This is a genomic window from Curvibacter sp. GW821-FHT09D12, assembly GCF_059416245.1.
On the sequence record NZ_JBWKOU010000002.1, the window covers coordinates 303,312 to 359,832 of the forward strand.

50 protein-coding genes (2 of these 50 only partly in view) are annotated in these 56,521 nt (G+C 67.6%); 33 read left to right on the plus strand and 17 right to left on the minus strand.

Translation table 11 applies throughout. From position 1 onward, the window contains the following. The 3 genes in view from egtB to AC07PT_RS03905 are tightly spaced (at most 13 nt apart) and all read left to right on the plus strand, a layout consistent with a single transcriptional unit that may run on beyond the window. Positions 1-374, plus strand: the end of a protein-coding gene (gene egtB / locus AC07PT_RS03895) for an ergothioneine biosynthesis protein EgtB (protein ID WP_494655833.1). 916 nt of this gene lie to the left of the window's left edge; the window shows 374 of its 1,290 coding nt (coding positions 917-1,290); its start codon lies off the left edge, out of view; the stop codon is at positions 372-374. After that, positions 371-1,342, plus strand: a complete 972-nt coding sequence (gene egtD, locus AC07PT_RS03900) for an L-histidine N(alpha)-methyltransferase (protein ID WP_494655834.1) — start codon at positions 371-373, stop codon at positions 1,340-1,342. The genes egtB and egtD overlap by 4 nt, the downstream gene beginning before the upstream one ends. Positions 1,343-1,355: 13 nt before the next feature. Next, positions 1,356-1,634 carry a DUF427 domain-containing protein gene (locus AC07PT_RS03905; RefSeq protein WP_494655836.1) on the plus strand — a complete coding sequence of 93 codons (279 nt, stop codon included), beginning with the start codon at positions 1,356-1,358 and terminating at the stop codon, positions 1,632-1,634. Between the two features lie 22 nt (positions 1,635-1,656). Here AC07PT_RS03905 and AC07PT_RS03910 read toward each other — a convergent pair whose 3' ends face one another. Next, complete coding sequence (locus tag AC07PT_RS03910; protein WP_494655837.1) at positions 1,657-4,320, minus strand: bifunctional diguanylate cyclase/phosphodiesterase; 2,664 nt, start codon at positions 4,318-4,320, stop codon at positions 1,657-1,659. Positions 4,321-4,591: 271 nt separating this feature from the next. Next, positions 4,592-5,977: an MFS transporter gene (locus AC07PT_RS03915; protein WP_494655838.1), complete on the minus strand. Its 1,386-nt coding sequence runs from the start codon at positions 5,975-5,977 to the stop codon at positions 4,592-4,594. Positions 5,978-6,238: 261 nt separating this feature from the next. Between AC07PT_RS03915 and AC07PT_RS03920 the strand changes: the two genes are divergently transcribed. Together AC07PT_RS03920 and tmpT are read left to right on the plus strand one after the other, a co-directional pair. Next, the gene (locus AC07PT_RS03920; RefSeq protein WP_494655839.1) at positions 6,239-7,861 is read left to right on the plus strand and encodes an inorganic phosphate transporter; all 1,623 of its coding nucleotides are present in this window, start codon (positions 6,239-6,241) and stop codon (positions 7,859-7,861) included. Positions 7,862-8,007: 146 nt separating this feature from the next. Continuing rightward, entirely contained in the window at positions 8,008-8,658 is a 651-nt protein-coding gene (tmpT, locus tag AC07PT_RS03925; RefSeq protein ID WP_494655840.1) for a thiopurine S-methyltransferase, read from the plus strand. 2 nt (positions 8,659-8,660) lie between these two features. On the opposite strand, the gene AC07PT_RS03930 is transcribed toward tmpT, so the two are convergent. Together AC07PT_RS03930 and yghU are read right to left on the minus strand one after the other, a co-directional pair. Beyond that, positions 8,661-9,296 (minus strand): glutathione S-transferase family protein, encoded by a 636-nt coding sequence (locus tag AC07PT_RS03930; RefSeq protein ID WP_492348597.1) that lies wholly within the window; start codon positions 9,294-9,296, stop codon positions 8,661-8,663. Between the two features lie 9 nt (positions 9,297-9,305). After that, a complete protein-coding gene (gene yghU / locus AC07PT_RS03935; protein WP_494655841.1) occupies positions 9,306-10,187 on the minus strand; it encodes a glutathione-dependent disulfide-bond oxidoreductase in 882 nt (293 codons plus the stop codon). Between the two features lie 164 nt (positions 10,188-10,351). Here yghU and AC07PT_RS03940 point away from each other — a divergent pair, with 164 nt between their 5' ends. From AC07PT_RS03940 to AC07PT_RS03975, 8 genes are all read left to right on the plus strand, one after another. Further along, a complete protein-coding gene (locus AC07PT_RS03940) occupies positions 10,352-10,486 on the plus strand; it encodes a hypothetical protein (protein WP_494655842.1) in 135 nt (44 codons plus the stop codon). Then, on the plus strand, positions 10,483-11,991 hold the full coding sequence (gene malQ / locus AC07PT_RS03945) for a 4-alpha-glucanotransferase (protein WP_492348599.1): 1,509 nt from the start codon (positions 10,483-10,485) through the stop codon (positions 11,989-11,991). Before AC07PT_RS03940 ends, malQ begins: the two co-directional genes overlap by 4 nt. Positions 11,992-12,040: 49 nt before the next feature. Next, on the plus strand, positions 12,041-14,242 hold the full coding sequence (gene glgB, locus AC07PT_RS03950) for a 1,4-alpha-glucan branching protein GlgB (RefSeq protein ID WP_494655843.1): 2,202 nt from the start codon (positions 12,041-12,043) through the stop codon (positions 14,240-14,242). After that, positions 14,239-16,353 carry a glycogen debranching protein GlgX gene (gene glgX, locus AC07PT_RS03955; protein ID WP_494655844.1) on the plus strand — a complete coding sequence of 705 codons (2,115 nt, stop codon included), beginning with the start codon at positions 14,239-14,241 and terminating at the stop codon, positions 16,351-16,353. Before glgB ends, glgX begins: the two co-directional genes overlap by 4 nt. A 29-nt stretch (positions 16,354-16,382) precedes the next feature. After that, the gene (locus AC07PT_RS03960) at positions 16,383-18,029 is read left to right on the plus strand and encodes an alpha-D-glucose phosphate-specific phosphoglucomutase (RefSeq protein ID WP_494655845.1); all 1,647 of its coding nucleotides are present in this window, start codon (positions 16,383-16,385) and stop codon (positions 18,027-18,029) included. A gap of 55 nt (positions 18,030-18,084) precedes the next feature. After that, positions 18,085-19,413, plus strand: coding sequence for a glucose-1-phosphate adenylyltransferase (glgC, locus tag AC07PT_RS03965; protein WP_492348603.1), 1,329 nt, complete (start codon positions 18,085-18,087; stop codon positions 19,411-19,413). Positions 19,414-19,452: 39 nt separating this feature from the next. Further along, the gene (glgA, locus tag AC07PT_RS03970; RefSeq protein WP_494655846.1) at positions 19,453-20,913 is read left to right on the plus strand and encodes a glycogen synthase GlgA; all 1,461 of its coding nucleotides are present in this window, start codon (positions 19,453-19,455) and stop codon (positions 20,911-20,913) included. A 73-nt stretch (positions 20,914-20,986) separates the two neighbouring features. Further along, positions 20,987-23,449 carry a glycogen/starch/alpha-glucan phosphorylase gene (locus AC07PT_RS03975; protein ID WP_494655847.1) on the plus strand — a complete coding sequence of 821 codons (2,463 nt, stop codon included), beginning with the start codon at positions 20,987-20,989 and terminating at the stop codon, positions 23,447-23,449. On the opposite strand, the gene AC07PT_RS03980 is transcribed toward AC07PT_RS03975, so the two are convergent. The 7 genes from AC07PT_RS03980 to AC07PT_RS04010 form a co-directional block, all read right to left on the minus strand. Beyond that, the gene (locus tag AC07PT_RS03980; protein ID WP_494655848.1) at positions 23,450-24,772 is read right to left on the minus strand and encodes a lytic murein transglycosylase; all 1,323 of its coding nucleotides are present in this window, start codon (positions 24,770-24,772) and stop codon (positions 23,450-23,452) included. Between the two features lie 72 nt (positions 24,773-24,844). Further along, positions 24,845-25,552 (minus strand): ABC transporter ATP-binding protein, encoded by a 708-nt coding sequence (locus AC07PT_RS03985; RefSeq protein ID WP_494655849.1) that lies wholly within the window; start codon positions 25,550-25,552, stop codon positions 24,845-24,847. Next, positions 25,549-26,307 (minus strand): ABC transporter ATP-binding protein, encoded by a 759-nt coding sequence (locus AC07PT_RS03990; protein ID WP_492348609.1) that lies wholly within the window; start codon positions 26,305-26,307, stop codon positions 25,549-25,551. The genes AC07PT_RS03985 and AC07PT_RS03990 overlap by 4 nt, the downstream gene beginning before the upstream one ends. Continuing rightward, the gene (locus tag AC07PT_RS03995) at positions 26,304-27,185 is read right to left on the minus strand and encodes a branched-chain amino acid ABC transporter permease (RefSeq protein ID WP_492348610.1); all 882 of its coding nucleotides are present in this window, start codon (positions 27,183-27,185) and stop codon (positions 26,304-26,306) included. Before AC07PT_RS03995 ends, AC07PT_RS03990 begins: the two co-directional genes overlap by 4 nt. Before the next feature lie 7 nt (positions 27,186-27,192). Beyond that, positions 27,193-28,068 carry a branched-chain amino acid ABC transporter permease gene (locus AC07PT_RS04000; protein ID WP_492348611.1) on the minus strand — a complete coding sequence of 292 codons (876 nt, stop codon included), beginning with the start codon at positions 28,066-28,068 and terminating at the stop codon, positions 27,193-27,195. A gap of 103 nt (positions 28,069-28,171) precedes the next feature. Next, positions 28,172-29,395, minus strand: coding sequence for an ABC transporter substrate-binding protein (locus AC07PT_RS04005; protein ID WP_492348612.1), 1,224 nt, complete (start codon positions 29,393-29,395; stop codon positions 28,172-28,174). A 65-nt stretch (positions 29,396-29,460) separates the two neighbouring features. Continuing rightward, a complete protein-coding gene (locus tag AC07PT_RS04010; RefSeq protein WP_492348613.1) occupies positions 29,461-30,693 on the minus strand; it encodes a metal-dependent hydrolase family protein in 1,233 nt (410 codons plus the stop codon). Between the two features lie 212 nt (positions 30,694-30,905). Here AC07PT_RS04010 and AC07PT_RS04015 point away from each other — a divergent pair, with 212 nt between their 5' ends. Both AC07PT_RS04015 and AC07PT_RS04020 read left to right on the plus strand, forming a co-directional pair. Next, the gene (locus tag AC07PT_RS04015; RefSeq protein ID WP_494655850.1) at positions 30,906-31,853 is read left to right on the plus strand and encodes a LysR substrate-binding domain-containing protein; all 948 of its coding nucleotides are present in this window, start codon (positions 30,906-30,908) and stop codon (positions 31,851-31,853) included. A gap of 87 nt (positions 31,854-31,940) precedes the next feature. Continuing rightward, entirely contained in the window at positions 31,941-32,579 is a 639-nt protein-coding gene (locus AC07PT_RS04020) for a DNA-3-methyladenine glycosylase I (RefSeq protein WP_492348615.1), read from the plus strand. A 70-nt stretch (positions 32,580-32,649) separates the two neighbouring features. On the opposite strand, the gene AC07PT_RS04025 is transcribed toward AC07PT_RS04020, so the two are convergent. Beyond that, entirely contained in the window at positions 32,650-33,030 is a 381-nt protein-coding gene (locus AC07PT_RS04025; protein WP_492348616.1) for a hypothetical protein, read from the minus strand. 278 nt (positions 33,031-33,308) lie between these two features. Between AC07PT_RS04025 and AC07PT_RS04030 the strand changes: the two genes are divergently transcribed. After that, positions 33,309-34,157: a hypothetical protein gene (locus AC07PT_RS04030; RefSeq protein ID WP_494655851.1), complete on the plus strand. Its 849-nt coding sequence runs from the start codon at positions 33,309-33,311 to the stop codon at positions 34,155-34,157. Beyond that, complete coding sequence (locus tag AC07PT_RS04035; protein ID WP_494655852.1) at positions 34,154-36,484, plus strand: ATP-dependent DNA helicase; 2,331 nt, start codon at positions 34,154-34,156, stop codon at positions 36,482-36,484. Before AC07PT_RS04030 ends, AC07PT_RS04035 begins: the two co-directional genes overlap by 4 nt. A gap of 17 nt (positions 36,485-36,501) precedes the next feature. On the opposite strand, the gene AC07PT_RS04040 is transcribed toward AC07PT_RS04035, so the two are convergent. Next, complete coding sequence (locus tag AC07PT_RS04040) at positions 36,502-36,951, minus strand: Lrp/AsnC family transcriptional regulator (protein ID WP_492348619.1); 450 nt, start codon at positions 36,949-36,951, stop codon at positions 36,502-36,504. Positions 36,952-37,080: 129 nt separating this feature from the next. Here AC07PT_RS04040 and AC07PT_RS04045 point away from each other — a divergent pair, with 129 nt between their 5' ends. The 3 genes from AC07PT_RS04045 to AC07PT_RS04055 all read left to right on the plus strand — a co-directional run bounded on the left by AC07PT_RS04045 (position 37,081) and on the right by AC07PT_RS04055 (position 39,748). Then, the gene (locus AC07PT_RS04045; RefSeq protein ID WP_492348620.1) at positions 37,081-37,689 is read left to right on the plus strand and encodes a glutathione S-transferase family protein; all 609 of its coding nucleotides are present in this window, start codon (positions 37,081-37,083) and stop codon (positions 37,687-37,689) included. A gap of 74 nt (positions 37,690-37,763) precedes the next feature. Beyond that, positions 37,764-39,338: a bifunctional aminoglycoside phosphotransferase/ATP-binding protein gene (locus tag AC07PT_RS04050; RefSeq protein WP_494655853.1), complete on the plus strand. Its 1,575-nt coding sequence runs from the start codon at positions 37,764-37,766 to the stop codon at positions 39,336-39,338. 17 nt (positions 39,339-39,355) lie between these two features. Beyond that, on the plus strand, positions 39,356-39,748 hold the full coding sequence (locus AC07PT_RS04055) for a hypothetical protein (RefSeq protein ID WP_492348622.1): 393 nt from the start codon (positions 39,356-39,358) through the stop codon (positions 39,746-39,748). Positions 39,749-39,779: 31 nt separating this feature from the next. Here the strand turns inward: AC07PT_RS04055 and AC07PT_RS04060 are convergent, their stop codons facing one another. Next, positions 39,780-41,078, minus strand: coding sequence for an MATE family efflux transporter (locus tag AC07PT_RS04060; protein ID WP_492348643.1), 1,299 nt, complete (start codon positions 41,076-41,078; stop codon positions 39,780-39,782). 343 nt (positions 41,079-41,421) lie between these two features. Here AC07PT_RS04060 and AC07PT_RS04065 point away from each other — a divergent pair, with 343 nt between their 5' ends. The 5 genes from AC07PT_RS04065 (at position 41,422) to AC07PT_RS04085 (ending at position 46,808) form a co-directional block, all read left to right on the plus strand. After that, on the plus strand, positions 41,422-42,960 hold the full coding sequence (locus AC07PT_RS04065) for an RNB domain-containing ribonuclease (RefSeq protein WP_494655854.1): 1,539 nt from the start codon (positions 41,422-41,424) through the stop codon (positions 42,958-42,960). 52 nt (positions 42,961-43,012) lie between these two features. Continuing rightward, positions 43,013-43,369 (plus strand): zinc ribbon domain-containing protein YjdM, encoded by a 357-nt coding sequence (locus tag AC07PT_RS04070; protein ID WP_492348624.1) that lies wholly within the window; start codon positions 43,013-43,015, stop codon positions 43,367-43,369. A gap of 39 nt (positions 43,370-43,408) precedes the next feature. After that, complete coding sequence (locus AC07PT_RS04075; RefSeq protein WP_492348625.1) at positions 43,409-44,545, plus strand: 3-deoxy-7-phosphoheptulonate synthase; 1,137 nt, start codon at positions 43,409-43,411, stop codon at positions 44,543-44,545. A 99-nt stretch (positions 44,546-44,644) separates the two neighbouring features. After that, positions 44,645-46,114, plus strand: a complete 1,470-nt coding sequence (locus AC07PT_RS04080; RefSeq protein WP_494655855.1) for a sensor domain-containing diguanylate cyclase — start codon at positions 44,645-44,647, stop codon at positions 46,112-46,114. A 73-nt stretch (positions 46,115-46,187) separates the two neighbouring features. Continuing rightward, positions 46,188-46,808 (plus strand): 3'-5' exonuclease, encoded by a 621-nt coding sequence (locus AC07PT_RS04085; protein ID WP_494655856.1) that lies wholly within the window; start codon positions 46,188-46,190, stop codon positions 46,806-46,808. A gap of 6 nt (positions 46,809-46,814) precedes the next feature. On the opposite strand, the gene AC07PT_RS04090 is transcribed toward AC07PT_RS04085, so the two are convergent. The 3 genes from AC07PT_RS04090 to AC07PT_RS04100 form a co-directional block, all read right to left on the minus strand. Further along, positions 46,815-47,795: a Bug family tripartite tricarboxylate transporter substrate binding protein gene (locus tag AC07PT_RS04090; RefSeq protein WP_494655857.1), complete on the minus strand. Its 981-nt coding sequence runs from the start codon at positions 47,793-47,795 to the stop codon at positions 46,815-46,817. Positions 47,796-47,878: 83 nt separating this feature from the next. Further along, positions 47,879-48,616, minus strand: coding sequence for an SDR family NAD(P)-dependent oxidoreductase (locus AC07PT_RS04095; protein ID WP_494655858.1), 738 nt, complete (start codon positions 48,614-48,616; stop codon positions 47,879-47,881). 14 nt (positions 48,617-48,630) lie between these two features. Beyond that, positions 48,631-49,476, minus strand: a complete 846-nt coding sequence (locus tag AC07PT_RS04100) for an ureidoglycolate lyase (protein WP_494655859.1) — start codon at positions 49,474-49,476, stop codon at positions 48,631-48,633. 92 nt (positions 49,477-49,568) lie between these two features. Between AC07PT_RS04100 and AC07PT_RS04105 the strand changes: the two genes are divergently transcribed. The 8 genes from AC07PT_RS04105 to leuA form a co-directional block, all read left to right on the plus strand. Then, on the plus strand, positions 49,569-50,528 hold the full coding sequence (locus AC07PT_RS04105) for a LysR family transcriptional regulator (RefSeq protein ID WP_492348631.1): 960 nt from the start codon (positions 49,569-49,571) through the stop codon (positions 50,526-50,528). A gap of 65 nt (positions 50,529-50,593) precedes the next feature. Further along, on the plus strand, positions 50,594-51,169 hold the full coding sequence (locus AC07PT_RS04110) for an NnrU family protein (protein ID WP_494655860.1): 576 nt from the start codon (positions 50,594-50,596) through the stop codon (positions 51,167-51,169). A gap of 13 nt (positions 51,170-51,182) precedes the next feature. Then, positions 51,183-52,379: an MFS transporter gene (locus AC07PT_RS04115; RefSeq protein WP_494655861.1), complete on the plus strand. Its 1,197-nt coding sequence runs from the start codon at positions 51,183-51,185 to the stop codon at positions 52,377-52,379. Positions 52,380-52,551: 172 nt separating this feature from the next. Next, entirely contained in the window at positions 52,552-53,124 is a 573-nt protein-coding gene (locus AC07PT_RS04120; protein WP_494655862.1) for a DUF2239 family protein, read from the plus strand. A gap of 90 nt (positions 53,125-53,214) precedes the next feature. Then, a complete protein-coding gene (locus tag AC07PT_RS04125; protein WP_494655863.1) occupies positions 53,215-54,618 on the plus strand; it encodes an MATE family efflux transporter in 1,404 nt (467 codons plus the stop codon). Beyond that, complete coding sequence (locus AC07PT_RS04130) at positions 54,554-54,910, plus strand: GIY-YIG nuclease family protein (RefSeq protein WP_494655864.1); 357 nt, start codon at positions 54,554-54,556, stop codon at positions 54,908-54,910. Before AC07PT_RS04125 ends, AC07PT_RS04130 begins: the two co-directional genes overlap by 65 nt. Further along, entirely contained in the window at positions 54,907-55,254 is a 348-nt protein-coding gene (locus AC07PT_RS04135; RefSeq protein ID WP_494655865.1) for a MarR family transcriptional regulator, read from the plus strand. Before AC07PT_RS04130 ends, AC07PT_RS04135 begins: the two co-directional genes overlap by 4 nt. A gap of 359 nt (positions 55,255-55,613) precedes the next feature. Continuing rightward, positions 55,614-56,521: the 5' portion of a 2-isopropylmalate synthase gene (gene leuA, locus AC07PT_RS04140; protein WP_494655866.1), read on the plus strand. 790 nt of this gene lie beyond the right edge of the window; only the first 908 of its 1,698 coding nucleotides appear in the window; the start codon lies at positions 55,614-55,616; its stop codon lies beyond the right edge, outside the window.

Below are 56,521 nucleotides of genomic sequence, written 5' to 3' on the forward strand. Positions count from 1 at the left end.
CGGTCAGCCATGTGAGCTTCTATGAGGCGGCGGCCTATGCCGAGTGGGCCGGGGCCCGGCTGCCTACCGAATTCGAATGGGAGGCCGCCAGCACATCGGCGGCCTGCCAAGACTTGCAGGGTCAGGTCTGGCAGTGGACCCGATCGGCCTACCACCCCTATCCCGGCTTCAAGCCCCTGAGCGGTGCGGTGGGCGAGTACAACGGCAAATTCATGGTGGGCCAACTGGTGCTGCGCGGCAGCAGTCAGGCCACGCCACCCGACCATGCCCGGCACACGTACCGCAATTTCTTTGCGCCGGCCGCACGCTGGCAATTCAGTGGCCTGAGGCTGGCGCGCGACCTGCAGAGTGCCTCAGAGGGGACTGCATCATGAGCTTGTTCTCACCGCCAGCGCCGGCCCCGACGCCCTCACCCGAGGCCATGGCCTTCGCCGCCGACCTGCACGCCGCGCTGCGTGGCACGCCGCGGCAGATTTCGCCCAAGTACTTTTACGATGCGGCCGGCTCGGCGCTGTTCGACGCCATTTGCGACCTGCCAGAGTACTACCCCACCCGCACGGAGCACCAGATCCTGCAGCGCTGCGGGCACGAAATGGCCGCGCACATCGGTCACTCCGTCGAACTGATTGAATTTGGTGCCGGCTCTTGCATCAAAGTACAGGCCTTGCTCGACCACATGCGCACAGGCCTGCGGGACCTGCGCTACTGCCCCGTCGATATCTCGGGGGAGCACCTGGCGGTGTCCACCGCCAGGCTGGCCCGTCGGTACCCAGGCATAGCCATCTGCCCGGTGGTGGCCGACTACACCACCGAACTGCGCCTGCCCGACCCCGGGCCGCGCCGCCGCGTGGGCTTTTTCCCGGGCTCGACACTGGGCAATTTCACCCCGGATGAAGCGCAACAGTTCTTCCGCCAGGCGGCCGATTTGCTGCGCGGTGGTGCCTTGCTGATCGGCGTCGACCTCATCAAACACCCTGATCGCCTGCATGCGGCCTACAACGATCGCCAGGGCGTCACGGCCGCCTTCAACAAAAACCTGTTGCTGCGGGCCAACCGGGAGCTGGGCTGCAACTTCGATCTGGAACAATTCGATCACAGCGCTTTCTACAACGCGCCGCTGCAACGCATCGAGATGCACCTGGTGAGCCGGTGCCAACAAACCGTTGAATTGCAGCAGCAACGCTACCGCTTCGAGCAAGGGCAGACCTTGCACACTGAAAATTCGTACAAATTCACCATTGACGGCCTGCGTCATCTGGCGGCCCAGGCGGGCTGGCAGCCTGGCACCGTCTGGACCGATCCCGAACAACTCTTCAGCCTGCATTGGCTGACCGCTCCCTGAAAGGAAACACATCATGCAAGCCACCTGGAACGGTGTCGTCATCGCAGACAGCGACGACACGGTGCTCGTCGAGGGCAACCACTACTTCCCAGAAAGCGCGCTCAATCGCAGCTACGTCACCTTCAGCAACCACCGCAGCACCTGCGCCTGGAAAGGCCAGGCGAATTACTACTCGCTGCTGGTGAATGGTGAACTCAACGCCAACGCCATCTGGTACTACCCGGATCCCAAGCCCGAAGCTGAAGCGGTCAGGGGCCGGGTCGCCTTCTGGAACGGCGTGCAGGTGCGCTGACAACGGCCACGGCCGCGGGGGCTCAAAGCGGAGCAGGCTGGCTGGTGTGGCTGGATGGCCACGCCTGCCGCAAGGCCATCCAGCCGGGATCCGCGTCCCAGCGCATCTGCCAAGCCTGCAGCTCGGCCGCCGGCATGGGGCGGGCGATGCCAAAGCCCTGGGCCATTCGGCAGCCCAGTTGGCGCAGGGCCTGCCCATGGGCCACCGACTCGACGCCCTCGGCAATCACCTCGCGGCCGAAGGCTTCGGCCAGGCTCACCACGCCTCGCACGATGCTCAGGTCGTCGGGGTCGTCCAGCATGTCGCTGACAAAACTGCGGTCGATCTTCAGGACCTCCACCGGCAGGTGCTTGAGGTAGGTGAGCGATGAGTAGCCGGTGCCGAAATCATCCAGCGCAAAGCGCACGCCCAGAGCCCGGCAGTCGCGGATGGCCTGCGAGGCCTGTTCGATGTCCTCCAGCGCGCTGGTCTCCAGGATCTCAAGCTCCACATAGGCCGGGTCGACCTTCAGGTGCAATTGCATCAAGCGCGCCAGCCGGCGCTTGAAATTGGCCTGCTGCAGCTGGCGTGCCCCGATGTTCACGCTCACGCTGATCAGCAGGCCGCTGGCATGCCACTCGCTCAGCTGGTGCAGGGCCTGGGCAATCACCCACTCGCCCAGGTCGATGGCGGTGACGTCGTTCTCGATCGCGGGCAGAAAGCTGCCGGGCAATTGCAGCCCGGCCTGCGGGGATTGCCAGCGGATCAGGGCCTCCACCCCCACCATCCGACCCAGCTGCAAATCCACCTTGGGTTGGTAATGCAGCACAAACTCGCCCTTGTGCAAGGCCGCACGGATCTGCGCCAGTTGCTCACGGTGCGTCTTGACGGCCGAATCCTGGATCACATCGAACAGGTGGTAGCGGTTCTTGCCGCCTTGCTTGGCGATGTACATGGCCTGGTCGGCATGGCGCATCAACTGGTCAGCGCTCACGTTGTCTTGCGGGTACAGCGTGAGGCCGATGCTGACCGACACCTGCAGGCTCAGGCCCTTGATCTTCACGGGAGTGGAGGCGGCCTCCAGCAGGCGTACCAGCACCGTCTCATGGGCCGACACCGATTCCAGATCCACCAGGATCGCCACGAACTCATCACCCCCGATGCGCGACAGGGTATCGCCCTCGCGCAAGGTGGCCAGCAGGCGTGCCGCCAGCGCCACCAGCAGCTCGTCGCCCACGGCGTGGCCGTGGGTGTCGTTCACGGTCTTGAAGCCGTCCAGATCCAGATAGGCTACCGCCAGCGACTGGCTGCGGCGCTGGGTCTGGGCCATGGCCTGCTGCAGCCGGTCGGCCAGCAGCGTGCGGTTGGGCAAATCGGTGAGGGCGTCGTAGTGGGCGATGTGTTCAAGCTGCTTTTGCTGCTCCTTCATCGGCGTGATGTCGGTGAACAGGGCCACATAGTTCTGGGTCACCCCCTCGGCGTTCTTGACGGCGCTGATGGTCAGCAGTTCGGCAAACACCTCGCCGTTCTTGCGCCGGTTCCAGATCTCCCCCGACCAGTAGCCGCTGGCCGTCAGGCTTTGCCACATGGCCGCATAGTAGGCCGGGCCCTGGCGCCCCGACTGCAGGATGCGGGGGTTCTGGCCCAGCACCTCGGCACGCTCGTAGCCCGTGATGCGCGAGAAGGCCGCGTTGACGTCAATGATGGTGCCCCGGGCATCGGTGATCGAGATCGCCTCACGCGCAAAGGTGAACACATTGGCAGCCAGGCGCAGGTGCTCTTCGGCCTTTCGCCGCTCTTCGATCTCGCCAGCCAGTTGCCCATTGGCCTGCTCCAGCTCCTGCGTGCGCAGAGCCACCTCGCGGCGCAGGCGCACGGGCTGCATCAGCAGGGTATGGGTGAGAAACGCCAGCAAACCAGCCATGAAAACACAGGCCAGCAGACCCCATGCGCTGTCCGCCGGGTTGATCCAGCCCTGAATCGGTTCCACCGACAGCGTCCAGTGGCCATTGGGGACTTCGAGGGGGGTATCGACCGGCGCCTCCAGCACGTGCCCCGGCAGGCCGGCAATGACCTGACGCTGAAGGGTGTCGGGGTGCGTGCGCCACAGCTGGTATCGGTACCCCTGCTCACCCAGCCGGTTCAGTTGGCTGCTCTGCAACAGGTCCGGAATCAGAAGCAACGCCGTGGTGAAACCCCAGAAGCTGGCCTCCCCACCCTTGCCCGGCAGGTACACCGGCAGACGCCCCACCACGGCCATGCCCCCCTGCACCAGGTCGAACGGGCCGGCCAAGGTCAGGCTGCGCGTAGCCAGGGCCATGCGTGCCTCCTTGTTGCGGGCACTGTCTGCCAGCAAATTGTGGCCCAGTGCTTTTTCATTGCCCGCCAAGGGCGAAATGGCGGCCACCACGCCGTCCGGGGCCAACTGCAGATTGCTGATGCCGCCAAGATTGAGCATCAGTTGCCGGCTCAGGGCATCAAAATCATTGACCCGCCCATTGCCCTGGGCCACCACCGCCGCCAGGGCATAGGTGGCCGAAAGCGAGCGACCCAGGCGCTCTTCGATGGCATGGGCCGAGGCGTGGGCCAGGCTTCGGGCCACCGATCGGGCCTCCAGCAGCTGGTTCTTCTCGACCTGCGCTCGCAGCAAGCCCCCCACCACCAGCGTGGCGCAGAACACCAGGGCCGTGAGCAGCCAGACATGCATGTTCCCGTTGCGTTTCACCTTGGGGTTCGCCTTGCACTTGTTCCGTTGCGGGTGTCGATCACCGGGAGTGGGTGGCCGGTTTGGAGTGTTCTCAGACCGGGCGGTGATGTCGCGGCCTCCAGCCGGGGCCACCCGGGCCACAAGCCGTGCGCCGCAGATTGTAGAAGGCCGAACCTCGCCCCAGGGCCCCCATGACGCTTTCCTTGACGCCCCTCAAAGTCGCGCCAGAGGGCCAGGGTCCAGCAGCGGCAGGATCATCCAGGCTTCATCGTCAAGGCTTCATGGCCGCGCGCGGATCACGCAGCCCGCTGGCGACGGCCGCCAGCAGGCTCAGCAAGGCGGCGCCGGCACAAATCAGGGGGGTCGGGTGCTGCTGCGACAGCAGGCCGAAGGCCAGCGCCACCCCCACGGCGCCGGCCGACTGGCCCAGCAGGCGCCCCATCGATTGCAGGCCGGCGGCCCCGCCGCTGCGCTCACGCGGAGCACTGCTCACGATCACCCGGTTGTTGGGCGACTGGAACAGCCCAAAGCCCAGCCCGCACAAGCCCATGCGCCAGGCGATGTCCCAGGCCGAGGCCGTGTCGCTCAACAGCGACAGCGAACCCAGGCCCGCCGCAAACAGCACCAGCCCCACACTGCTGATCTTCTCGGGGCGTAAACGGTCCGATAACCTGCCGGCCACCGGCGCCACCAGGGCCGTCATCAAGGGCCAGGGGGTCATCAAAAGCCCGGTCTGCACTGGGGAACGGCCCAAGGTCTGCTCAAAGTAGAAGGGCAGGGCCACCATCGCCATGGACTGGGCCGAGAAAGAGCAGATCGAGGTCACCAGCGACCAGGCAAACACCGGCATGCGCAGCAGATCCACCGGCAGCATGGGCACGGCCAGGCGGCGTTCGCGCGCCACAAACACCACGCCCACGCTCAGCCCGGCCACCAGCAGGGCCACGCCATGGGCCGCGCCGCCAAGCCGGCTGAACGCGTCCAGCCCCGAGATCACCAGCCCGAACGTCAGGGCATTCAGCACCGCGCTCAACACATCGAAGCGATGCCCCGATGCCGGCGTGAGCGGCAGGGTGCGCGCGGCCACCGCCAAGGCCAGCAGCCCGAGCGGCAGGTTCACCAGAAACAGCCACTGCCAATGGGCCAGCGCCAGGATCGCTGACGCAATACCCGGCCCCGCCACCGACGAGGCCGCCACCACCAGCGAGGTGTAGCCCACCCCCACGCCCAGTTGGTCGCGTGGAAAGATGAAGCGCACCAGCGCGATGTTCACACTCATGATGCCTGCCGCCCCCAGGCCCTGCAGCACGCGGGCCGCGGTCAGCACCTCCAGGCTCTGTGCCTGAGCACAGGCCAGCGAGGCCAGGGTGAACACCGCCAGCCCGGCCATGTACACACGCTTGTAGCCCAGGATGTCGCCCAGCGTGGCCAGGGGCAACAGCGATACCGTGATGGCCAGCTGGTAAGCGTTCACCACCCAGATCGACTGCGCCGCCGACACCTTCAGGTCAGCACCGATGGCAGGCAGCGCGACGTTGACGATGGCCCCGTCCAGCACCGAGATGCACATGGCCAGCGCAATGGCCGCAAAGGCCAGCATTCTTTGGGGGTGAGGTAAACCGTCGGTCATGGTGTGGGGGCGCAAAAAGGGCTTCATCCAGGCAGCCGCTGCTGGGGCACCGAATGCAAATCTTGGAGGTGGGCTGCGGGCCGTCAAAGCCGCGCCCCCAAGCTTACGCCCGCACCGCAAGGCTCACCCGTCTTGAATTGGCAACGCTGCGTTACCTCGCTGGCAGGCCAGCGACGCACCGATGAGGGCGCCAACCTCACCGGCTGCAGGGTGGCTCTGTAACAGCCAGTCACAGCCTGGTCACCGAGCCCCACCACACTGCCGAATTATTTGACGGAGTCGTCACCCATGAACACAGCCACCGCCACGGCCCATCCCGCCGAGCCGGCCCACACGGGCCCGACCAAGCCCCACCTGCATGCCAAGCCCGGGCCCGTCACCCTGATCGTGTTTGTCGGCCTGCTGGCTGCGGGCCTGTTCTTCACCGCCTACAGCCTGTTTGCCGACGTGAGCGAAGCCGGCGCCATGGCGCCCACCGTGCTGCCCTACCTGCTGCTGGGCGTGGCCTTGCTGATCGCGCTGGGCTTCGAGTTTGTGAACGGCTTTCATGACACGGCCAATGCCGTGGCCACGGTCATCTACACCCATTCGCTGCCACCCAATTTTGCGGTGGTCTGGTCGGGCCTGTTCAACTTCCTGGGCGTGCTGACCTCCAGCGGCGCGGTGGCCTTCGGCATCATCTCGCTGCTGCCGGTCGAGCTGATCCTGCAAGTCGGCTCCAGCGCCGGCTTTGCCATGGTCTTTGCGCTGCTGATCGCGGCCATCCTCTGGAACCTGGGCACCTGGTGGCTGGGCCTGCCGGCCTCGTCCTCGCACACCCTGATCGGCTCGATCATCGGCGTGGGCGTGGCCAATGCCCTGATGCATGGCCGCGACGGCACCAGCGGTGTGGACTGGGCCCAGGCCACCAAGGTGGGCTACTCGCTGCTGCTGTCACCCCTGGTGGGCTTTGGCTGCGCCGCCCTGCTGCTGCTGGCCCTGCGCGCCTTCGTCAAGAACCGCGCCCTGTACGACGAACCCAAGGGCCACAAGCCGCCCCCGTTCTGGATCCGCGCCCTGCTGGTGCTGACCTGCACCGGCGTGTCGTTTGCCCACGGCTCCAACGACGGCCAAAAAGGCATGGGCCTGATCATGCTGATCCTGGTGGGCACCGTGCCCATGGCCTACGCCCTGAACCGCGCCATGCCGGTCGACAACGTGACCCAGTTCGTGGCCGTGGCCCACGTCACGCAAGAGTCGCTGCTCAAGGGCCAACCGGCCATGCCTGTCGCCCAGGCCCGCGAAGCCCTGTCCACCTACGTGCGCACCAAGGCCCTCGGCACCGACACCCTGCCCGCCATCGGCGCGCTGACGGCCTCGGTGGGTGAGCAGGTCAAGTCGCACGGCTCGCTGGCCAAGGTGCCGATGGAGCAGGTCTCCAACGTGCGCAACGACATGTACCTGCTGTCCGAGGCGCTGCGCTTTGTCGAGAAAGACCCCGGCGCCCGCCTGGACGACGACACCCGCGCCAGCGTGGGCGTGTTCAAGAAGGAAATCGACCAGGCCACCAAGTTCATCCCGCTGTGGGTGAAGGTGGCCGTGGCCATCGCGCTGGGCCTGGGCACCATGGTGGGCTGGAAGCGCATCGTGGTCACCGTGGGCGAGAAGATCGGCAAAACCCACCTCACCTACGCCCAGGGCGCCTCGGCCGAAGTGGTGGCCATGCTCACCATCGGCGCGGCCGACCTGTACGGCCTGCCCGTCTCCACCACCCATGTGCTCTCCTCCGGCGTGGCCGGCACCATGGCCGCCAGCCGCTCGGGCCTGCAGATGGCCACCCTGCGCAACCTGGCCATGGCCTGGGTGCTCACCCTGCCTGCGGCCATGCTGCTGTCGGGTTCGCTGTACTGGGTGTTCACGCACGTGTTCTGAGCGGGGCGGCGGTACAGGACAGGGCCTGATCCCTAGGCAAGGATTCACGCCTTCGCTGATCCCACCAGGGCCAGCCTTGCCGCGGCTGTGCCCCTGGTCAGCCCGGCGGCACAATCAAGCCCTCACTCCTTCAGCTTCACACCGCCATGCACGCAACGTTCTGGCACCAGAAATGGGCCCAAAAAGAGATCGGCTTCCACCAAAGTGCGGTGCACCCGCTGCTGGCCACGCACTGGCCCTGGCTGCAACGCGAGTTGAAGCTCGCAGCATACAGCCGGGTGCTGGTGCCCTTGTGCGGCAAGACGCTGGACATCCACTGGCTGCTGGCCCGGGGCCACCGGGTGGTGGGGGTGGAGCTGAGCGAACAGGCGGTGGTCGAGCTGTTCGAGGAACTCGGACAGCGCCCCACCATCAGCCCTGAAGGGGCGCTGCAGCGCTACAGCGCGCCGGGGCTGGACGTTTTTGTGGGCGACTTCTTTGCGCTCACGCGCGAGCAACTCGGCCCGGTGGACGCGGTGTACGACCGCGCCGCCCTGGTGGCCCTGCCCGAGGCCATGCGGCGCGACTACGCGGCGCAGCTGCTGGCCTTGTCTGCGGCGGCACCGCAGTTGCTGATCTGTTTCGAGTATGAGCAAAGTCTGCTGCCCGGACCGCCTTTCGCCGTCAACGAGACCGAGCTGCACCAGCATTACGGCGCCGCCCTGAACCTGGCCTTGCTGCAGCGGGCCGAGGTGCCCGGCGGCCTCAAGGGCCGGGTGCCGGCCGCCGATGTGGCCTGGTGGCTGACCCGGCGCTGAACTCACAAACCCATCGAGGCCCGCTGCCCCATGGCCGCACGCCAGCGCAGCACATGCGGGTGCTGCTCGCCGGGCTTTTGCTTGATGACGCGCGCAAAATCGACCGCCACCACGGCAGTGACGTCGGCCAGGCTGAAGCGATCGGTGGCGATGAACTCGCGGCCTTCCAGGCGCTGGTTCAAGTCGGTCAGGAACTGCTGCAGTCGGGCGATGCCGCGCTCGGCCAGGGCCGGTATCTGGGGGTAGTTGACAGGGCCGGGCAGGGCGCGGTTGGCCATGGCCGGTGAGCTGTTGCGCAGCGCCTCGGCAATCGCCAGCAAGCCCTCGAATTCGGCCCGCCAATGCCAGTGCGCCACCTCAGCCTTTTCAAGCGGCGTGATGCCCAGCAACGGGGGCTCGGGGTAGCGCGCCTCCAGGTAGGCGGCAATGGCGGCGTTGTCGGTCAGCACAGGGCCTTCCTCGGTCACCAAGGCGGGCACGGTGCATTGCGGGTTGACGCGCCGGAACGCGTCACTGAAGTGCTCGCCCTGGCGCAGGTCAATCTGCACCGTCTCATGGGGCACCCCTTTCTCGGCCAGCAGGATGCGGGCCCTGCGCGGGCTGGGGGCGGTGGAACAGTCGTACAGGGTGACAGTCATGGAGCGGCCTCAGGCGGGGGGATTGAGCTTGTCTTCGGTGCGGGTGTCGAAGTCGCTGGCGTCATGGCGCTCGCGCAGCTGGGCCTCGGGCTGGCCCACCGTGCGGTTGACGATGCGGCCCCGCTTCACGGCCGGGCGCTGGGCGATCAGATCGGCCCAGCGGATCACATCGGTGTACTCGTGCACCTGCAAGAACTCGCCGGCGCCATAGGTCTGGCCTTTGACCAGGGCCCCGTACCAGGGCCAGATGGCCATGTCGGCGATGGTGTAGTCGTCGCCGATCAGGTAGGTGTGCGTGGCCAGGTGGCGGTTCAGCACATCGAGCTGCCGCTTCACCTCCATGGCGTAGCGGTCGATCGCGTACTCGATCTTGATCGGCGCATAGGCATAGAAATGGCCAAAACCGCCCCCCAGAAAAGGCGCACTGCCCATCTGCCAGAACAGCCACGACAGGCATTCGGCGCGGCGTGCCGGCTCGCTGACCGGGGGCAGGAAGGCGCCAAATTTCTCGGCCAGGTACATGAGGATGGCGCCCGACTCGAACACCCGGATCGGCTCTGGCCCGCTGCGGTCCATCAGCGCCGGGATCTTGCTGTTGGGGTTCACCTCGACAAAGCCACTGCCGAACTGCGCGCCCTCCTGGATCGGAATCAGCCAGGCGTCGTACTCGGCCCCGGCATGCCCCAGGGCCAGCAACTCCTCCAGCAGCACCGTCACCTTCTGGCCATTGGGCGTGCCCTGCGAGTAAAGCTGCAGCGGGTGGCGCCCCACCGGCAGGGCTTTTTCATGGGTGGGCCCGGCAATGGGGCGGTTGATGTTGGCAAAACGCCCGCCATTGGCGGTGTTCCAGGTCCAGATGGCCGGGGGGGTGTAAGCGGAAGAATCCGTCATGCCTGTCGCTCCATAGAAAGAGACGCGCACCGCCCAAGGGTGCGCCAGAATGGGTTGGCGGCAGTTTACGGCGATGCCGGATTTGTTGCAGATCACGGAATCGCCTGCGCGACCGCACCCACAAGCCAGCTTTGGCATGAAGATTGCCAAGGCCTAAGGAACGCATGGACACCCAACTCACCAATCAGACCTTCAAGTCACCAGCAGGCAACAATTGGCTGTCACAAAATCACCCAGGCATCGAACGCCCCCTGCCGCCGAACCTGGCCTTCACCCTCCACACGCTTTCGCCTCGATGACCCAGCCCACCCCACGCGCCAGCGGCGTCCTGCTGCACCTGAGCTCGCTGCCCGGCCCGCACGGCAGCGGCGACCTGGGCACCGATGCCCGCCATTTCATCGACTGGCTGCAGGCGGCCGGGCAGGGCTGGTGGCAGTTTTTGCCGCTCAATGGCGTAGGCCTGGGGCACTCGCCCTACATGAGCCCCTCGGCCTTTGCGGGCAATGTGCTGCTGATCGACCTGGCCGAGCTGCAGCAGCGCGGCTGGCTGCCACCCGAGGCCTTGGCCCACCCACCGGCAGGCGACGGTCGCTGGGTGGACTACGAGGCGGTGATCCCCTGGCGCTTGGCCGCCCTGGCCCAGGCCCATGCCGGCTTTCAGGCGCAGGCCGATGCGGCCGAGCAGGCCGCACTGGCCGGTTTCTGCGCCCAACACGCCCCCTGGCTGGCCAACTACACCCTGTTCATGGCACTGTCCGAGCGCCAGCCCGGCCGCGACTGGATGGACTGGCCCGCGCCGCTGGCCCGGCGCGAAGGCGCTGCCCTGGCGCAGGCACGGGCTGAGCTGGCGCCGCGCATCGCCTTCTGGGGCTTTTGCCAATGGACCTTCTTTCGCCAGTGGCAGGCCCTGCGCGAGTACGCCCACCAGCGCGGTGTGAAGCTGCTGGGCGATGTGCCCATCTTCATTGCGCAGCACAGCGCCGAGGTGTGGGCCCGGCCCGATCTGTTCGAGCTGCGCTCCGATGGCCGCCCCGAGGTGGTCGCCGGGGTGCCACCCGATGGCTTCAGTGCCGAAGGTCAGCGCTGGGGCAACCCGCTGTACCGCTGGAGTACCCACGCCGCCGAGGGCTACGCCTGGTGGACGGCACGCATGCGCCTGACCCTGAGCCTGGTCGATCAAGTGCGCATCGACCATTTCCGCGGCTTCGAGAGCTACTGGGAGATCCCCGCGAGCGAACCCACCGCCATTCACGGTCGCTGGGTGCCAGGCCCCGGTGCCGGCCTGTTCGAGGCCATGAGCGCGACGCTGGGCCCACTGCCGGTGATCGCCGAAGACCTGGGGGTGATCACCCCCGAAGTGACGGCCCTGCGCCGCCAACTGGGCCTTCCCGGCATGCGCGTGCTGCAGTTTGCCTGGGGCGAAGACCAGGAAGAGGCGCACCACCAGCCCCACCGCTTCGAGCCCGACACCGTGGCCTACCCCGGCACCCACGACAACGACACCTCGCTGGGCTGGTGGGCCAGCGCACCCGAGCCCATCCGCCGCCACGTGCGCGACTACCTGGCCTGCGACGGCAGCGATGTGGGCTGGAGCTTCATCCGCGCGGCCTGGGCCAGCGTGGCCGGCCTGGCCATCTGCCCGCTGCAGGATGTGCTGCGCCTGGACGGCAGCCACCGCATGAACCAGCCGGGCACCCCCCAGGGCAACTGGGCCTGGCGCTTGCGCTGGAGCGATGTGCAGCCCGAACACGCCACGCTGCTGCGCCGGCTGACGCAGCTCTACGAACGCCTGCCGCCCGCCTGAGCCCAGCCCCTTCCAGCCCTTTTTCTGCCCCCTGACGAGACAAGCCGACATGCTGAACCAAGAAGAACTGGCGCAACTGATGGAGGCCCGCCACCCCGACGCCTTCGGCGCGCTGGGCCTGCGCCAGCGCGGCGCCCACTGGTGGCTGCACACCCTGCAGCCGGGGGCCGAGGCCGTCACCCTGATGAACCACCCCGAAGGGCAGGCCATTCAGGCCCTGCAACGCCTGGGCGACAGCGCGGTCTGGGCCGCCGACCTGGGCCCCGCAGGCCCTGACAACCCGCCGCCCGACTACCGGCTGCAGGTACGCTGGCCCGGGCAGGGGGACGCCGCACCGGTCGAACAGCTGCTGGATGACCCCTACCGCTTTGGCCTGCTGCTGGGCGAACTCGATCTGTGGCTGCTGGCCGAGGGCCGCCACCTGCGCCCCTGGGAATGCCTGGGTGCCCACCCGGTCACGCTGGAGGGCGTGGCCGGCACACGCTTCACCGTGTGGGCGCCGAATGCGCGCTGTGTTTCGGTGGTGGGCGATTTCAACCACTGGGATGGCCGCCGCCACCCCATGCGCCTGCGCCGCGAAGCCGGCATCTGGGAGCTGTTCCTGCCCGCTGTCGGCCCCGGTGCGCTTTACAAGTTCGAGGTGTTGGGGGCCGACGGCAGTCGGCTGCAGAAGGCTGACCCGTTTGCCCTGCGGGCCGAGCTGCGCCCCGCCACCGCCAGCGTGGTGCAGGGCCTGCCCGCCCACCGGCCCATGGCCCCCGAGCGGGCCCGGGCCAACCAGTTCGACCAGCCCATCAGCATCTACGAGGTGCACCTGGGCTCGTGGCGCAAGAAAGACGGCTGGCGCTGGCTCAATTACCGCGAGCTGGCCGACACCCTGGTGCCCTACGCCCGCGACCTGGGCTTCACTCACCTGGAGCTGCTGCCGGTGAGCGAGCACCCTTTTGATGGCTCCTGGGGTTACCAGCCCATCGGGCTGTTCGCGCCCACCTCGCGCTTCGGCAGCCCCGAAGACTTTCAATACTTCGTCGATGCCGCCCACGCCGCCGGCCTGGGCGTGATCCTCGACTGGGTGCCGGCGCACTTCCCGTCGGATGCGCATGGCCTGGCCCGCTTCGACGGCACCCACCTGTACGAGTACGCCGATCCGCGCGAAGGCTTTCACCAGGACTGGAACACCCTGATCTACAACTTTGGTCGCCTGGAAGTGCGCAACTTTCTGGTGGGCAATGCGCTGTACTGGCTGGAGCGCTTCGGCATCGACGGGCTGCGCGTGGACGCGGTGGCCTCGATGCTGTACCGCGACTACAGCCGTCAGCCCGGCCAGTGGCTGCCCAACCGCCATGGCGGGCGGGAGAACCTCGAAGCCATCGAGTTCTTGCGCTGGATGAACCACACCGTGGGCGTGCAGCGCCCCGGCGCCATCACCCTGGCCGAAGAATCGACCGCCTTCCCCGGTGTCAGCCGCCCGCCCAGCGCCGATCTGCAAGGCGGCGGCCTGGGCTTTCACTACAAGTGGAACATGGGCTGGATGCACGACACCCTGCATTACCTGCAACACAACCCGGTACACCGCCGGCACCACCAGGGCCAGATCACCTTCAGCATGGTCTACGCCTTCGACGAAAACTTTGTGCTGCCCCTGTCACACGACGAGGTGGTGCACGGCAAGGGCTCGCTGCTGGCCAAGATGCCGGGCGACCGCTGGCAGCAACTGGCCAATCTGCGAGCCCTCTATGGCTACATGTGGACCCACCCGGGCAAGAAGCTGCTGTTCATGGGTTGCGAATTCGCCCAGGGCCACGAATGGCAGCACGAGCAAAGCCTGGACTGGAGCCTGCTGGAACAGCCCGGGCACGCCGGCATGCAGCGCCTGGTGCGCGACCTCAACCTGAGCTACCGCGCCCACCCCGAACTGCACGAACTCGACCATGATCCGGCGGGCTTCGAGTGGCTCTCGCACGACGACGCCAGCCAGTCGGTGATCGCCTACGTGCGCCGCTCGCGCAGTGGTGCCCCCGTGGTGGTGGTGTGCAACTTCACGCCGGTGCCACGCCCGGCTTACCGCATCGGTCTACCGCAGGCCGGGGCCTGGCGCGCGCTGATCAACACCGATCAAGGGGTGTACGGCGGCAGCGACCATCCGCTGCAGCCCGGCCCGGTCGAGGCCGTGCCCATGCACCAACGGGCCCAGTCGATCACCCTGAACCTGCCCCCGCTGGCCTGCATCGTGCTAGCGCCGAGCGCATGAACTTCGCGCCGCTGCCCCCCCACCTTGCCCCGGCAGAACTGGGCGCCAGCCTGGTGCCCGGTGGGGTGCACTTTGCCCTGACGGCCCCCGAGGCCAGCGCCGTCGAGTTGTGCCTGTACGACCCCGAGGGCCGGCACGAAACGGCCCGTCTGGCCCTGAGCCCCGACACCCGCGACGCCACCGGCGGCGTGTGGCACGCCCTGCTGCCCTGCAGCGCTCCAGAAGCCACCGGCCTGATCTATGGCTGGCGCGTGCACGGCCCCTGGGCACCCGAGCAAGGCCTGCGCTTCAACCCGGCCAAACTGCTGCTCGACCCCTGGGCGCGCGAGGTGCTGGGCCGCTACGACGGCAGTGCACTGCACCAGGGCGACGAGCGCGTGGAGGGCATGCCCACCGGCCGCCCTTGCCCGCTGGACAATGGCGCCACCGCGCTCAAGGCCCGCGTGGTGGCCGACCTGCCGCCGCTGCAGCAGCCGCGCCCCCAGATCGACCCGGCCCAACGTGTCCTCTACGAGTTGCATGTGAAGGGCTTCAGCGCCCTCAACCCGGCCTTGCCACCCGCCCTGCGTGGCACCTATGCGGGCCTGGCCCACCCGGCCAGCATCGCCCACCTGCAGGCCCTGGGCATCACCACCGTGAGCCTGATGCCGGTGGCCTTCAGGGCCGATGAGGCGCGCCTGCAGGCCCTGGGGCTGAGCAACCACTGGGGCTACAGCACGGTGGGCTGGAGCGCCCCCGAAACCCGCTACTGGAGCGGCCGCCCCGGCAGCAGCCCGCGCACCGAGTTCCGCGCCATGGTCGAAGCCCTGCACGCAGCGGGCCTGGAGGTGGTGCTGGACGTGGTCTACAACCACAGCGCCGAAACCGACGAACTCGGCCCCACGCTCTCGCTGCGCGGCATCGCCAACCGGCATTACTACCAACTCGACCCCGCCAATCCGGCCCGCTACGTCAACTGGACCGGCTGCGGCAACTGCCTGGACCTGAACCAGCCGCTGGCCCTGCGCCTGGTGATGGACAGCCTGCGCCGCTGGGTAGGCGAGTTCGGGGTTGACGGATTCCGATTCGACCTGGCCCCGGTGCTGGCGCGCGAACCCATCGGGCAGCAAGGCCGCTTCAACCCGCAGGCCCCGCTGTTGTCCGCCATCGCCCAAGACCCGCTGTTGCGCCAACGCCTGATGATTGCCGAGCCCTGGGACATCGGCCCCGGCGGGTACCAGCTGGGGGGCTTCCCCAGCGGCTGGCTGGAGTGGAACGACCGCTTCCGCGATGAGATGCGCGCCCAGTGGCTGCTGCACACCGGCACGCGCGGCGCGCTGGCGCACCGGCTGGCCGGCTCCAGCGCCGAGTTCGGCCAGCGGCCGGCGCACAGCAGCGTCCACTTCATCACCGCGCACGACGGCTTCACCCTGCGCGACCTGGTCAGCTACCAGCACAAGCACAACCAGGCCAATGGCGAAGACAACCGCGACGGCCACAGCCACAACCTCAGCACCAACAACGGGGTGGAAGGCGACACCGATCAGCCCGAGGTACTGCAACGGCGCGCCTTGCAGCGTCGCAGCCTGCTGGCCCTGCTGGGCCTGTCGCTGGGCACCCCCATGCTGCTGGCCGGCGACGAACTGGGTCACAGCCAGCAGGGCAACAACAACGCCTACTGCCAAGACAACCCCATGTCGTGGATTGACTGGCAGCAGGCCGACACCAGCCTGTGCCGCTTTGTGCAGCAACTGCTGGCCTTGCGCCGTCAGCTGGGGCCGCTGCAAGCGGTCGGCTGGTGGCGCCACGATGGGCAGGGCCCCGGCCCCCAGGCCCGGTGGTTCAGCCCCGCGGGCCAGCCCCTGGGCGATGCCGACTGGGCCCAGCCCGGCGGCGCGAGCCTGATGCTTCTGCTGCAGCCGCCACGCGACCGTGCACCGCGCGCCACAGCGGTCTTGATGCTGCTCAACCCCGGGCCGCAGGCGCTGGATTTCTGCCTGCCCGGCGCCGCGCCCTGGCGGCTCGCGCTCGATACTGAGACCGACCGCCTCAACGCCGCCGGCACCCCGGTGCCAAGCCCGTACTCGCTGGCCGCAGGCAGCCTCGCGCTGCTGCTGGCCGACCCATCTTGATGCCCACGTTTTCAGGAGACCCCGTCGCCATGCCCCCGTTGACCACCCAGCCCACCCAACCCTACCCAGGCCAGCGCCCCGGCACTTCGGGCCTGCGCAAGAAGGTCAGCGTGTTCCAGCAAGCCCGCTACCTGGACAACTTCGTGCAGGCCCTGTTTGACGTGCTGCCCGATGCCAGCGGCCAGACCCTGGTCGTGGGCGGTGACGGACGCTTCCACAACCGGGTGGCGATCCAGACCATTCTGCGCATGGCGGCAGCCAAGGGCTACGCTCGTGTGCTGGTGGGGCAGGGCGGCATCCTGTCCACCCCGGCGGTCAGCGCCGTGATCCGCCACCACGGGGCCAGCGGCGGCATCGTGCTGTCGGCCAGCCACAACCCGGGCGGGCCCGACGGCGACTTCGGCATCAAGTACAACATCGGCAACGGCGGCCCGGCCCCCGAGAGCGTGACCGAAGCCATCTACCGCCGCAGCCTGGAAGTGAGCACCCTGCACAGCCTGGACAGCCCCGACCTGCCGCTGGACACCTTGGGCAGCCACACCCTGCACCACACCGTGGTCGAGGTGATCGACCCGGTGGCCACCTACGCCGACCTGATGCGAGAGCTGTTCGACTTCGACGCCATCCGGGCCCTGTTCGCCTCGGGCTTCAGGCTGCGCTACGACGCCATGAACGCCGTCGGCGGCCCCTACGCCCGGGCGCTGCTCGAAGGCGAGCTGGGCGCGCCTGCAGGCACGGTGGTCAACGCCGTTCCCCTGGAGGACTTTGGCGGCCTTCACCCCGACCCCAACCCGGTCAACGCCACCGACCTGGTGCAGCACATGGCCCAGCCCGATGCGCCCGACATGGGCGCAGCCTCGGACGGCGACGCTGACCGCAACATGATCCTGGGGCGGGACTTCGCGGTCTCGCCCTCGGACAGCCTGGCCGTGCTGGCCGCCCATGCCACCCGCGTGCCGGGCTATGCCCGCGGGCTGCAGGGCGTGGCACGCTCCATGCCCACCTCGACCGCCGTCGACCGGGTGGCGCGCCGCCTCGGCATCCCGTGCTTCGAGACCCCCACCGGCTGGAAATTTTTCGGCAACCTGCTGGACGCCGGCCGGGCCACCCTGTGTGGCGAAGAAAGCTATGGCACCGGCTCGGACCACGTGCGCGAAAAAGACGGCCTGTGGGCCGTGCTGTTCTGGCTCAACCTGATCGCTGCCACCGGCCAGACCGTGCCCGAGCTGGTTCAGGCCCTGTGGCGCACCGACGGCCGCTGCTTCTACTCGCGCCACGACTACGAGGGCATTGCCAGCGAGCGCGCCGACGCCCTGATGCAGGGCCTGCGCGAGCAGCTGCCCACCCTGCCGGGCCGCAGCGTGGCCGGCTTTGCCACGCCACTGACCATCGCACTGGCCGACGACTTCGCCTACACCGACCCGGTCGACGGCAGCATCAGCCAGCGCCAGGGCGTGCGCATCGTGCTCAGCGATGGCTCGCGCCTGGTGTTCCGACTCTCGGGCACTGGCACCGAAGGGGCCACCCTGCGCCTGTACCTGGAGCGGCACGAGGCCGATCCGGCCCGCCACGGACTGGACGCCCAGCAGGCCCTGGCCCCTCTGATCGCCCTGGCCGAAGAACTGGCCCGGGTGCGCCACTTCACCGGCATGGAGCAGCCCACCGTGACCACCTGAAGGCCCTTGAAGCCGCCTGACCAAGACACACCGACAAAACAGCAAGGAGACCGAGATGAACGACACCCACAGCCAGCAGGCGGCCCTGATTGCCGACCGACTGCAACAACCCCACATGCTGGTGCGCCGCACGATTGCGCTGGTGCTGGCCGGCGGCCGTGGCTCACGCCTGAAGCAGCTGACCGACCGCCGTGCCAAGCCGGCGGTGTATTTCGGCGGCAAGTTCCGCATCATCGATTTCGCGCTGTCCAACTGCGTCAACTCGGGCATCCGCCGCATCGGGGTGATCACGCAGTACAAGTCGCACTCGCTGCTGCGCCACCTGCAGCGAGGCTGGAGCTTTCTGCGCGCCGAGCTCAACGAGATGGTCGATCTGCTGCCCGCCCAGCAGCGGGTGGATGAAGAGCACTGGTACCGCGGCACGGCCGACGCGATCTACCAGAACCTGGACATCATCCAGTCCAGCCGCCCCGAGTACGTGGTGGTGCTGGCTGGCGACCACGTCTACAAGATGGACTACTCGCTGATGCTCAAAGACCACGTGGACAGCGGCGCCGGCTGCACCGTGGGCTGCATCGAGGTGCCCCGCGCCGAGGCCAGTGCCTTTGGCGTGATGGCGGTGGATGCGCAACGGCGCATCACCGACTTCGTCGAGAAACCCGCCGACCCGCCCGCCATGCCCGGCAACGACCAGGTGTCGCTGGCCAGCATGGGCATCTACGTGTTCAACGCCCAATACCTGTACGACCTGCTCGAGGAAGACCTGGCCAACCCTGAGTCCAGCCACGACTTCGGCAAGGACGTGATCCCGCGTGTGGTGCGTGAGGGCCGCGCCCAGGCGCACCCGTTCTCACTGTCGTGCGTGTCGACCTCGCCCGAGGCCCAGCCCTACTGGCGCGACGTGGGCACCATCGATGCGTTCTGGGAGGCCAACCTTGACCTGGCCTCGGTCACCCCCGAGCTCGACATCTACGACACCGACTGGCCCATCTGGACCAGCCAGCGCCAGCTGCCACCGGCCAAGTTCGTGCAGGACGCCGAGGGGCGCCATGGCCAGACCATCAACACCATGGTGTCGGGTGGCTGCATCGTGTCGGGCTCGCACGTCAGCAACTCGGTGCTGTTCTCCAGCGTGCGGGTGCATTCGTTCTGCGAGATCGACCAGGCGGTGCTGCTGCCCAACATCACCGTGGGCCGAGGCTGCCGCATCCGCAAGGCCGTGATCGACCGGGGCTGTGTGCTGCCCGAGGGGCTGGTGATCGGCGAAGATCCGGTGCTGGACGCGCAGCGCTTCGAGCGCACGGACAATGGCGTGGTGCTGGTCACCCGCACCATGCTGGCGCGTCTGGCGGCCGAACCGGCGGCCACCGAGCCCAAGCCCTGAAACCCGACAATGCCCCCGAACGCCCGGAAGGACCCCACCATGCGCATCCTGCAAGTCAGTGCCGAACTGTTCCCCCTGCTCAAGACCGGGGGCCTGGCCGACATTGCCGGGGCCCTGCCCTCGGCCCTGGTGGCGGCCGGCGTCGAACCCCGGGCCTTGCTGCCGGGCTTTCCGGCCATCCGAGCCGGCCTCAGCGATGACACGTTGGTGGGCCACTTCGATGCCCCCTGGGGCGAGCGGCTCCACCTGCGCCGCGGCACCCTGGCCGCCGTGCCCACCCCGGCCGGGCCGCTGCAGGCCTATGTGCTGGACGCCCCCGGCCTGTTCGACCGCCCCGGCAACCCCTACGAAGACGCTGAGCGCCGGCCCTATGCCGACAACGCGCGCCGCTTCGGCGCCCTGGGCTGGGCTGCGGCCCACCTTGCACACGGCCTGGACCCGGCCTGGCGGCCCGAGCTGGTGCATGGCCACGATTGGCATGCCGGGCTCGCCGCCGCCTGCCTGCACACCTGGCCCGGCCGGCCGGTGCCCAGTGTGTACACCGTGCACAACCTGGCCTACCAGGGCGTGTTCGCGGCCCACCACCTGCAAGAGCTGGGCCTGCCGGCTCACTTCTTCAGGGTGGAAGGCCTGGAATTCCACGGCCAGATCTCGTTCATGAAAGCCGGTCTGCACTTTGCCGACCGCATCACCACCGTGAGCCCGAGCTACGCCCACGAGATCCAGCAGCCCGAGCAGGGCTGTGGGCTCGACGGCCTGCTGCGCCACCGGCGTGACGTGCTCAGCGGCATCCTCAATGCGGTCGACACCGCCGTCTGGAACCCCGCCACCGATTCGCTGATCGCCCAGCGATACACAGCCGACCAGGCCGACGGCAAGGCCGCGTGCAAAGCGGCGCTGCAGCACGAGATGAAGCTCGACCCCCACCCCGGGGCACCGCTGTTCGGCGTGGTCAGCCGGCTGACCGAGCAAAAAGGCCTGCACCTGGTGCTGGCCGGCGGCGACGACATCGTGGCCGCCGGTGGCCAGTTGCTGGTGCAGGGCACCGGCGACCCCGAGCTGCAACACGCCTTTGCCCTGCTGGCCCAGCGCCACCCCGGGCGCGTGGCGGTGCACCTGGGCTATGACGAGGCCCTGGCCCACCGGGTGTTTGCCGGCGCCGACGTGACCCTGGTACCTTCGCGCTTCGAACCCTGCGGCCTGACCCAGCTGTACGGCCTGCAGTACGGCAGCCTGCCCCTGGTGCGGGCCGTGGGCGGCCTGGCCGACACGGTGGTGGATGCCGACCTGGCCACCCTGGACGACGGCAGCGCCAACGGCTTTGTGTTCCACGATTTCTCCGAGGCCGCCTACCGCCACGCCCTGCGCCGCGCCTTTGCGCTGTACCGGCAACCCAAGGCCTGGGCCCAGGTGCGCCAGGCAGGCATGCGTCGTGCTTGCGGCTGGGACGAGTCGGCCCGGCACTATGTGGCGCTGTACCAGTCCCTGCTGAAGCCCTGAACCGGGGCGCACCCCCTTGCTGCACACGGCGGCCCGACCCACCCACGCCCCTTTCTGATAGCGAAAGACAGCCATGACCCACACCCCGTCCGTCTTCGACTACGACGCGCCGCAGCACGATGCGGCCTCGCTCAAACGTGCCATCGCCAACAAGCTGATGTTCACCGTCGGCAAGGACCCGGCCACGGCCCGCCCGGTGGACTGGCTCAACGCTGCGGCCTACACGGTGCGCGACCTGCTGGTCGAGCGCTGGATGACCACCACCCGCGCCAAGGCGGCCCAGGACGTGAAGAACGTCTATTACCTGTCGATGGAGTTCCTGATCGGCCGCACCTTCAGCAATGCACTGATCGCGCTGGAGATCGAGCAGCCGCTGCGCACCGCCCTGGCCGAGCTGGGCCTGGACATCGAAGCCATGGCCGAACTCGAACCCGATGCCGCCCTGGGCAACGGCGGCCTGGGCCGGCTGGCCGCCTGCTTCCTCGATTCGATGGCCACGCTGGGCGTGCCCGGCTATGGCTACGGCATCCGCTACGACTACGGCATGTTCCGCCAGACCATCGTCGACGGGCGCCAGGTCGAGGTACCCGACTACTGGCTGAACAACCTCAATCCCTGGGAGTTTCCGCGCCCCGAGGTGGTCTACCGGGTGCAGTTCGGCGGCCACGTACTGCGCCATGGTGACCGCTGCGAATGGGTCGACACCCAGGACGTGCGCGCCATGGCCTACGACACCATCATTCCGGGCTTTGGCACCCAGGCCACCAACACGCTGCGGCTGTGGTCGGCCAAGGCCACCGAAGAAATCGACCTGGGCGCCTTCAACCGGGGCAATTACTTCGAGGCAGTGGAGCGCAAGAACCACTCCGAGAACGTGTCGCGCGTGCTCTACCCCGACGACTCCACCCCTTCGGGCCGCGAGCTGCGCCTGCACCAGGAGTACTTCTTCTGCAGCGCCAGCGTGCAAGACCTGCTGCGCCGCTACCTGGCGCGTCACGACACCTTCGACCAGCTCAAGGACAAGGTCAGCATCCACCTCAACGACACCCACCCGGTGCTGGCGGTGCCCGAGCTGATGCGCCTGCTGCTGGACGTGCACCACGTGCCGTTTGCCGACGCCTGGCGCATCTGCCAGGGGGTGTTCTCGTACACCAACCACACCCTGATGCACGAGGCCCTGGAGACCTGGCCGGTGGAGATGCTGGGCCGCGTCCTGCCACGCCACCTGCAGATCATCTTTGACATCAATGCCTACTTCCTGGGCCAGTTGGCGCAGCGCCACGGCGGCGACACCGACCTGATGCGGCGCGTGTCACTGATCGACGAAGGCGGCGAACGCCGCGTGCGCATGGCCTACCTGGCGGTGATGGCCAGCCACTCGGTCAATGGCGTGTCGGCCCTGCACTCCGAGCTGATGACGCAGTCGATCTTTGCCGACTTCGCCCGCCTGTGGCCGGAGCGCTTCAACAACAAGACCAATGGCATCACCCAGCGCCGGTGGCTGGCCCAGGCCAACCCGGCCCTGGCCAGCGTGCTGGACGGCGCCGTGGGCCCGGGCTGGCGGCGCGACCTGAACCTGCTGGGCCAGCTCAAAGACCGGCTGGACGACCCCATCCTGCTGCAGTCCTTCCGCAACGCCAAGCAGCACAACAAGCAGCGCTTTGCCACCTGGGTGCAGCAGCACATGGGCCTGGCCCTGCCGGCCGATGCACTGTACGACGTGCAGATCAAGCGCATTCACGAATACAAGCGCCAACTGCTCAACGTGTTGCACGTGGTCACGCGCTACCTGCGCATCATCGAGCAGCCCGGCTCCGTCAAAGTGCCCCGGGTGGTGGTGTTCGCGGGCAAGGCCGCCTCGGCCTACCACATGGCCAAGCTGATCATCCAGCTGATCAACGACGTGGCGCGCACCGTCAACAACGACCCGGCCGTGGGCGATCTGCTCAAGGTGGTGTTCGTGCCCAACTACAGCGTGAGCCTGGCCGAGCTGATCATCCCGGCGGCCGACCTGTCGGAGCAGATCTCCACCGCCGGCACCGAGGCCTCGGGCACGGGCAACATGAAGCTGTCGCTCAACGGCGCACTCACCATCGGCACGCTCGACGGCGCCAACGTGGAGATCCGCGAGGCGGTGGGGCCGGAGAACATCTTCATCTTCGGCAACACCACACCCGAGGTGGCCGCCCTGCGCAGCCAGGGCTACCAGCCGCGCCAGGTGCTGGCCGGCAAGTCCGAGCTGCAGCGGGTGCTGGAGGCCATCCGCGACGGCCGCTTCAGCCCCGAAGAGCCGCACCGCTACCAGGCCATCTACGACGTGCTGGTGAACTGGGGCGACCACTACATGCTGCTGGCCGACTACGCCTCGTACGTGGCCACGCAGGAGAAGGTCGACGCCCTGTACCAGAAACCCGAAGCCTGGAACCGCATGGCGCTGCGCAACGTGGCCGGCATGGGACCGTTCTCGTCGGACCGCACGATTGCCGAGTACGCCGAGAAAATCTGGCGGACAACTTCCGTCAAGCTGGCGGACTGATCAGGGCTGCAAGCCCTGCAACAGCTCCAGCGTGGGGTAGCCGTCGGGCACCCGACCCGCGCTGCGCTGGTAGCGGCGCACGGCGTCGCGCGTGGCCGGCCCCATCAGGCCGTCGGGGGTGCCGCTGTCAAAGCCGCGCTCGTTGAGGGCGGTTTGCAGGGCGCGGGTCTGGCTGCGGCTGAGCGGCTGCAGATCGCGGGGCCAGGCGGCCTGCACCGCCGGGCCCCCATCGAGTTGCTGGGCCAGCAGGGCCACGCCCAAGGCGTAGCTGGTGGCGTTGTTGTAACGCAGGATCACCTTGAAGTTGGGCCCGATCAGAAAGGCCGGGCCACGCGCGCCTGCGGGCAGAAAGACCGCCGCCTGGGCCAACACGGGCAAGGGTGCGCCACCCGGGCCGCGCAGGCCCTCGGTGGCCCATTGATCGCTGCTCTGCTTGAACTCACCATCGGCTCGGGCCAGGTCGAAACCGGGCGGCAACACCACCTCGCCGCCCCAGGGCTGCCCGGGCTGCCAGCCCGAATGAGCCACAAAATTAGCGGTGGAGGCCATCACGTCGGCCATGCTGCCCCAGATGTCGCGGCGACCGTCACCGTCGGCATCAACGGCATAAGCCAGAAAAATCGAAGGCATGAACTGCGTCTGGCCCATGGCCCCGGCCCAGGAGCCGATCATGTGAGCACGGTCGATGTCGCCGTTTTGCAGGATCTTCAGCGCGGCCAGCAACTCACCCCGGGCCCAGGCCTCGCGCCGGCCCTCGTAGCCCAGCGTGGCCAGGGCATCGATCACCGAGGTGTTGCCGTAGTTGCGCCCGAAGTCGCTCTCCATGCCCCAGAAGCCCGCCAGGATGCTGGCCGGCACGCCGTAACGCGCTGCCGCCGCATCGGCCTCGGCCCGCACCTGCTGCAGCTTTTTCTGCCCATTGGTCACACGCTGCGGGGTGACGGCGCGGTCCAGGTAGTCCCACACCGGGCGGTTGAACTCGGGCTGGGCCCGGTCCAGTTCGATCAACTGGGGCAGAAACTGCACCTCGTCGAAGGCCGCATGCAGCGTGGCCTCGCTGATGCCGGCGCGCCGCGCCGAGGCCTTGAAGCCCTCCACCCAACGGGCAAAGCCCGCCTCGGGGTTGGCAGCGCCGGGACCCGGAGCAGGCGGAGCCGCCACCTGAGGCGCAGCCGAGTTGGCCGTGACCGGAGCGGCCGAGGTCGGCGCGGATTCGGGCGGGCGGCTGGCACAGGCGGCCAACAACAGGGTTGCGCCCAGGCTCAGCATCCACAAGGGGCGGGGCGGGGCGGGGCGCGACGAAAAGGGGGTGGCATGCAACATGGGGAGATTTTCACCCTCAATCAAGCCACCACAGAAAACGGTACAACCATGACCCTGGTCACTCCAGGCGACTCAATGGCTCCCCAGGTACAGCTGCGCCATGCGCTCATCGCCCAGCAGCTCATGGGCCGGGCCGGCCAGCACGCAGCGGCCCTGGTCCAGGATGTAGCCCTGCTGGCTGATCTTCAGCGCCTGGCGGGCGCGCTGCTCGACCATCAGCACGGCCACGCCGGCCGCAGGCAGCGCCTTCACCATGTCGAAGACCTTGCCCACCAGCGAGGGCGCGAGGGCGGCCGTGGGCTCATCCAGCACCATGATGCGCGGCGAGGGCATCAGGGCGCGTGCGAAAGCCAGTTGCTGGCGCTCGCCGCCGGACAGGTTGCTGGCAGGTTGGCCCAGGCGTTCGACCAGGGCCGGGAAATCGGCCAGCACCTCGTCCATGCGGCGCTTGAGGTCGGGCACACCACGCACCACCTGCAGGTTCTCGCGCACGGTGAGCGAGGCGAACACATTGGCCACCTGGGGCACGTAGGCCAGCCCCGCATCAAAGCGGTCTTCGGCGCCCAGCCGCGTGATGGAGCGTCCGTCCAGCACGATCTCGCCCTGCACACGTGGCAGCAGGCCCAGCAAGGCCTTCACCAGGGTCGACTTGCCAGCGCCATTGGTGCCGGCGATGGTGACGATCTGACCCGGCGCCACATTCAGATCGATGCCCTGAATGATGTCCACCTCGGAATAGCCGCCGCGCAACGCACGGATCTCAAGCAAAGAGCCACTCATACCACGCCTCCCATGTAGGCTTCCTGGACGCGGGGATCATCGAGCACGGTGTGCGGATCGCCCTCGGCCAGGATGCGGCCTCGGTCCATCACGATCATGCGCTGCGACAGCGCCTTGAGCGCCTGCAGGTGGTGTTCGATGACGATGAAGGCAATGCCTCGGGCATGGAGTTCGCGCACACGCTCGCAGATCTCCTCGATCAGCACCGGGTTGACGCCGGCAAAGGGTTCGTCAAGCAGGATGCAGCGTGGATCGAGCATCAGCACGCGGCCCAACTCGACCAGCTTTTTCTGCCCGCCGGACAAGCCCCCCGCCAGCTTGTCGCGCACCCGGCTGAGGTTGAGGAACTGCAGGACGCCGTCGGCCTTGGCCACCAGCTGCTCCTCGTGCTCGCGCAGGCTGCGGGTGCGCACAAAGGCATTGAGCAGGCGCTCGCCCTGGGGGTTGGCGGCCGCGGCCAGCAGGTTCTGGTGCACGCTCAGGCTCTTGAACTCGCGCGGCACCTGAAAGGTCCGCACCAGGCCCAGATGGGCACGCCGGTAGGGCGGCAGCCGGGTGATGTCGTGGCCATCGAAATGGATGTGCCCGGCGTCCGCCGGCTGCTGGCCCGCGATGGCCGCGAACAGGGTGCTCTTGCCCGCCCCATTGGTGCCGGCAATGCCCAGGATCTCGCGCTCGGCCAGTTGCAGGGACACGCCATCGACGGCCTTGAAACCCCCGAATTGCCGGGTCACGTTGTCGACGCTCAGCATCATTGGCTTTTTCCTCCGCCCCACAAGCCATGGGGTCGATACAAGGTGATCAGGATCAGCGCCAGGCCCACTGCGGCCAGGCGCAGGCTGGCCATGCCCACTTCGGACACGCCGGGCACCCAGTCCTTGGCAAAGCGCGAGCCTTCAAGAAACACCATCAGCAGCAGCGAACCGAAGAGGGCGCCGCGCACCGAACCTGCACCGCCCATGATCAGGCCCATCCACACATAGAAGGTGATCAGCGGAATGAACTGCTCGGGCGTGATGAAGGTGATGAAGTGCGCATAGAACGCCCCCGCCAAGCCCGCCAGCGACGCCCCCAGCATGAACACCTGCACCTTGAAGCGCGCCGGGTCCTTGCCCAGGGCCGACAAGGCGGCCTCGTCATCGCCGATGGCCTTGAGCAAGCGCCCGAAGGGGCTGCCGGTGAGGCGCACCGTGCCCCAGGCCACCACGGCCACCGCGGTCAGCAGGACAGCGAAGATCGCGGCGTCCGACGCAGGGCCCCAACTGGCGAACAACTTGGGCAGACCGGGCAGGCCTTGCACCCCCTGGGTCAGCCAGCTTTCCTGCTGAAGGGTGATGCGCACGGCCTCGGAAAAGCCCAGCGTCACGATGGCCAGGTAATCGTCGCGCAAACGCAGCGACAACAGGCCGATGGGCAGCGCCAGCAGGCCAGCCAGCAAGGCTGCGGCCGCAAAGCTCAGCGGCAGGGGCACGCCCTGCAGCGACAGCAGGCCCGAGGTGTAGGCGCCGACGGCAAAAAAGGCCACGACGCCAAAGTTGACCAGGCCGGTCAGGCCGAACTGCAGGTTCAACCCCAAGGCCAGCAAGCCATAAATGAGGGCCACGATGCCGATGGCCAGAAGATAAGCGGTCATGGCGTCCTCACCTCACCAGCTGCACCCGGCCCATCAAGCCGGCCGGCCGCAGCAACAACACACCGGCCAGCACGGCAAAGGCCAGCACCAGCTTGTACGACGGGCCCAGCAAGGGCACCGCCAGCTCCTGCACCACCCCCAGCAGCAAGGCCCCCAAAACGGCACCCACCGGACTGCCGATGCCCCCCAGCACCATGGCGGCAAAGGCGGGGATCAGGCTTTCCCAGCCCATGTCGGGGGTGACCACGGCTTTCATGCCCAGCAGCACGCCCCCCACCGCGGACAGCGCCCCCACCAGCAACCACAGGCTGATCATCAAGCCCCCGGCCCGGATGCCGCTGGCCCGGGCCAGATCAGCGCTGTCGGCCACGGCGCGCAACTGGCGACCGAAACTGGTGCGGTAGATCAGCACGAACACCAGCGCGAGACAGGCCACCGCCAGCGCAGCGATCACCAGGTCGGTGGGCAGCAGGCGCACGCCACCGAAGTTCCAGGCCCGCACCAGGGGCAGGTCGAAGGTGCGCTGGTCGTGACCGGCAAAGAACGAGATCAGGCTGCGCAGCAAAAAGCCCAGCCCGATGGCCGCCAACATCGAGGCCACCATGGGGCGCCCAGCCAGTTGGCGGAAGATCAGCCGGTAAGCGGTGGCCGACACCGCGGCGGTGATCACCGCCCCCAGCAGGGCAGCCGCCCACAGCGGCCAGCCCAGCAGCCACTGCACGGCCACGGCGGCATAGGCACCGGTGGTGAGCAGGTCGCCGCTGGCCGCATTCGGAAAGCGGTTGACCCCCATCACCAGGGTCATGGCCAGGGCGGGCAAGGCCACCACCAGGCCTTCGATCAAGCCATTGATCAAGAGGTTTGCGAATTCGATCCAGGTCATCAAGTCATCTCATGGGTCATGCCCGTTGGGCCCCTCACCGGGGTGGGGCCACATGCCCTGCGGGCCGGCACCGGGTCAGGCGCCCGGCCGGCCCGCCGGCCCGTCACGCAGCGCTGATGGACACCACGTCGCGACGCACCAATTGGCCTTTTTCGATCACATACACACCGAAATCGGGGGTGGCGTCGCCGAACTTGTCGAAGTCGAGTTTGCTGGAGGCGCCTTCGTAGTTCACCTTGCCCTTCTTGGCCAGCAAGGCCTTGCCTTCGGCAAAGGTGCCCACGGCCGTGCCGGGGGTGTTGCTCACATCCCGGATGCGGGCATTGATCTGCTCGATGCTGGCCCCGGGACCCGCGGCCTCCATGGCCAGGGCCAGGCTGATCACCATGTCGTAAGCCATGGCGGCGTAGATGTTGGTCGAGGCGGGCTTGCCGCTGGCCTTCTGGAACAGGGCGTCGAAATGGGCATAGGCCGGGCTCTTCTCGTTCGAGACCGTGTCCACGGAGATGATGCCTTCGCACACCTCGGCGCCCAGGGCCTTCACCAGATCGGGGTTGGCAGCCCAGCCGGGGATGACCCATTTGTTGTCGGCACCGGCCTGGAACCATTCGCGCAGCAGGATGGTGGTGTCGGGCAGGTAAGAGCCGGTCACGATCACATCGGGCTTGGCCGCCAGGATCTTCTGCAGTTCACTGCGGTAGCTGGGGCGGTTGGGCTCGTAGGTGACATGCGCCACCACCTGGCCGCCGCGCTGCTTCCAGACTTTGGTGAAGCCCTCGGTATTGCCCAGGCCCGAGGCGTTGTTGAAGGCCATCGTCGCCGGGCGCTTGAAACCGCGCTTGGCGCAGATCTCTGCAAAGGCAGCGCCGAAGCGGTCGTTGGTGGCCTGAAAGCGCCACACCAGATCCTTGGTGTCGAGGTTGGAGATGGCCGGCGCACCCGAGACATTCATCTCGATCAGGCCCGCCGCCTCGGTCAAGGGCATCACCGCCAGGGTCACACCCGAGGCCCAGGTTCCCAGCACCGCTTGCACCTTGTTCACCTCGATCAGCTTCTTGGCAGCGAGCACCGCGGCATCGGGCTTGGTCTGGGTGTCTTCGGTGAACAGTTCGAGCTTGCGCCCGCCAGCCCCCCCGGCGGCATTGACCTCGTCCACCGCCAGGCGAATGGCCTGCTGCATGCCCGGGCCATAGGGGCTGCCCGCCCCGGTGATGGGCGTGAGCGAGCCGATGCGGAACGCCTCGCCCTGCTGGGCAAAGCTGAGGCGGGGCAGGCACGAGAGCGCAGCGGCCAGACCGGTGAGCTGGACAAGTTGACGACGTTGCATGAGGGTTCTCCAAGAAGGGAAGAGGGGGGCTGGAAATGCGGAAGCCTTGGGAGACTAGGAATGGGTCAGAGCGTGTTCTTGTGCATCTGCCCATCCTTGACGATGACGCGGATGCGTTCACCCTGGTTCAGCAGGCACGTGATGTCGGTCAGCGGATTGCCGTCCACCAGCAAGAGGTCGGCGATGGCCCCGACCGTGACCTCGCCCAATTGGCCGGTCTGGCCCAGGATCTCGGCCCCGATCAGGGTGGCCTGCTGCAGCACCGGGCCATTGCCCAGGATGTCGGCGCGCAGGCGCAGCTCGTCGGATTGCAGCGGGTGGGTCTCGCCCAGCAGATCGCTGCCCAGGCCCATCTTCACGCCGGCCCGCGCCAGGATCTCGATGGCCTGTCGGCCCTGGCCACGCACCGATTCGATCTTGGCGATCGAGGCCGCCGGCAGCCCGTAGCGCTCGCCCTCATTGGCCAGGCCTTCGTAGGTGATCAGGGTGGGCACCATGTAGGCGCCCTGTTCAGCCATCAGCTCGGCGGTGGGTGCGTCCACCAGGTTGCCATGCTCGATGGTGCGCACGCCGCAGCGCACGGCGCGGGCGATCGCGCGCGGGGTGTAGGCGTGGGCCATCACGTAGGTGTTGGCGTTGCCGGCTTCTTCGACGATGGCGCGCAGCTCGGCTTCGGAGTAGCCCAGGTTGCCGATCGGGTCATTGGGCGAGGCCACGCCGCCCGAGGCCATCACCTTGATCTGACTGGCCCCCTTGAGAATCTCTTCACGCACGGCCAGCCGGCAGGCGTCGACGCCATCCACCACGCGCCCGATGTTGCCCAGCTTGTAGGCACACGAGCAGGCGTCCAGATCGTCGTTGCGCGGCCTGAAGTCGGCGTGGCCCCCGGTCTGCGACAGCGCCTTGCCCGAGGTGAACAGGCGCGGGCCCGGCACCAGTCCGGTGCGCACAGCTTCAGCCAGCGACCAGTCGGCCCCCCCGGCATCGCGCACCGAGGTGAAGCCACGCTCAAGCATGGCCTTCATGATGGGCAGGGCGCGCAGCATCACGAACACGTTGGGCTGGCGGGCCACCCCGCCCAGATTGAACGACGAGGCCACCGTGTGCACATGGCAGTCGATCAAGCCAGGCATCAGCGTCATGCCCTGGGCGTCAAGCGTGGTGCAGCCTGCTGGCACGCTCAGCTCGGTGCCCACGGCGGCGATGCGCCCGTCCGAGACCAGCACCGAGAGGCCGCTGCGCAGCGTGAGGGCATGCACATCCAGAACATGGCTGTTGACGATCAGCAAGTGGGTCATGGGCGTTCAAAAATCAGTTGGACACAGCAAATTACTCATGGCTTCGGGTTCAATGCCCGGGCCTGGCACTCCGGCAATCAAACGGTTAGACCAGGGATTTCCCTCTGAAAATGTCCGTTGATGGCTTGAATATGTTGCATTTATCGGGCCAATCGCGCCTGGCTGCAATGCCTAAAATCTCACCACACCATGACTTCTACTCATAGGCCGCCATGCGACGACTGTGCCCCACCATCTCGGAACTGAACGCCTTCCATGCCGCCGCCAAGCACCAGGCCTTCACCATGGCGGCCAAAGACCTGTGCGTGACCCAAAGCGCCATCAGCCGCCACATTGCCTCGCTGGAGGACTACCTGGGCCAGAAACTGTTCATGCGCAAAAGCGCCGGACTGGAACTGACCGAGGCTGGGGCCACCTACCTCAACGCCACCCGCCCAGCCATGGCCGCACTTGAATCGGCCACGGCGCAGCTGATGTCTTACGGCGGCAATGGCGGAGCCCTGAACCTGTCGGTGCCCCCCACGTTTGCGGCGCAATGGCTGTTCCCACGCCTGGGCCACTTCAAGCGCACCCTGCCGCAGGTCACGCTGAACTTTGTGCGCTACCAGCATGCCCATGATTTTGCGGTGCCTTACGAATTCGATGCTGCGATCCAGTTCGGCTATGGCAACTGGCCCAGCGCCAACGCACGCTACCTGATCGGCCAGGAAACCAGCCTGGTGTGCAGCCCGCAACTGCGTGACAGCCTGGCGCTGCGCTGCCCGCAAGACCTGCAGCGTGCCACCTTGCTGCAGCACATCGAGGTGCCGCTGGCCTGGCACGACTGGCTGCAGGCACACCAGTGCGACACCACGGGCAGCCGCTTCGGGCCGGGCTTCAACCTGTACTCGCTGATCATCCGCGCTGCGGTGTCGGGCTTTGGCGTGGCCATCGTGCCCACCTGCCTGGTCGAAGACGAGTTGCAGGCGGGCAGCCTGGTCGAGCCCCTGGGCGACCGCTACCAAAGCCCTCTGGGCTACTACCTGTGTGCCCCCAGCGCACGCGCCAACCTGTCGGCCTACAAATTGGTCAGCGCCTGGCTGGAGCACTGCTGCAACCACGCCGAGCCCGCCGCCGCCCCGCAACGTGACTGCATCTTCTGCAAGACGGCCCAGGACTGAGCCCGGCGCACAGGGGGGTGCCCAAGCCGGCTTCCTGCTTTTATACTGTGATTATTTACAGCCATCCCAACCATCACAGTCTTCGCCATGCCCGACCTCAGCCCCCCCCCTGCCGGCCTGTTCAAGGACGATCACCAGACCCTGCGCTGTGTGTGGTGCCGCGCCACCCCCGAATACCAGCGCTACCACGACGCCGAGTGGGGCTTTCCGGTGCACGACGACACCCGGCTGTTCGAAAAGATCTGCCTGGAGGGCTTTCAGGCTGGCCTGAGCTGGCTGACCATCCTGAACAAGCGCGAGGGCTTCCGCCAGGCGTTCGAAGGCTTTGACATCGACCGCGTGGCGGCCCTGGGCGAAGCCGACATCGCCCGACTGCTGCTCAACCCGGGCATCGTTCGGCATCGCGGCAAGATCGCCTCCACGCTCAACAACGCACGCCGTGCCCAGGCGCTGCGCGACGAGTTCGGCAGCCTGGCGGCCTACTTCTGGCGCTTCGAGCCTCCGGCCGGCAGCCGCCCCGATGCCATCACCTCGCTGAGCCTGCAGGGCCTGACCACCTCGGCCGAATCAGTGGCCCTGTCCAAAGACCTCAAAAAGCGGGGCTGGAGTTTTGTCGGTCCCACCACGATGTATGCCTTCATGCAGGCCATGGGCCTGGTCAATGACCACCTGGAAGGCTGCCACGCACGCCCCCTGGCCCTGGCCCGACGCGCCGCCCTGAACTGAGGCCGCACAGACGAAAAAAAGGCTGACCAACAGGCCAGCCTTTTTTGCGGGGTGACAAGCGGGACCGGGCTCAGCGCAGCACCGGGAACACCTTGGATTTGGAGTCGACCGACACGGCCGAATCCTTGGCGGCCTTGACGGCTTCCACGTCCACCTCGGCCCGGTCGCGGCTGTTGGGCAAGGCCGGGGCCACCTTGGACTTGGAATCCACCGACACGGCCGAATCGCGGGCCGCCTTGATGGCTTCGGCTTCGACCTCGGCACGGGTGCGGGTGCTGTTCATCACAGGCGCGACCTTGGACTTGGAGTCGACCGACACGGCCGAATCTTTGGCGGCCTTGACCGCTTCGGCTTCGACTTCGGCGCGGCTGCGCACATCGGCCTGGGCCGACACGCTGGCCACGGCGGCCAGGGCTGCAAACAAGAGGGCGGTGAGTTGAGTGGGCTTCATGGTGTCAGGTTCTCGCGGTCAGTGGCGTTGGAAGATCAAACCGGGCCGGCCTTGGGCCTGACCCCGAATGACGCGACTGTAGACAAGCAATCACCACAACAAAACCGCTAGATATTCAAATAAGAATTTCAATTTCGACAACAATCCTGCCATCAAGATGTCATGGAGACCCGAGGGAACCCCACCCGCCAACCGGGCCCCCACAAGCGACCATGGTCGGCGCGTCATACTGTATATAAAATCAGCCATCGCCCGCCGCACCGCTGACGCCGCACCCCATGACGGAACTGAACCTGACCCGCTTTCACCGCACCCGCCTGATGCAGATCTGGCGCTCGGCCGGCTGGCCGAGCAAGGACGGCCTGGAGATCGACCTGCTGGCCGCGGGCCTGGTGGCGATGCAGACCACCCCTGAGGGCCACGAATGCCTGCGCCTGACCGAGGCCGGCATCCAGACCTTGGCGCAGGCGCGCCAGCGCAGCCTGCGGGCCCTGAGTGCCCACGACCGGCTGGCGCAACGCTTTGCCGAGCACCTGATGGCCACGGGCCGCATCGTGTGGCGCGAACTCTCGTTGCGCGCCGCCATCGACCCGCCAGGACAGACCCCGGAGGCTGACCCGCCGATGCCGCCAGCCGGGCCCGACACGGACACCCACACCGCCCCCGCAGAACCCACGCTCTGGCCCGACGAAGCCCCGCCTGCACCGGCCTCCGTGCCCCACGTGTGGCGCATGGCCCGACCCGACCTGTTTTCGGTGCGCAACACCTCGGTCGAGGCCTACCTGCAACCCATGGTGCATGAGATCAAGTTCAGCCGCGCCGATCTGCTGTCCGACCTGCGCCACAGCGCCAAACGCCAGGCTTATCAGTGGCTGAGCGAGGCCTGCTACTACGTGTTTCCGGCCGGGGTGGCGCGGCCCAATGAGATCCCTGAACACCTGGGCATCTGGGTGCTGCATGGCAACCTGGCCGATGGCCAGTTCGAGATGCTGCGTGCGGCCCGCCACGCGCGCTGCACGCTGCCTTTTCCGGTCTGGCTGGCCCTGTCCAAGGCCACCCCGCTGCGCCGTGAAGGCGACGAACTGCAAACCCGCCTGGGCGAAGACCCGAACCAGGAGCTGGTGTGAGCGACGCAGCCCCGGCACCGCCCCAGGCGGAGGCTGCCGTGGTCTACACCGTGGCCGTTCGCGAACTGTGCGAGTTCACCGCCAAGCAAGGCGACCTTGACCTGCGCTTCACCCCCGCCCCCAGCGCGCAGGAGGGCATGGCCGGCCACACCCTGGTGGCGCGCCGGCGTGGCCCGGGTTACCAGGCCGAGCTCCCCCTCAGCGGCTTGTACCAGGGCCTGCTGCGAGTGCGTGGCCGCGCCGATGGTTTCCATGCCGAGCAGGGCCGGCTCGATGAAGTCAAGACCCACAAGGGTTCGCTGGAGCGGCAAAACCCCGCCCAGCGCCAGCTGCACTGGGCCCAGGCCCTGGTCTACGGCGGGCTGCTGTGCCAACAAAACGGCCTGGACCGGCTGACGCTGGCCCTGGTCTACCTGGACGTGGGCACCGAGCAGGAGACCGTGTTCACCCGGCACTGCAGCGCCGCTGAGTTGCAAGCCCATTTCGAGGCCCAGTGCGCGCGCTTTCTGGCCTGGGCCCAGGCCGAGCAGGCCCACCGCCAAACGCGCGACACGGCCCTGCAAGCACTGGGCTTCCCGCACCCCGACTTCCGAACCGGCCAGCGGCCTCTGGCCGAGGCGGTGTACAAGGCCGCACGCAGCGGGCGCTGCCTGCTGGCCCAGGCGCCCACGGGCATCGGCAAGACCGTGGGCACGCTGTTCCCGCTGCTCAAAGCCACACCCGAACAGCAGATCGACAAGGTGTTTTTCCTGTGCGCCAAGACCTCGGGCCGCCCACTGGCCCTGGCGGCGCTGCAACGCCTGGGCCGCGCCCCGGGCTGGCCGCTGCGGGTGCTGGAGCTGGTGGCCCGTGACAAGGCCTGCGAACACCCCGAGCGGGCCTGCCATGGCGAGTCCTGCCCGCTGGCCCGCGGCTTCTACGACCGCCTGCCCGCGGCCCGCAGCGCAGCGCTCGACAACACCGCAACGCTTGACCAGGCCACGCTGCGCAGCGTGGCCTTGCAGCACCAGGTCTGCCCCTACTACCTGGGCCAGGAGCTGGCTCGCTGGGCCGATGTGGTGGTGGGCGACTACCACCACTACTTCGACGCAGGCGGCCTGCTGCACGGCCTGATGCAGGCCAACCACTGGCGCGTGGCCCTGCTGGTGGACGAGGCCCACAACCTGCTGGAGCGGGCCCGCAGCATGTACAGCGTGACGCTGCGCCCCGAACACCTGAGCCGGGCACGCCAAAGCCCCACCGCCCAGCAGTCGGTGCCGGTGCGCCAGGCCCTGGCCCGGGTCGGCCGGGCCTGGGTGGCCCACGACAAGGCACACGACAACGCGCAAGGCCCGCATTACCAGGTACACGACCACTTCCCACCCAAGCTGCTGGCCGCCCTGCAACAAGCCCTCAACACCCTGGCCGAGCATCAGACCGAACACCCCAGCGACAACGACCCGGCCCTGCTCGACTTTCAATTCGAAGCCCTGCAACTGGGCCGCCTGCTGGAGCAGTTCGGCCCGCATTCGATGGTGGACACAAGCCCCGGCCCGGCGGCCAGCCCCGTGCCCGGGCAATCGGTGCTGTGCCTGCGCAACCTGGTGCCGGCGCACTTTCTGCGCGCGCGTTTCGCCAGTGCCCGCACCGCCACGCTGTTCTCGGCCACGCTGCAACCCATGCACTACCACGCCGACCTGCTGGGCCTGCCCGACAACACCGCCTGCATCGAGGTCGAGTCACCGTTCCAGGCCGCCCAGTTGCAGGTGCACACGGCCCTGAACCTGTCCACCCGCTTCCAGCACCGCGCGGCCTCGCTCGACCCCCTGGTGGATCGCATGGCCGCGCAGTACCAGGCCCGGCCCGGCAATTACCTGGCCTTTTTCAGCAGCCACGATTACCTGCAGCAGGCCGCAGCCCGCCTGGCCCAACGGCACCCCCAACTGCCTTGCTGGAGCCAATCAAGGGGCATGAGCGAAGCCGAGCAGCAGGGCTTTCTGGCTCGCTTCCAGGACGAGGGTCAGGGCATCGGCTTCGCCGTGCTGGGCGGGGCCTTTGCCGAAGGCATCGATCTGCCGGGCCGGCGGCTGATCGGTGCCTTTGTGGCCACCCTGGGCCTGCCGCAACTCAACCCTGTCAACGAAGAAATCCGCCGCCGGCTGCAGGCCCAGTTTCATGCCGGCTACGACTACACCTACCTCTACCCCGGTCTCCAGAAAGTGGTGCAGGCCGCCGGACGGGTGATCCGCGGGCCCGACGACCAAGGCGTGATCCACCTGCTGGACGACCGCTTTGCCCGGCCCGAGGTGCGCCGCCTGCTGCCCGGCTGGTGGGGCCTGAAGAACTGAGCCTGCCGGAGGGCGCCCTAACGAAGCGCTGCCTGCACCGTCACCACCTTGCGCACGGGGCTCGACAACACCAGAGAGGTCGTGACGCTGCCATGGGCAGCCAGGGTGTCCACCACCCGTTGCAGGTCGGCGGGTTCGGCAATCGCGCAGCGCACGATGAAACAGTCTTCGCCGGTCACGCGGTCGGCCTCCAGCACCTCGTCCATCGACTCGAACAAGGCCACGTACCGTGCGATGTAGGCATGCGTGGTCTCAATGCGGATGATGGCCTGCAAGCCCACGCCCAGGGCCCGCAGATTGACCCGGGCACCATAACCCTCGATCACCCCTGCGTCTTCAAGCTTGCGCACGCGCTCGCTCATGGCAGGCTGCGACAGCCCGATGCGCTTGCCCAGCGCAGCCAGGCTCTGGCGCGCGTCACGTTGCAGGGCTTGCAGAATCTGAAGGTCTTTGGGGTCAAGTTTCATACACGCTTTCAGGAGACCCCAACGCCACCGATGAGGCATCGGCGCCAGGGCTTGATTTCCGATGGTTGCCCATTCCGATCTCGGCACCACCGGCCTATCGTCAGCATCTTTCCTCTGAAGGACCTGAAGATGCAATTGATAGGCATGCTGGATTCGCCCTATGTTCGCCGCGTTGCGGTGTCGATGCACTGGCTGGGCCTGCCCTTTGAACATCGGCCGGTGTCGGTGTTCAGGCAGTACGCCGAATTTTCGGCCATCAACCCGGTGGTCAAGGCACCCACCCTGGTGTGCGACGACGGGACGGTGCTGATGGACTCCGGGCTGATTCTGGACCACCTCGAATCACTCGCCACCACCAGTCTGTGGCCTGCAGCCGGCCCAGCTCGACTGCAGGCCCTGCGGGCCACGGGGCTGGCCCTGGCAGCCTGCGAGAAAACAGTTCAGATCGTCTACGAGCTGCAGCTGCGCCCGCCCGAGAAACAACACGGCCCCTGGCTGGAGCGGGTGCGTGGCCAGGCACTGGCTGCCTTCGATGCACTCGAGACCGACCTGGCACGTGCGCCCTGGCCACGCCAGGCCCCGGCCCTGACCCAGGCCGGCGTGAGTGCCACCGTCGCCTGGTCGTTTGCGCAAAGAATGCTGCCAGGGCAGATCGGCGCGACACGTTGCCCGCACCTGGCCGACTTCAGCGCCTGGGCCGAGGGGCTGGCAGTGTTCACCCGGGCACCCATGGACTGAGCCAGCGCTGGCCCGCAAGGCCGGCTTGCCCCAGGTCAAGCCGGCCGCCGCGTGGTGCGGCACACTGGGGCCCCATGAACCCCAGCAAGCCCATCCTTCCCGGTGCGGACGCCGTGCTGATCCATGCCCTGCAGGCCGGGCTGCAGGCCAGCACCGGGCAGCCCGTGCGCCTGATCGAAACCCACATCTCATGGGTGCTGCTGGCAGGCCCCAGCGCCTACAAACTCAAGAAGCCGGTGCGGCTGCCCTTTGTGGACTTCAGCACGCTGGCGCTGCGCAGGCACTTCTGCGAAGAGGAGCAGCGCCTGAACCAGCGCCTGGCACCGCAGCTGTACCTCGGCGTGCAGGCCATCACCGGCACCCCCGAGGCCCCGGTGCTGGGCGGCGAGGGGCCCGCCATCGAGTACGCGGTGCACATGCGCCGCTTTGCCCCGGGTGCCCTGCTCAGCGAACGGCTGGCCGCCGGTTTGCTGCGCGCCGAAGAGCTGCAGGACCTGGCGCAGCGCCTGGGTTGCTTTCACCAGCAGGCGGCCGTGGCCCGCCCCGGGCAGGGCTGGGGCCAGGCACCCCAGATCGAACAGGTGGCGCTGCAGGTGCTGGCGCAGTTGCAGGCGCAGTTGCAGGCGGCCCTGGGCAAGGGTGAAGGCTCGGTGGCGGCACTTCGCCAGTGGCTCCAGGCCCAGGCCGGGGTGCTGGCCCCGGTCTGGCAGGCCCGGCTGGAACAGGGCTGGGTGCGCGAAGGCCATGGCGACCTGCACCTGAACAACTGTGTGCTGACCGATGAAGGCGCCACGGGTTTCGACTGCATCGAGTTCGACCCGGCCCTGCGCTGGATCGATGTGATGAACGACCTGGGCTTTCTGACCATGGACCTGCACGCCCACGGTCGCCCTGATCTGGCAGCCTGGGTGCTGGACCACTACCTGCAGCAGACTGGCGACCATGCAGGGCTGGCGGTGCTGCGTTTCTACGAGGTGGCGCGTGCTCTGGTGCGCGCCTTGGTGGCCACCCTGAGCCCACCGCAGTCGGGCGCGCCCGACTACCTGGCCTGCGCGCAACACCTGAGCCAGGGCCAGCCAGGCGGGCCACGCCTGCTGATCACGCTGGGCCTGTCGGGCTCGGGCAAATCCACGGTGGCGGCGCAATTGCTGCAAGCCACCGGGGCCGTGCGCCTGCGCTCGGACGTGGAGCGCAAGCGCTTGTTCGGCCTGCAGGCGCTGCAGCGTTCCGAGGCACTGGGGCTGTCGCTTTACACGCCTGAAGCCACACGCCGCACCTTTGACCGTCTGCTTGAGCAGGCCGACATGGCCTTGCGCGCGGGCTGGCCCGTGGTGGTGGATGCGGCCTTTTTGAGGCGCGGTGAACGCGACCGCTTCCAGGCCCTGGCCCGTTCGCTGGGCCGGCCTTTTGGAGTGCTGCACTGTCACTGCGACCCCGCGCTGATGCGCGCTCGCATCCAGGCGCGGCAGGCCCGCGGCGATGATGCCTCGGAGGCCACGCCCGAAGTGCTGCAAAGCCAGTTGAGGGGCCCCGGCGGGCCCGAGGCGGACGAGCTGCCCTGGGTGCTGTCGGTGGACACCACCGAGCCCCTGAGCCCGGCCGACATCGCCGCCCTGGCCCGGCGCTGGCTCGATCAGCGCTTTCATTGAACCAAGGACCTGCCACGATGGAATTTCTGTTCGAATTGGTGTTCGAGATCTTCGGCGAGGTGGTGCTGCAGGTGATGGGCGAACTGCTGGCGGAATGGGGCCTGCATCTGGTTCGCAAGCCCGAACGCCGGGCACCACCCCACCCGCTGGTGACCTTGCTGGGTTATGCCTTGCTGGGCCTGGCCGTGGGGGCCCTGAGCCTGCTGGTGCTGCCCCACTCGCTGCTGCCGGGCAAGGGCCTTCGCCTGGCGAATCTGGCACTGTCGCCCTTGTTGTCGGGTGGGATGCTGGCGTGGATCGGGCACTGGCGTGCCCAACGCGGCTCCCCGGTGCCCGTGCGCAACCGCTTCATGCAAGGGCTGGTGTTTGCCTTTGCCATGGCGGCAGTGCGCTACGTGGCCACGCTGTGAAGCACCAAGAGGGCCTGGGGCGCGGGGCCTTTCACACGAGCTTGCGGATCGGACGCCGCCGCCATACCAGCCGGTAGTACAGGCTCTGCAACAGCAGCATGGCGATGAAGGCCACGGGGTAGGCCACCCAAACGCCCTCCACGCCGATGTGGCGGCTCATGAGCACGGCCACAGGCACCTCGACCCCCAGGATGCAGAAGATCGAAATGGCGGTGGGCGCCAGCACCGAGCCACTGGCCCGCATCACGCCCGACAACACGCTGGCCATGCCAAAGATCACGCTGCTCCACAGCATGATGTGCAACAGGTTCTGGGCCAGCTCCAGCACCGGGGCGCTGGTGATGAAAAACCCGATCACGGCGCGCGAGAACAGATAGGCCACGGTGACCAGGGCCCCGGTGAGCACCAGGTTCATCAAGAGGCCCGTGCGCGCAATGTCGCCCAGGCGCTCGCTGCGCCCGGCCCCGATGGCCTGGGCGCCCAGGATGGAGGCCGTGATGGCGATCGAGATGGCCGGAAACTGCACATAGGCCACGATCTGGTTCACCGCACCATAGGCCGCCGTGGCGTCCGAGCCAAAGCCGTTGACCAGGGACAGCAGGGCCAGTTCGGCCAGCGAGATGACGATCATCTGCAGCCCCGTGGGCACACCGATGCGCAGCACCGTGGCCAGCAGTCGGGGCTCGATGCGCAGGTGGCGCAGCAAGGCGGCATCGGGTGCCAGGGGGTGCAGGCGGCGGCGCAGGTGCCAGCCCAGCCACAGCAGCGCGCAGGCCGTGGACAAGACCGAGGCCAGGGCACCACTGGCCACCCCCATGCGCGGCAGACCCGCCCAGCCCAGGATGAAGGCCGGCGTGAACACCAGGCCCAGCGCGGTGGACAGCAGCAGCGCCTTGAGTGGCGTGACGGTGTCGCTGACGCCCCGCAGCATCGCGGTGATCAGCAGGAAGAGGAACATCATCGGCATGTTGAGCAGCACGATGCGGGCATAGGCCGTGGCCTCGTCCAGGATGTTGGCTGGGGTGCCCAGGGCACGCATCAGCGCCGGGGTGAAACTGCCCCCCACCAGCGCCACGATCAGGCCCAGCAGCAGGGCCACGCACAAGGCCGTGCCGGCCACGGCCTTGACGCGCCCGGTGTCGCGGGCCCCCCAGGCCTGCCCAATCAGCACCGACGAGCCCGCCCCCAGGCCGATGATGAAGGACACGCAAAAGAAGGCCACCGGAAAAAAGCCCGACACCGCAGCCATGGCCTGCACGCCCAGGATCTGGCCGATGTAGATGTTGTTGATGGTGCCCGACAGGGCTTGCAGGATGTTGCTCAGCAACATGGGCCCGAGAAAGCTCAGGAACACCCGCCACAGGGGCTTGGCAGGGCCCGGTGCCGGTGCGCCAGGGTGGCGCGGCGCGGCGGGAGCGGAGGAGGGGGCGGAGGCGCTGCGGTGTGCGGTCATGTGCGGTCAGATCAGATGCGGTCGGGTCAGGTGCGGTCGGGTCAAGGACGGCAGCCGGAATGGGCACCGCTTGAAGCGCAAAACTCTAACAGCCCGAGTCGATCCAGCGCTGTCGCCCCCTGCACAGGGGGGCGTCGGTCCAGCCCATTCACCCGGTCGGCTTGCTGCAAAATGAGTTGTCTCCCCTTTTTGCCCGGGCTTGCCCCGGCCGCTGTGCCCCATGTCTGCTCCCTACGCCAACCGGCCCGGCCGCTACGCCGACCTGCAACGCATCGCCACTGCCAGCATGACCGAGCGGGGCCTGCAGCCCGAATTCTCGCCTGCCGTGCAGCACCAGGTCGACGCGATCCGGCAGGCCCCGGCGGCGCCTGATGAGGCCTTGCCCGATCTGCGCAACTTGCTGTGGTGCTCGATCGACAACGACGATTCGCGCGACCTGGATCAGCTCACCGTGGCCGAGGCCCTGCCCGACGGCGCCACCCGCGTGTGGGTGGCGATTGCCGATGTCGACAGCGTGGTGCCTCAAGGTTCGGCGATCGACGAGCATGCCTGTTTCAACACCACCTCGGTCTACACCTCGGCGCGGATTTTTCCGATGTTGCCCGAGGCCCTGTGTTATGACCTCACCTCGCTCAACCCCGAGGTGGACCGGCTGGCCCTGGTGACCGAGATGGTGATCCATGCCGATGCCAGCGTGCACGCTGCGCGCCTGTACCGGGCCCGGGTGCACAACCAGGCCAAGCTGGCCTATGACGCGGTGGCCGCCTGGCTGGAGGGCCAGGGCCCGCTGCCCGAGGCCGCAGCCCGCGTGAGCGGCATGGACCAGCAACTGCGCCTGCAGGACCAGGTGGCCCAGACCCTGCGCCAAGCCCGGCATGCCCAGGGCTCGCTGGCGCTGGAGACCTTCCAGCCGCGGGCCGTGTTTGACGGCGGGCAACTGGTGGGCATCGAGCAGCAGGTGCAGAACCGCGCGCGCCAGTTGATCGAAGAGCTGATGATCGCCACCAACACCTGCACCGCCCACTTCCTGGCGCGGCACAGCGGGCGCTCGCTGCGCCGGGTGGTGCGTTCGCCCGAGCGTTGGATGCGCATCGTGGAGGTGGCGGCCCAGTATGGCGAAACCTTGCCCGGCAGCCCCGACTCGCGCGCGCTGGAAGCCTTTCTGGCGCGGCGGCACGCGGCCGACCCGCTGCGTTTCCCCGACCTGTCGCTGGTCATCGTGAAGCTGATGGGCTCGGGCGAATACGTGGTCGAGCAGGCGGGCCAGCGTCCGCTGGGCCACTTCGGGCTGGCACTGCGCGACTACACCCACTCCACCGCGCCGAACCGGCGCTTTCCGGACCTGATCACGCAGCGCATGGTGAAGGCCGCGCTGGCCCAGCAGCCCATGCCTTACAGCGACGCCGAACTGCAGGCGCTGGCACAGCACTGCACCCGCCAGGAAGACGCCTCGCGCAAGGTGGAGCGCAAGCTGCGCAAGTGCGAGGCCGCGCTGTACCTGGAGCGCTTTGTGGGCCAATCGTTCGACGCGCTGGTGACTGGCACCGAGGCCTCGGCCACCTGGGTGCGTCTGCTGGCGCCCCCGGTGGAGGGGCGGCTGATCGGGCACCTGCCGCCGCTGCGCGTGGGCCAGCTGCTGCGCGTGGAGCTCAAACACACCGACGTGGAACGCGGGTTCATCGACTTTGCGCTGCTGGAACCCGTGCATTCCTCCACGGCCGATGCCCGGCCTCGCGCCAGGCCCCGTCACGGGCATTGAGGCTGGGGGCCTAAACTATCGGGCTTTCATTGCTTCCCCGGATCACCCTACCATGAGTACCACCCCGCCCGCCTGCCCCCAATGCGGGCTTGAGAACACCTACGCCGATGGCGATCAGTTCATCTGCCCCGATTGCGCCTTCGAGTGGCCGGCCCAGGCCGAAACCAGCGATGAAGACACCGCCCCGGGCGACGGCGTGATCCGTGACGCCAACGGCCAGCCGCTGGCCGACGGCGACGCCGTGCTGCTGATCAAGGACCTGAAGGTCAAGGGCAGCTCCACCGTGCTGAAAAAGGGCACCAAGGTCAAAAGCATCCGCCTGGTGCATGACAACGGCGACCACGATGTGGACTGCAAGACCGACCAGGGTCAGTTCATGCTGAAGTCGGTCTTCCTCAAGAAGGCCTGAGCCCCAGCCCGTCCTCCGAACAACCCCAACGCTGCCACCATGACTGCCCACGTTCGCGCTTCGACCGCCTCGGCCGACCACACCCACGACACCACCCGCATCGACGACACCCGCATCCGTGCGGTGCGCCCGCTGATCACGCCCGCCTTGCTGCAGGAATGGCTGCCCACGCCCGCCTCGGCCCAGGCTCTGGTGGAACACAGCCGCAGCGCCATCTCGCGCGTGCTGCACGGTGCAGACGACCGGCTGGTGGTGGTGGTGGGCCCGTGCTCGATCCACGACCACGCGCAGGCCATGGCCTACGCCCGCCAGCTCAAGCAACAGGCCGATGCGCTGGCCGACGACCTGCTGATCGTGATGCGGGTGTACTTCGAGAAGCCCCGCACCACGGTGGGCTGGAAGGGCTACATCAACGACCCGCACCTGGATGGCAGCTTTGCCATCAACGAAGGGCTGGAGCTGGCCCGCCAGTTGCTGCTTGACGTGCTGGAGGTGGGCCTGCCGGTGGGCACCGAGTTCCTGGACCTGCTGAGCCCGCAGTTCATCAGCGACCTGGTGAGCTGGGGCGCCATCGGCGCGCGCACCACCGAGAGCCAAAGCCACCGCCAGTTGGCCAGCGGGCTCAGTTGCCCGGTGGGCTTCAAGAATGGCACCGACGGCGGGGTGAAGGTGGCGGCCGATGCGATCCAGGCCGCCCAGGCCTCACATGCCTTCATGGGCATGACCAAGATGGGTCAGTCGGCCATCTTCGAGACCCGTGGCAACCAGGACTGCCACGTGATCCTGCGCGGCGGCAAGCAGCCCAATTACAGTGCCGCCGACGTGGACGCGGCCTGCGCCATGCTCAAGTCGGCCGGCCTGCGCGAACAGGTGATGATCGATGTGTCGCATGCCAACAGCAGCAAGCAGCACCGCCGCCAGATCGAGGTGGCTGCCGACGTGGCGCGCCAGATCGCGGCCGGCGATGTGCGCATCACCGGCCTGATGATCGAAAGCCACCTGGAAGAAGGGCGCCAGGACATCGTGCCCGGCCAACCGCTGCAGCACGGCGTCTCGGTGACCGATGCCTGCATCAGCATGGCCCAGACGCTGCCGGTGCTGCAAGGCCTGGCCGAAGCGGTGCGGGCGCGGCGCGCCAGCGCACGCAAGGCCCACGACGCAGGCACAGCCGCCTGAAACGACGCTGTGTAGCCCGTCAACCAGGCTTCACATGGCCCCGCTAAACTGCCAGAACCGCATTTTCCAGGGACGCCACCCGCGTCCGACCCCACGCCCATGAGCCTCCTGACACCGACCGCTGCCGCCACTGATTTCGAGAGCATCTTCGAGCTGGCGCCGGTGTCGCTGTGGCTGGAAGACTTCAGCCTGCTCAAGCGCTTTTTCGAGCGCCTGCGCGACCAGGGCGTGCAAGACCTGGCCGCGCACCTGGCACAACACCCCGAGCTGGTGGCCGAGGGCACGGGCTGCATCCAGGTGTTGCGGGTGAATGGCAAGACCCTGAGCCTGTTCGGTGCCACCGATACGACCCATCTGCTGGCCAACCTGGGCCAGGTGTTCCGCGACGACATGTTCCCGCAGGTGGTGGCCGAGTGGACGCAGCTGTGGAACGGCCAGCATGAGTTCGTGAACCAGACCGTCAACTACACGCTGGACGGGCGCCGCCTCGACGTGCTGGTACGGGCCCGCATCCTGCAGGGCCACGAGGCCGAATGGGACCGCGTGATGGTGTCGCTGGAAGACGTGACCGACACCACCCGCAACCTGCAGCGCCTGGCCAACAGCGAGCAGTACGCGCGCGATCTTTTCGAGCACTCGCCCGTGTCGCTGTGGGTGGAGGACTTCAGCGCCGTCAAGCAATTGCTGGACGAGGCGCGGCGCCAGGGCATCACCGACTTTCCCACCTTCATCCGGGTGCACCCCGAGTTTGTGACCCGTTGCATGCAGGAGATCCGGGTGGTGGACGTGAACCAGCTGACGCTGGACATGTTCGGTGCCCAGTCCAAGGGCGAACTGCTGAGCCGGCTCGACCAGCTGTTCCGCGGCGAGATGGTGGATTCGTTCTCCGACCAGTTGATCGACCTGTGGCAGAACAAGCTGGTGCAACACCGCGAAGTAGCCAACTACACGCTCAACGGCGACAAGCTGCACATCCACATGCAGTTCTCGGTGCTGGAAGGCCATGAGAACGACTGGAGCCTGGTGCTGGTGTCGCTGGTGGACATCACCGCCCGCAAGAAGGCTGAAGCCTACCTGGAGTACCTGGGCAAGCACGACGTGCTGACCCGGCTGCGCAACCGCGCCTTCTATGCCGACGAGCTCAATCGACTGGCCCGGCGCGGCCCCTGGCCCGTCAGCCTGCTGATCGTCGACCTCAACGGGCTCAAGCGGGTCAACGACGAAGAAGGCCATGCCGCCGGCGACACCATGTTGCGCCGCGCCGGTGAAGTGCTGGGCAAGGCGGTGGATGCACCGGCCTGTGCGGCCCGCATCGGGGGCGACGAATTTGCCCTGCTGCTGCCGGCCTCTGATGCACGGGCCGCAACCGCGGTGCAGGAGCGCATCCAGTCGCTGCTCGAGATGAACAACCAGTTCTACCCGGGCCAGCCATTGACCCTGTCGATGGGGACGGCCACCTGTCAGGAGGGCGAGTCGCTTGATGCTGCCGTGTCACGGGCCGACCAGGCCATGTATGCGGCCAAGGCGCGTTACTACCAGAGCCAGGACTCCGATCGACGCCGCGACTGAGCTGCGCTCGTTCTGCAGCCGTGCCACCCGGGTCGATGCGACCCCTGACTTCCTCTGTTTTCGGCCCCATCCCATGTCCACCATTGCTGTCATCGACTTCGAAACCACGGGCGTCTCGCCCGAGCAAGGCGCACGTGCCACCGAGGTGGCCATCGTGCTGCTGGAGCAGGGGCGGGTGGTGGACCGTTTCCAGAGCCTGATGAATGCGGGGGTGCGCATCCCGTCCTTCATCACCCAGCTCACCGGCATCACCAATGCCATGGTGGCCGCCGCGCCGCCGGCCGAGCAGGTGATGGGCGAAGCCAGCCGCTTTGTGGGCGACGCGCCCATGGTGGCGCACAACGCGGCCTTTGACCGCAAGTTCTGGGTGGCCGAGCTGGCTCGGGCCGGCCTGAGCGCGCCGCAAGCCTTTGCCTGCACGGTGCTGCTGTCACGCCGTCTGATCCCGCAGGCCCCGAGCCACAAGCTGGGCTCGCTGATCTCCTTTCTGGGCCTGCCGCCCGCCGGCCGCGCCCACCGGGCGCTGGCCGATGCCGAGATGGCCGCATCGCTGCTGGCCCACCTGCAGCAGCAACTGCAGCAGCGCTGGCAACTGCAGGCCGACCACGGCTTGCTGAGCACCCTTCAACGTTGCAGCAAGGCCGCGGTGCCCGGGTGGCTGGCGCAGCAACGCGAGCGCCACGCTGCACGCTGAGCTCACTCAGGCCTTCGGGATGTTGAGCTTGGGCACCAGGTCTTTGTAGAAGGCCCGGTCCTTGTCGATGGCGGCCTGGAAGCTGGGCCCATCGGCATAGGCCCAGCCCAGGTTGGCCTTGAGCAGAGCCTCACGGAACACCGTGTCATCGGCGGCCTTGCGGGCCACGTCAGCCCACAGGTCGGCCAGGTCCTGCGGCAGGGCCTTGGGCGCCCCCAAGCCGCGCCAGACCTGCACCGACAGGTCCACCCCGCGTTCCTTGAGGGTGGGCACTTTCTCGAACAATGCCGAACCCAGGCGCTGCTCAGCCATCACGGCCAGCGTGCGCATCTTGCCGGCCGCCACATGCTGGGCTACCTCGCCCGGGCTGACCGTGAGCGCATCGACATGCCCCCCGAGCAAGGCCACGGCGGCCGGGGCCGCGCCCAGGAAGGGCACGTGGTTGAAAGCGATGCCGGTCTTGTCGCCGAGTGCGGCAGCCGCCATGTGCCAGATCGAACCCACTCCTGCGTTGCCGATGGCTACCGGGTCTTTGCGGCGACGTGCGTCAGCCAGGAACTCGTCCACGTTCTGCCAGGGGGCGTCGGCGCGCACGGTGATGGCCGACGGGTCGGCATTCAGGCGGGCGATGGGGCGCAGGTCGGAGGCCGTGTGCTTGGTGATGCCCAGGTTGGGGATGATGGTGAGCTCACAGATGATGATGCCCAGCTTGTAGCCGTCGGGCTTGGCATTGATGAGTTCGGCGGTGCCGATGGCGCCGCTGGCCCCGGGCTTGTTGGTGACCACCACAGGTTGTTGCGGCAGGTACTTCTTGACCGCCTCGGCAAAGGCGCGGCCCACCAGATCAGTGCCTCCGCCGGCCGCCACAGGCACGATCAGCTCGATCGGTCTCGAAGGGTAGTCGCTGGCGGCGCGGGCCGACGAGAAAGGGCCTGCGATGCCCAGGGCACAGCTGGCGGCCAGAAAGCCGCGGCGAGGGATGGTCATGGTGTTGTCTCCTGTTGTCATGGCTGGAATCAGCGGGGGCGCGCCGGGCGGGGCCGGTCTCGATGTCTCAAGGTCTCAAGGTCTCAATAGGTGGCGCGGCCGCCTGACAGATCGAACACGGCACCGGTGGTGAACGAGTTCTCGGCCGTCAGCAGCCAGGCCACCATGGCGGCAATCTCATCCACCTCGACGAAGCGGCCGCGCGGGATCTTGGACAGCATGTAATCGATGTGCTGCTGCGACATCTGCTCGAAGATTCGGGTGCGCGCGGCGGCCGGTGTGATGGCATTGACCGCGATGTTGTACTGCGCCGTTTCCTTGCCCAGGCTCTTGGTGAGGGCGATCACCCCCGCCTTGGAGGCACTGTAAGCCGCCGCGTTGGGGTTGCCCTCCTTGCCCGCGATCGAGGCGATGTTGACGATGCGGCCGTAGTTGCGCCGGATCATGCCCGCCACCACCGCCCGGTTGACATGGAAGGTGCCGTTGAGATTGACATCGAGCACGCGCAACCACTCGGCCGTGGGGTAATCCACCAAGGGGGCATTGGCCCCCGCGATGCCGGCGCTGTGCACCAGCAGGGCCACGGGGCCGCATCGGGCCTCGGTCTCGCTCAGGGCCGCCTCGACATCGGCCGGATCGGTGATGTTGGCCTGCACCCGGTGCACGGGCAGATGGGCCTGCGCGGCCAGCGCCGAGGCATCGGCATCCCACAGGCTGACCCGGGCGCCACCGGCCAGCAGGCGCTGGGCAACAGCCAGGCCGATGCCCTGGGCGCCGCCCGTGATGACAGCGGTGCGGCCTTCAAATTCTTGCTGGTTCATGGTGTCGGCTCCTTTCAGGCGGCCACGGTGCGTTGTTGTTGTTCACCCAGGCCTTCGATGCCCAGGCGCAGGGTCTGTCCAGGGCGCAGGTAGACCGGCTCGGGCTTGCAGCCCATGCCGACGCCGGGTGGGGTGCCGGTCGAGATCACGTCACCGGGGTACAGGGTCATGAAGCGGCTCAGGTAAGCCACCAGCTGGGGCACCTTGAAGACCATGGTGCGGGTGTTGCCGTCCTGGTAGCGCTGGCCATCCACCTCCAGCCACAGGTGCAGCGCATGCGGGTCGGGCACCTCGTCGGCGGTGACCAGCCAGGGCCCGGTGGGGCCGAAGGTGTCGCAGCCCTTGCCTTTGTCCCAGGTGCCGCCACGCTCCAGTTGGTAGCTGCGCTCCGACACGTCATTGACCACGCAGTAGCCAGCCACGTAGGCCATGGCCTCGGCCTCTTCCACGTAGCTGGCGACACGGCCGATGACCACCCCCAGCTCGACCTCCCAATCGGTTTTCAGCGATCCACGCGGGATGCGCACATCATCGTTCGGCCCCACCACGGCCGAGGTCCATTTGTTGAACACCACGGGCTCGGTGGGCACGGGCATGCCCGATTCGGCCGCGTGATCGGCATAGTTCAGACCGATGCAGATGAACTTGCCGATGCGCCCCACGCAAGGCCCCAGGCGAGGCGTACCGGCCACAAGAGGCAGGCTGAAGGGGTCGATGGCGCGCAGCCGATCGAGGGTGTTGGGGTCGAGGGTGCTGCCCTCGATGTCAACCACCTGGGCCGACAGATCCCTGAGTTGGCCAGCCCCATCCAGCAGGCCGGGTTTCTCCTGGCCCGGGGGGCCATAGCGAAGCAGTTTCATGCCTTGTCTCCTTGTGCTGCGGGATTCTGGGAGGGCCCCGCCATGCTGCATAGTGAGAGCTTTTGATCTGGCAATAACCTTTTGGAATCCCCATGGTCCCCAGCCTCACCTCGATCACCTCTCGCCTGCGCTTTCGCCAACTCACCCTGCTGGTGGCGCTCGACGAAGCGGGCTCGCTGCACCGGGCGGCCGATCGCCTGGGCATGACGCAGCCGGGGCTGACCAAGGCCTTGCGCGAGATCGAGTCGACCTTCGGCATGGCTTTGTTCGAGCGCTCACCCAAGGGCGTGCTGGCCAACGAATTGGGGCGCTGCATCATCCGTTACGCCCGCGTGATCTCGTCCGACCTGGACCACCTGCGCGAAGAGATCGACGGGGTGCTGCGGGGCAGTGGCGGCCGGGTGGCCGTGGGCACCATCACCGGCGCGCTGCACTCGGTGCTGATCGGTGCGCTGGCCCAGTTGCGCGAGACCCAGCCGGCCTTGTCGATCGAGGTGCGCGAAGGCATCAGCAGCGAGCTGCTGAACCTGCTCAACGAGGGGCGGCTGGACCTGGCCATCTGCCGCACCACGGTGGCCAAACAGGCCGACCAGTTCGACTACGAAGCCTTGCAGGATGAGAGCGTGGCCGTGGCCGTCGGACCGCGCCACGCCCTGGCCAAGGCCCGACGGGTGACGCTGGCCCAACTGGCCTCGTGCCGCTGGATTCTCTACCCCGGCAACATGCCCCTGCGCACCCTGCTGGAGCGCGAGTTCCGCGAGGCGGGCCTGGGGCTGCCCCCCTATCCGATCGAGACAGCCTCATCGCTGGCCACCATGCTGATGCTCAAGCAGGACCCGACCCTGGTGGCCTTGATGGCCGAGGGCACCATGGCCTTTTGCGAAGAGCACCGGATCGCACGCCGACTGCCGCTGGCGATCCGCTCACGCCATGAGGCCTACGGCATCGTCACCCGCCGCGGCGCACGGCTGTCCCCGGCAGCCAGTCTGCTGGTGCAGTGTCTGCGCGACGCGGCCACCCCAGGCAAAGGAGTCGACCTTGTACACACCTGACATGCAAAGCCGCGCCAGGGCACCCATAATCAGCCAGTCGCCGGGTGGCGTGAGGAGGTGAATCCATGACATGGTTGGTGTTGGGCTTGATCTTGTTCCTGGGCGTCCATTCGGTGCGCATCGTGGCCGAAAGCTGGCGCACGCGCACGCGACTGGGTGAGGGCGCCTGGAAAGGCCTTTACTCACTGCTGTCGCTGCTGGGCTTTGCCTTGATCGTGTGGGGCTACGGCCTGGCACGGCAAAGCCCTGTGGTGCTGTGGGTCCCCCCGGTGGCCACTCGCCATGGCGCGGCCTTGCTGATGCTGATCTCGTTCGTGTTGCTGGCTGCGGCCTATGTGCCCCACAACGGATTCAAGGCCCGCTTGCACCACCCCATGGTGCTGGCGGTGAAGGTGTGGGCGCTGGCACACCTGCTGGCCAATGGCAACCTGGCCGACGGGCTGCTGTTCGGCAGCTTTCTGGCCTGGGCCGTGCTGGATTTCCGCAGCGCCCGACAACGCGACCGGGCCCTGGGCACGGTCTACCCCGCAGCCCACAGTGGCAGCACCGCCATGACGGTGCTGGCCGGACTGCTGGCCTGGGCGGCCTTTGCCTTCTGGGGCCACCAGTGGCTGATCGGCGTGTCGCCCCTGGGCCTCTGACACCGCCCAGACCATGAGCGCCAATCCAACATCGCCTGCCAGCGGACTGCGCCACATCCCGGCAGGCATCTGGACCCTGGGCTTCGTGAGCCTGCTGATGGACATTTCGTCCGAGATGATCCACAGCCTGCTGCCCATGTTCATGGTGGGCACGCTGGGCATGAGCATGGCCACGGTCGGCCTGATCGAGGGCTTGGCCGAGGCCACGGCACTGATCGTGAAAGTGTTCTCGGGCGTGCTCAGCGATTACTGGGGCCGACGCAAATCGCTGGCCGTGCTGGGCTATGGCCTGGGGGCCTTGAGCAAGCCGCTGTTCGCCCTTACCGGCGGCGCCAGCCTGATCGTGACAGCCCGCCTGCTGGACCGCGTGGGCAAGGGCATCCGCGGGGCCCCGCGCGATGCGCTGGTGGCCGACATCGCACCGGCCCATCTGCGCGGCGCGGCCTTTGGCCTGCGCCAGTCGCTCGACACCGTGGGGGCCTTTGCCGGCCCGCTGATCGCTGCCGGCCTGATGCTGCTCTGGGCCAATGATTTCCGCGCCGTGTTCTGGGTGGCCACGGTGCCGGCCTGGCTGGCGGTAGCCTTGCTGGTACTGGGCTTGAAGGAACCCGCGCGGCCTGCTAGTACACCCCGCGAAAATCCGATCCAGCGCGCCAAGCTGCGCCGGCTGCCGGCAGCCTACTGGTGGGTAGTTTCTTTGGGTGCACTGTTCACGCTGGCCCGCTTCAGCGAAGCGTTTCTGGTGCTGCGCGCCCAACAAAGCGGCATCGCCATGGCCCTGGTGCCGCTGGTGATGGTGGCCATGAACGGGGTGTATTCGCTGCTGGCCTACCCCTTCGGCAAACTGTCGGATCGCATCGGGCACCGTGGCCTGCTGGCCGCCGGGGTGCTGGTGCTGCTGCTGGCCGACCTGTTGCTGGCCACCGAGGCCGGGCCCGCCGGCCTGCTGGCCGGCGTGGCGCTGTGGGGGGTGCACATGGCCCTGACACAAGGCCTGCTGGCGGCCATGGTGGCCGACACGGCACCAGATGACCTGCGGGGCACGGCCTTCGGCTTCTTCAACCTGGTCAGCGGCCTGGCCATGCTGCTGGCCAGCACGGTGGCCGGCCTGCTGTGGGACAGCCAGGGCCCGGCCACGACTTTTGTGGCCGGCGCCGTGTTCTGCGGCCTCTCTCTGCTGGCCTTGATGTGGCCACGAGGCCAGCGCTGAAGCGGGCATCGACGCAGCCGACTCAAGCCCCGCATTCAGGCGGAGTCTGCAGCCGTTGCAACACGGACTGGTGCAGGCACAAACGGGCACGTGACGGGTCCTCAAGTCAGACCGTTTTATTTTTACCCGGGTATTATTGACCTGCGAATTTGATCCGGGTAAAATTTTCGACATGAACCAGCCCACGCCACTCACCTACACAGCCTTCCTCGAGGGACGGCGCCTCGCCAAGGGTCCTTTGCATGAGGTCGCCGTGGCCGTGCTGCGGGCCCAGCAGGCGCAACCCCAGAGGTATCCACTGGTCTTCAGCGATGCCAGTGGTCGGTCGGCTGACTTGGACTTGCGTGGCGGCGAGGAAGCCGTTGCGGCACGCTACACCGAGGTGCTGCCAACCCCGGCGCCCAAGGGCCGCGGCCGCCCCAAGCTCGGTGTGGTCGCGCGAGAAGTGACATTGCTACCGGAACACTGGGACTGGTTGGCCGCGCAACCGGGCGGGGCCTCCGTGGTCTTGCGCAAGCTTGTGCATGAAGCGCGGCGCAACGACGGCGACAAGAGCCGGACGCGCCAGGCGCGCGACCGCGCGTATCACGCCATGTCTACGCTGGCCGGCCATCTCGCGGGCTTCGAGGAAGCATCGCGGGCACTGTTCGCCGGCGACCACGAGCGGCTGGTGGCGCAGATGGCCGCTTGGCCGGAAGACGTGCAGACCTACGTGTTAGATCTCGCCGAACCTGCACCCGGCTGAGCCGGACTTCCTTCTTTTTTTGAAATCAGCGCGCGGCTCCGGGCTGCAGCGCTGCGGGCACACGCACGCCCGCGATTCACAAGGCCCCCCATGAACGAGCGAGAAATGCCAACCCCCGCCGGACCGACGCCGACACTGCGCACGCATTACCTTGCGCTGCTGACTCCCCTTATCCTGACGCATGCGCTGCAAAGCGCGGGCGGACTGCTCGATGGCTTCTGGCTCGGACACCTGCTGGGCGTGATCGGCATCGCGACGGCCGCCTCGTTCTTTCCCGCGTTCTTCCTGCTGCTGTCGCTGATCATCGGGCTGAGCTCCGGCGCAACCATTCTTGCGGGACAAGCATGGGGCGCATGTGACGCAACGCAGGTGCGGCGCGTGGGTGCGACGGCCTTCGCGGCTGCGCTTGGGGTCGGGCTTGCGGTCGCGGTGGCGGGTGCGTGGTCTGCACCGTGGTTGATGCAGGCTCTCGGCACGCCGCCGGACATCTTGCCGGCCGCGATCCGCTATGCGCGCGCCATGTTGCTGGTGACGCCCTTCGTGTTCGTCGCATGGGCGGGCGTGTCACTGAGCCGCGGCACCGGCGACGCGCGCTCGCCGATGTGGTCCTTGCTGGGCGCGACGCTGGTGGGCGCGGTGTGCACGCCGCTGTTCGTTGCGGCCACGCCCTTGGGCGCTGCTGGCGTGGCTGTCTCGGTGCTCGTTGCACAGCTGGCTGCACTTGCCGTGTTGATCTGGCGCTGGTGTCGGGACGGCCATCCGCTAGCACCCGGCGCCGGATGGCAGCACTGCAAGCCAAGTGCGGTGATCGCCCGACGCATGCTGCACATCGGTCTGCCAGCCGCATTGCAGATGCTGGCGATGGCTTTTGCTGAGATCGTGTTGCTGGGCCTGGTGAACCGCCATGGTTCGACCGCTACCGCCGCCTATGGCGCGGCAACGCAGGTTCTGAGCTGGGTGCAGTTCCCGGCGATGAGCCTGGGCATTGCCGCGGCGATCTTCAGCGCGCACGCAGTCGGCGCGGGACGGCGCGAAAGGGTGTTGGCGATCGTGCGTACGGGGCTGCGTTTGAACGCCCTGGTCACCGCGCTGGTCGTTGGCGCTGCGCACCTGCTCGCGCCATTCGCGCTGCGCGTGTTCCTGGAGCCTGGAGCCGTGCTGGAACAGGCTCTCACCATCGTGCGCACCGTCGCCTGGAGCAGGGTACTGCTCGGATGGAGCCACGTGCTGGTCGGCGCGATGCGCGCGAGCGGCGCGGCGCTGGTGCCGGCACTCCTAAGCCTGGCCGCGATCGTAGGCATCGAATGGCCCCTTGCCGTGGCGCTGGAAGCGCGCTTCGGCCTGGCAGGTGTGTTCTGGGCTTGTCCTGCCGCGTTCCTCGCCATGCTGGCGCTGCACGGCCTCTACTACCGTCACAAGGAGAAAAAAGATGGACTATTCCGCCAACCAGGCGTCGCGCTCGGCGCGACGGGCCGCCGCGCGCCAGGTGCGTGACAGCTTCCCGCCCATGGGCATCTACGCCATCCGCGACCGAGCGGGCGATCACCTGCTGCTCGGCGCCAGCCGTAACGTGTACGCGGCGCTGAATCGCGCTCGCTTCGAACTGCGCATGGGTCAGCACGCAGACCGCAAGCTGCAGGCCGGGTGGAATTGCAGCGGCGAGGACGGACTCGCCTTCGAGGTGCTGGAACTCGTGAAGGAACGCCAGGATGAGAGTTTCGACTATGCGGGCGAACTGAAAGCGTTGGAGCAGATTCACCGCGAACTGCAAGGGCTGGCACCATGAGCGAAGAAGCCTTGCAGGCCTGCGTGGATCGACACCTGGAGCACTCGGCGATCGCGTTCAAGCTCGACGATGAACTCGGCACACATCACGGCCTGTCGTGGACCGATTTCGTGCTGCTGACGGTGCTGGATGCCGCCGGCAGCGCTATGCCCACGGCGGCGCTGGCACGCAGCTTGCGGATGTCCGCCTCGCACTTGCTGCTTCGGCTGCTGCCGCTGGAGAAGACAGGGCTGGTTGAGCGCACGGCAGATGGCGATGGCAAGCGCCACGTCGCGCTGCGTGCAACGGGCCGGCGCCTGCTGCACGAGGCGCGAGGCACCGCCACAAGGGCCTGCGCGCCCTAATTTGCGGGCGGGCGCCCCCCGGCCCCGGGCGAAAGCAGGCGCTACGTCGAAGCGGCTATCGCAGCGATAGGCAGGGTACGCAGGCCCTTAGAAAAAAGCTGTGATAGCATTTCGCCCATGCAACGCCAGCAATCCACCACCCTGACGCTAAGCCTAGTGCTCGGCCGGGGTCTGCTCGCGTTCGTGTCCTGAGCTTCGCGCTCTTCCAAGACTTCCCCCTGACCCCGGCCCACGAACCAGCCTTTGCCTAGCGCAAAGGGCTGCAGGGGATGTCGTCGCCTTCTCTTAGTTTTCTTTGTTTCGACCCTTGCGGCCGCGCCCGGACACCCCGGCGCCGCCAACTGTTCGTGGAGCCCGACATGATTGCCAACCCGTCTGCCAAGTACGCCCCTTTTGCCCCGATCGCCCTCGCTGATCGCCAGTGGCCCTCGCGCACCATCACCCAGGCCCCCTTGTGGTTGTCCACCGACTTGCGCGATGGCAACCAGGCCTTGTTCGAGCCGATGAACGCCGAGCGCAAGATGAGTCTGTTCATGGAGTTGGTGCGCATCGGCTTCAAGCAGATCGAGGTGGGCTTCCCAGCCGCCTCGCAGACCGACTTTGACTTTGTGCGCAAGCTCATCGAGGAAAAGCTGATTCCCGATGACGTGACCATCATGGTCATGACCCAGTCGCGCGAAGACCTGATTGCCCGCACGGTGCTGGCCGTGAAAGGCGCCCCACGTGCCATCGTGCACCTGTACAACGCCACCGCACCCGCCTGGCGCCGCATCGTGTTCGGCATGAGCGTGCCGCAGGTGATGGGCCTGATTGCCCACCACGTGGGCTACCTCAAGCAGCTCACCGACGCGCAGCCCGACACCCGCTGGACCTTGCAGTACTCGCCCGAGACCTTCAGCGCCACCGAGCTTGAAGTGTCGCTCCAGGCCTGCCACACGGCCATCAACACCTGGGGCGCGGGCCCGGGCCGGGAGGTGATCATCAACCTGCCCACCACCGTGGAGAACGCCACCGCCAACGTGTTTGCCGACCAGATTGAATGGATGCACCGCCACCTGGTGCCACGTGAGCACATTGTGTTGTCGGTGCACCCGCACAACGACCGGGGCACAGGCGTGGCGGCGGCCGAGTTCGCCATGATGGCGGGCGCCGACCGGGTGGAAGGCTGCCTGTTCGGCAACGGCGAGCGCTGCGGCAATGTGGACATCGTGACGCTGGCGCTCAATCTGTACACCCAGGGCGTACACCCTCAGCTCGATTTTTCGGA

Coding starts and splice junctions, on each gene's coding strand:
- AC07PT_RS03985 (WP_494655849.1), bottom strand. CDS start 25,552: ATGAGTGGCTCTTTGCTTGAGATCCGTGCGTTGCGCGGCGGCTATTCC.
- AC07PT_RS03990 (WP_492348609.1), bottom strand. CDS start 26,307: ATGATGCTGAGCGTCGACAACGTGACCCGGCAATTCGGGGGTTTCAAG.
- AC07PT_RS04105 (WP_492348631.1), top strand. CDS start 49,569: ATGGTCCCCAGCCTCACCTCGATCACCTCTCGCCTGCGCTTTCGCCAA.
- glgB (WP_494655843.1), top strand. CDS start 12,041: ATGCTGAACCAAGAAGAACTGGCGCAACTGATGGAGGCCCGCCACCCC.
- AC07PT_RS04130 (WP_494655864.1), top strand. CDS start 54,554: ATGGACTATTCCGCCAACCAGGCGTCGCGCTCGGCGCGACGGGCCGCC.
- AC07PT_RS04125 (WP_494655863.1), top strand. CDS start 53,215: ATGAACGAGCGAGAAATGCCAACCCCCGCCGGACCGACGCCGACACTG.
- AC07PT_RS03920 (WP_494655839.1), top strand. CDS start 6,239: ATGAACACAGCCACCGCCACGGCCCATCCCGCCGAGCCGGCCCACACG.
- AC07PT_RS04020 (WP_492348615.1), top strand. CDS start 31,941: ATGCCCGACCTCAGCCCCCCCCCTGCCGGCCTGTTCAAGGACGATCAC.
- yghU (WP_494655841.1), bottom strand. CDS start 10,187: ATGACGGATTCTTCCGCTTACACCCCCCCGGCCATCTGGACCTGGAAC.
- AC07PT_RS04090 (WP_494655857.1), bottom strand. CDS start 47,795: ATGACCATCCCTCGCCGCGGCTTTCTGGCCGCCAGCTGTGCCCTGGGC.
- egtD (WP_494655834.1), top strand. CDS start 371: ATGAGCTTGTTCTCACCGCCAGCGCCGGCCCCGACGCCCTCACCCGAG.
- AC07PT_RS03910 (WP_494655837.1), bottom strand. CDS start 4,320: ATGCATGTCTGGCTGCTCACGGCCCTGGTGTTCTGCGCCACGCTGGTG.
- glgX (WP_494655844.1), top strand. CDS start 14,239: ATGAACTTCGCGCCGCTGCCCCCCCACCTTGCCCCGGCAGAACTGGGC.
- AC07PT_RS04000 (WP_492348611.1), bottom strand. CDS start 28,068: ATGACCTGGATCGAATTCGCAAACCTCTTGATCAATGGCTTGATCGAA.
- AC07PT_RS04065 (WP_494655854.1), top strand. CDS start 41,422: ATGTCTGCTCCCTACGCCAACCGGCCCGGCCGCTACGCCGACCTGCAA.
- AC07PT_RS04045 (WP_492348620.1), top strand. CDS start 37,081: ATGCAATTGATAGGCATGCTGGATTCGCCCTATGTTCGCCGCGTTGCG.
- AC07PT_RS04095 (WP_494655858.1), bottom strand. CDS start 48,616: ATGAACCAGCAAGAATTTGAAGGCCGCACCGCTGTCATCACGGGCGGC.
- AC07PT_RS03930 (WP_492348597.1), bottom strand. CDS start 9,296: ATGACTGTCACCCTGTACGACTGTTCCACCGCCCCCAGCCCGCGCAGG.
- AC07PT_RS04085 (WP_494655856.1), top strand. CDS start 46,188: ATGTCCACCATTGCTGTCATCGACTTCGAAACCACGGGCGTCTCGCCC.
- AC07PT_RS03980 (WP_494655848.1), bottom strand. CDS start 24,772: ATGTTGCATGCCACCCCCTTTTCGTCGCGCCCCGCCCCGCCCCGCCCC.
- AC07PT_RS04080 (WP_494655855.1), top strand. CDS start 44,645: ATGAGCCTCCTGACACCGACCGCTGCCGCCACTGATTTCGAGAGCATC.
- AC07PT_RS04060 (WP_492348643.1), bottom strand. CDS start 41,078: ATGTTGCTGAGCAACATCCTGCAAGCCCTGTCGGGCACCATCAACAAC.
- AC07PT_RS04115 (WP_494655861.1), top strand. CDS start 51,183: ATGAGCGCCAATCCAACATCGCCTGCCAGCGGACTGCGCCACATCCCG.
- AC07PT_RS03975 (WP_494655847.1), top strand. CDS start 20,987: ATGACCCACACCCCGTCCGTCTTCGACTACGACGCGCCGCAGCACGAT.
- AC07PT_RS04055 (WP_492348622.1), top strand. CDS start 39,356: ATGGAATTTCTGTTCGAATTGGTGTTCGAGATCTTCGGCGAGGTGGTG.
- AC07PT_RS04135 (WP_494655865.1), top strand. CDS start 54,907: ATGAGCGAAGAAGCCTTGCAGGCCTGCGTGGATCGACACCTGGAGCAC.
- AC07PT_RS03905 (WP_494655836.1), top strand. CDS start 1,356: ATGCAAGCCACCTGGAACGGTGTCGTCATCGCAGACAGCGACGACACG.
- AC07PT_RS04100 (WP_494655859.1), bottom strand. CDS start 49,476: ATGAAACTGCTTCGCTATGGCCCCCCGGGCCAGGAGAAACCCGGCCTG.
- glgC (WP_492348603.1), top strand. CDS start 18,085: ATGAACGACACCCACAGCCAGCAGGCGGCCCTGATTGCCGACCGACTG.
- malQ (WP_492348599.1), top strand. CDS start 10,483: ATGACCCAGCCCACCCCACGCGCCAGCGGCGTCCTGCTGCACCTGAGC.
- AC07PT_RS04075 (WP_492348625.1), top strand. CDS start 43,409: ATGACTGCCCACGTTCGCGCTTCGACCGCCTCGGCCGACCACACCCAC.
- tmpT (WP_494655840.1), top strand. CDS start 8,008: ATGCACGCAACGTTCTGGCACCAGAAATGGGCCCAAAAAGAGATCGGC.
- AC07PT_RS04025 (WP_492348616.1), bottom strand. CDS start 33,030: ATGAAGCCCACTCAACTCACCGCCCTCTTGTTTGCAGCCCTGGCCGCC.
- glgA (WP_494655846.1), top strand. CDS start 19,453: ATGCGCATCCTGCAAGTCAGTGCCGAACTGTTCCCCCTGCTCAAGACC.
- AC07PT_RS03940 (WP_494655842.1), top strand. CDS start 10,352: ATGGACACCCAACTCACCAATCAGACCTTCAAGTCACCAGCAGGCAAC.
- AC07PT_RS04120 (WP_494655862.1), top strand. CDS start 52,552: ATGAACCAGCCCACGCCACTCACCTACACAGCCTTCCTCGAGGGACGG.
- AC07PT_RS04040 (WP_492348619.1), bottom strand. CDS start 36,951: ATGAAACTTGACCCCAAAGACCTTCAGATTCTGCAAGCCCTGCAACGT.
- AC07PT_RS04050 (WP_494655853.1), top strand. CDS start 37,764: ATGAACCCCAGCAAGCCCATCCTTCCCGGTGCGGACGCCGTGCTGATC.
- AC07PT_RS03960 (WP_494655845.1), top strand. CDS start 16,383: ATGCCCCCGTTGACCACCCAGCCCACCCAACCCTACCCAGGCCAGCGC.
- AC07PT_RS04005 (WP_492348612.1), bottom strand. CDS start 29,395: ATGCAACGTCGTCAACTTGTCCAGCTCACCGGTCTGGCCGCTGCGCTC.
- AC07PT_RS04030 (WP_494655851.1), top strand. CDS start 33,309: ATGACGGAACTGAACCTGACCCGCTTTCACCGCACCCGCCTGATGCAG.
- AC07PT_RS03995 (WP_492348610.1), bottom strand. CDS start 27,185: ATGACCGCTTATCTTCTGGCCATCGGCATCGTGGCCCTCATTTATGGC.
- AC07PT_RS04015 (WP_494655850.1), top strand. CDS start 30,906: ATGCGACGACTGTGCCCCACCATCTCGGAACTGAACGCCTTCCATGCC.
- AC07PT_RS03915 (WP_494655838.1), bottom strand. CDS start 5,977: ATGAAGCCCTTTTTGCGCCCCCACACCATGACCGACGGTTTACCTCAC.
- AC07PT_RS04110 (WP_494655860.1), top strand. CDS start 50,594: ATGACATGGTTGGTGTTGGGCTTGATCTTGTTCCTGGGCGTCCATTCG.
- AC07PT_RS04070 (WP_492348624.1), top strand. CDS start 43,013: ATGAGTACCACCCCGCCCGCCTGCCCCCAATGCGGGCTTGAGAACACC.
- AC07PT_RS04010 (WP_492348613.1), bottom strand. CDS start 30,693: ATGACCCACTTGCTGATCGTCAACAGCCATGTTCTGGATGTGCATGCC.